At 69.1% G+C, this 55,282-nt stretch carries 55 protein-coding genes, 1 tRNA gene, 2 pseudogenes and 1 riboswitch (2 of these 59 only partly in view); of the genes and pseudogenes, 21 read left to right on the top strand and 37 right to left on the bottom strand.

Annotated elements, in window-relative coordinates; translation table 11 throughout:
* The 8 genes from ACFTE1_RS03750 to rplM form a co-directional block, all read right to left on the bottom strand.
* A protein-coding gene (locus tag ACFTE1_RS03750; RefSeq protein WP_380617416.1) for a ribose-phosphate diphosphokinase crosses the window boundary here: on the bottom strand, nt 1–90 show its 5' end (the start). 894 nt of this gene lie to the left of the window's left edge; only the first 90 of its 984 coding nucleotides appear in the window; its start codon is at nt 88–90; the stop codon falls past the left edge of the window.
* 122 nt (nt 91–212) lie between these two features.
* Nucleotides 213–1,652 carry a bifunctional UDP-N-acetylglucosamine diphosphorylase/glucosamine-1-phosphate N-acetyltransferase GlmU gene (gene glmU, locus ACFTE1_RS03745; protein WP_380617417.1) on the bottom strand — a complete coding sequence of 480 codons (1,440 nt, stop codon included), beginning with the start codon at nt 1,650–1,652 and terminating at the stop codon, nt 213–215.
* A 373-nt stretch (nt 1,653–2,025) separates the two neighbouring features.
* A tRNA-Gln gene (locus ACFTE1_RS03740) sits at nt 2,026–2,100 on the bottom strand.
* Nucleotides 2,101–2,319: 219 nt separating this feature from the next.
* Complete coding sequence (locus ACFTE1_RS03735) at nt 2,320–3,132, bottom strand: hypothetical protein (RefSeq protein ID WP_380617418.1); 813 nt, start codon at nt 3,130–3,132, stop codon at nt 2,320–2,322.
* Nucleotides 3,133–3,170: 38 nt separating this feature from the next.
* On the bottom strand, nt 3,171–4,097 hold the full coding sequence (locus ACFTE1_RS03730) for a LemA family protein (protein ID WP_380617419.1): 927 nt from the start codon (nt 4,095–4,097) through the stop codon (nt 3,171–3,173).
* 164 nt (nt 4,098–4,261) lie between these two features.
* Nucleotides 4,262–5,605, bottom strand: a complete 1,344-nt coding sequence (gene glmM / locus ACFTE1_RS03725) for a phosphoglucosamine mutase (protein ID WP_380617420.1) — start codon at nt 5,603–5,605, stop codon at nt 4,262–4,264.
* Nucleotides 5,606–5,841: 236 nt separating this feature from the next.
* Nucleotides 5,842–6,327, bottom strand: a complete 486-nt coding sequence (gene rpsI / locus ACFTE1_RS03720) for a 30S ribosomal protein S9 (RefSeq protein ID WP_380617421.1) — start codon at nt 6,325–6,327, stop codon at nt 5,842–5,844.
* A 22-nt stretch (nt 6,328–6,349) separates the two neighbouring features.
* Nucleotides 6,350–6,793: a 50S ribosomal protein L13 gene (gene rplM / locus ACFTE1_RS03715; protein ID WP_380617561.1), complete on the bottom strand. Its 444-nt coding sequence runs from the start codon at nt 6,791–6,793 to the stop codon at nt 6,350–6,352.
* A gap of 735 nt (nt 6,794–7,528) precedes the next feature.
* Here rplM and ACFTE1_RS03710 point away from each other — a divergent pair.
* From ACFTE1_RS03710 to ACFTE1_RS03700, 3 genes are all read left to right on the top strand, one after another.
* The gene (locus tag ACFTE1_RS03710; RefSeq protein WP_380617422.1) at nt 7,529–7,816 is read left to right on the top strand and encodes a hypothetical protein; all 288 of its coding nucleotides are present in this window, start codon (nt 7,529–7,531) and stop codon (nt 7,814–7,816) included.
* A 201-nt stretch (nt 7,817–8,017) separates the two neighbouring features.
* The gene (locus ACFTE1_RS03705) at nt 8,018–9,970 is read left to right on the top strand and encodes an alkaline phosphatase (protein WP_380617423.1); all 1,953 of its coding nucleotides are present in this window, start codon (nt 8,018–8,020) and stop codon (nt 9,968–9,970) included.
* Nucleotides 9,971–10,154: 184 nt separating this feature from the next.
* Nucleotides 10,155–10,730 carry a DinB family protein gene (locus ACFTE1_RS03700; protein WP_380617424.1) on the top strand — a complete coding sequence of 192 codons (576 nt, stop codon included), beginning with the start codon at nt 10,155–10,157 and terminating at the stop codon, nt 10,728–10,730.
* 404 nt (nt 10,731–11,134) lie between these two features.
* Here ACFTE1_RS03700 and ACFTE1_RS03695 read toward each other — a convergent pair whose 3' ends face one another.
* Nucleotides 11,135–11,887 (bottom strand): NAD(P)H-dependent oxidoreductase, encoded by a 753-nt coding sequence (locus tag ACFTE1_RS03695; protein ID WP_380617425.1) that lies wholly within the window; start codon nt 11,885–11,887, stop codon nt 11,135–11,137.
* A gap of 131 nt (nt 11,888–12,018) precedes the next feature.
* Here ACFTE1_RS03695 and ACFTE1_RS03690 point away from each other — a divergent pair, with 131 nt between their 5' ends.
* The gene (locus tag ACFTE1_RS03690; RefSeq protein WP_380617426.1) at nt 12,019–12,855 is read left to right on the top strand and encodes a helix-turn-helix transcriptional regulator; all 837 of its coding nucleotides are present in this window, start codon (nt 12,019–12,021) and stop codon (nt 12,853–12,855) included.
* 15 nt (nt 12,856–12,870) lie between these two features.
* On the opposite strand, the gene ACFTE1_RS03685 is transcribed toward ACFTE1_RS03690, so the two are convergent.
* Nucleotides 12,871–13,101, bottom strand: a complete 231-nt coding sequence (locus ACFTE1_RS03685; protein WP_380762957.1) for a hypothetical protein — start codon at nt 13,099–13,101, stop codon at nt 12,871–12,873.
* Between the two features lie 112 nt (nt 13,102–13,213).
* Nucleotides 13,214–13,750 (bottom strand): annotated as a pseudogene (locus ACFTE1_RS03680) (LysR family transcriptional regulator); the annotation flags it as partial.
* Between the two features lie 114 nt (nt 13,751–13,864).
* Between ACFTE1_RS03680 and ACFTE1_RS03675 the strand changes: the two are divergent.
* Entirely contained in the window at nt 13,865–15,064 is a 1,200-nt protein-coding gene (locus ACFTE1_RS03675) for an MFS transporter (RefSeq protein WP_380617428.1), read from the top strand.
* 146 nt (nt 15,065–15,210) lie between these two features.
* On the opposite strand, the gene ACFTE1_RS03670 is transcribed toward ACFTE1_RS03675, so the two are convergent.
* From ACFTE1_RS03670 to ACFTE1_RS03625, 10 genes are all read right to left on the bottom strand, one after another.
* Nucleotides 15,211–15,885: a hypothetical protein gene (locus tag ACFTE1_RS03670; RefSeq protein ID WP_380617429.1), complete on the bottom strand. Its 675-nt coding sequence runs from the start codon at nt 15,883–15,885 to the stop codon at nt 15,211–15,213.
* A gap of 17 nt (nt 15,886–15,902) precedes the next feature.
* A complete protein-coding gene (locus ACFTE1_RS03665) occupies nt 15,903–16,529 on the bottom strand; it encodes a hypothetical protein (RefSeq protein WP_380617430.1) in 627 nt (208 codons plus the stop codon).
* Nucleotides 16,530–16,675: 146 nt separating this feature from the next.
* Nucleotides 16,676–18,232: a phosphomethylpyrimidine synthase ThiC gene (thiC, locus tag ACFTE1_RS03660; RefSeq protein ID WP_380617431.1), complete on the bottom strand. Its 1,557-nt coding sequence runs from the start codon at nt 18,230–18,232 to the stop codon at nt 16,676–16,678.
* 11 nt (nt 18,233–18,243) lie between these two features.
* Nucleotides 18,244–19,095, bottom strand: a complete 852-nt coding sequence (gene thiD, locus ACFTE1_RS03655) for a bifunctional hydroxymethylpyrimidine kinase/phosphomethylpyrimidine kinase (protein ID WP_380617432.1) — start codon at nt 19,093–19,095, stop codon at nt 18,244–18,246.
* The gene (gene thiG, locus ACFTE1_RS03650; RefSeq protein ID WP_380617433.1) at nt 19,092–19,874 is read right to left on the bottom strand and encodes a thiazole synthase; all 783 of its coding nucleotides are present in this window, start codon (nt 19,872–19,874) and stop codon (nt 19,092–19,094) included. Before thiG ends, thiD begins: the two co-directional genes overlap by 4 nt.
* A 3-nt stretch (nt 19,875–19,877) precedes the next feature.
* Complete coding sequence (thiS, locus tag ACFTE1_RS03645; RefSeq protein WP_380617434.1) at nt 19,878–20,069, bottom strand: sulfur carrier protein ThiS; 192 nt, start codon at nt 20,067–20,069, stop codon at nt 19,878–19,880.
* A gap of 43 nt (nt 20,070–20,112) precedes the next feature.
* The gene (gene thiO, locus ACFTE1_RS03640; RefSeq protein WP_380617435.1) at nt 20,113–21,156 is read right to left on the bottom strand and encodes a glycine oxidase ThiO; all 1,044 of its coding nucleotides are present in this window, start codon (nt 21,154–21,156) and stop codon (nt 20,113–20,115) included.
* Nucleotides 21,157–21,159: 3 nt separating this feature from the next.
* Nucleotides 21,160–21,816, bottom strand: a complete 657-nt coding sequence (thiE, locus tag ACFTE1_RS03635) for a thiamine phosphate synthase (RefSeq protein ID WP_380617436.1) — start codon at nt 21,814–21,816, stop codon at nt 21,160–21,162.
* A riboswitch (TPP riboswitch) is annotated at nt 21,811–21,920 on the bottom strand. (Overlaps the previous gene by 6 nt.)
* 204 nt (nt 21,921–22,124) lie before the next feature.
* Nucleotides 22,125–22,757, bottom strand: a complete 633-nt coding sequence (locus tag ACFTE1_RS03630; protein ID WP_380617437.1) for a class I SAM-dependent methyltransferase — start codon at nt 22,755–22,757, stop codon at nt 22,125–22,127.
* Nucleotides 22,758–22,909: 152 nt separating this feature from the next.
* On the bottom strand, nt 22,910–23,155 hold the full coding sequence (locus ACFTE1_RS03625) for a hypothetical protein (RefSeq protein ID WP_380617438.1): 246 nt from the start codon (nt 23,153–23,155) through the stop codon (nt 22,910–22,912).
* Nucleotides 23,156–23,337: 182 nt separating this feature from the next.
* Here ACFTE1_RS03625 and ACFTE1_RS03620 point away from each other — a divergent pair, with 182 nt between their 5' ends.
* The gene (locus ACFTE1_RS03620; protein ID WP_380617439.1) at nt 23,338–24,594 is read left to right on the top strand and encodes a hypothetical protein; all 1,257 of its coding nucleotides are present in this window, start codon (nt 23,338–23,340) and stop codon (nt 24,592–24,594) included.
* An 88-nt stretch (nt 24,595–24,682) separates the two neighbouring features.
* Nucleotides 24,683–25,144, top strand: coding sequence for a hypothetical protein (locus ACFTE1_RS03615; protein WP_380617440.1), 462 nt, complete (start codon nt 24,683–24,685; stop codon nt 25,142–25,144).
* Between the two features lie 191 nt (nt 25,145–25,335).
* On the opposite strand, the gene truA is transcribed toward ACFTE1_RS03615, so the two are convergent.
* The 8 genes and pseudogenes from truA to rpsD form a co-directional block, all read right to left on the bottom strand.
* Nucleotides 25,336–26,172 (bottom strand): tRNA pseudouridine(38-40) synthase TruA, encoded by an 837-nt coding sequence (truA, locus tag ACFTE1_RS03610; RefSeq protein ID WP_380617441.1) that lies wholly within the window; start codon nt 26,170–26,172, stop codon nt 25,336–25,338.
* Between the two features lie 84 nt (nt 26,173–26,256).
* Nucleotides 26,257–26,607 (bottom strand): annotated as a pseudogene (gene rplQ / locus ACFTE1_RS03605) (50S ribosomal protein L17); the annotation flags it as partial.
* 32 nt (nt 26,608–26,639) lie between these two features.
* On the bottom strand, nt 26,640–27,707 hold the full coding sequence (locus ACFTE1_RS03600) for a DNA-directed RNA polymerase subunit alpha (RefSeq protein ID WP_380617442.1): 1,068 nt from the start codon (nt 27,705–27,707) through the stop codon (nt 26,640–26,642).
* A gap of 134 nt (nt 27,708–27,841) precedes the next feature.
* Nucleotides 27,842–28,234, bottom strand: a complete 393-nt coding sequence (rpsK, locus tag ACFTE1_RS03595) for a 30S ribosomal protein S11 (protein WP_380617443.1) — start codon at nt 28,232–28,234, stop codon at nt 27,842–27,844.
* Nucleotides 28,235–28,253: 19 nt separating this feature from the next.
* On the bottom strand, nt 28,254–28,628 hold the full coding sequence (gene rpsM / locus ACFTE1_RS03590) for a 30S ribosomal protein S13 (protein ID WP_380617444.1): 375 nt from the start codon (nt 28,626–28,628) through the stop codon (nt 28,254–28,256).
* Nucleotides 28,629–28,786: 158 nt separating this feature from the next.
* Entirely contained in the window at nt 28,787–28,903 is a 117-nt protein-coding gene (gene rpmJ, locus ACFTE1_RS03585; RefSeq protein WP_081687242.1) for a 50S ribosomal protein L36, read from the bottom strand.
* A 23-nt stretch (nt 28,904–28,926) separates the two neighbouring features.
* Nucleotides 28,927–29,148, bottom strand: coding sequence for a translation initiation factor IF-1 (infA, locus tag ACFTE1_RS03580; protein WP_380617445.1), 222 nt, complete (start codon nt 29,146–29,148; stop codon nt 28,927–28,929).
* A 326-nt stretch (nt 29,149–29,474) separates the two neighbouring features.
* Nucleotides 29,475–30,086, bottom strand: coding sequence for a 30S ribosomal protein S4 (gene rpsD, locus ACFTE1_RS03575; RefSeq protein ID WP_380617446.1), 612 nt, complete (start codon nt 30,084–30,086; stop codon nt 29,475–29,477).
* Between the two features lie 325 nt (nt 30,087–30,411).
* Here rpsD and ACFTE1_RS03570 point away from each other — a divergent pair, with 325 nt between their 5' ends.
* The 6 genes from ACFTE1_RS03570 to ACFTE1_RS03545 all read left to right on the top strand — a co-directional run bounded on the left by ACFTE1_RS03570 (nt 30,412) and on the right by ACFTE1_RS03545 (nt 40,546).
* On the top strand, nt 30,412–31,389 hold the full coding sequence (locus tag ACFTE1_RS03570) for an L-histidine N(alpha)-methyltransferase (RefSeq protein ID WP_380617447.1): 978 nt from the start codon (nt 30,412–30,414) through the stop codon (nt 31,387–31,389).
* A gap of 29 nt (nt 31,390–31,418) precedes the next feature.
* Nucleotides 31,419–32,120: a histidine phosphatase family protein gene (locus ACFTE1_RS03565; RefSeq protein ID WP_380617448.1), complete on the top strand. Its 702-nt coding sequence runs from the start codon at nt 31,419–31,421 to the stop codon at nt 32,118–32,120.
* A 201-nt stretch (nt 32,121–32,321) separates the two neighbouring features.
* Nucleotides 32,322–38,273, top strand: coding sequence for a golvesin C-terminal-like domain-containing protein (locus ACFTE1_RS03560; protein ID WP_380617449.1), 5,952 nt, complete (start codon nt 32,322–32,324; stop codon nt 38,271–38,273).
* The gene (locus ACFTE1_RS03555; protein ID WP_380617450.1) at nt 38,257–38,967 is read left to right on the top strand and encodes a hypothetical protein; all 711 of its coding nucleotides are present in this window, start codon (nt 38,257–38,259) and stop codon (nt 38,965–38,967) included. Before ACFTE1_RS03560 ends, ACFTE1_RS03555 begins: the two co-directional genes overlap by 17 nt.
* Nucleotides 38,964–39,422: a hypothetical protein gene (locus tag ACFTE1_RS03550; protein WP_380617451.1), complete on the top strand. Its 459-nt coding sequence runs from the start codon at nt 38,964–38,966 to the stop codon at nt 39,420–39,422. Before ACFTE1_RS03555 ends, ACFTE1_RS03550 begins: the two co-directional genes overlap by 4 nt.
* Nucleotides 39,419–40,546 carry a hypothetical protein gene (locus ACFTE1_RS03545; protein WP_380617452.1) on the top strand — a complete coding sequence of 376 codons (1,128 nt, stop codon included), beginning with the start codon at nt 39,419–39,421 and terminating at the stop codon, nt 40,544–40,546. Before ACFTE1_RS03550 ends, ACFTE1_RS03545 begins: the two co-directional genes overlap by 4 nt.
* Before the next feature lie 58 nt (nt 40,547–40,604).
* On the opposite strand, the gene ACFTE1_RS03540 is transcribed toward ACFTE1_RS03545, so the two are convergent.
* Nucleotides 40,605–41,831 carry a CobW family GTP-binding protein gene (locus ACFTE1_RS03540; protein ID WP_380617453.1) on the bottom strand — a complete coding sequence of 409 codons (1,227 nt, stop codon included), beginning with the start codon at nt 41,829–41,831 and terminating at the stop codon, nt 40,605–40,607.
* Between the two features lie 74 nt (nt 41,832–41,905).
* Between ACFTE1_RS03540 and rpmB the strand changes: the two genes are divergently transcribed.
* The 3 genes from rpmB to rpsN are packed head-to-tail and all read left to right on the top strand — an operon-like array spanning nt 41,906 to nt 42,617.
* Entirely contained in the window at nt 41,906–42,142 is a 237-nt protein-coding gene (gene rpmB / locus ACFTE1_RS03535; protein ID WP_380617454.1) for a 50S ribosomal protein L28, read from the top strand.
* A complete protein-coding gene (gene rpmG / locus ACFTE1_RS03530; RefSeq protein ID WP_380617455.1) occupies nt 42,142–42,312 on the top strand; it encodes a 50S ribosomal protein L33 in 171 nt (56 codons plus the stop codon). The genes rpmB and rpmG overlap by 1 nt, the downstream gene beginning before the upstream one ends.
* A complete protein-coding gene (gene rpsN / locus ACFTE1_RS03525) occupies nt 42,312–42,617 on the top strand; it encodes a 30S ribosomal protein S14 (RefSeq protein WP_380617456.1) in 306 nt (101 codons plus the stop codon). The genes rpmG and rpsN overlap by 1 nt, the downstream gene beginning before the upstream one ends.
* A 90-nt stretch (nt 42,618–42,707) precedes the next feature.
* Here the strand turns inward: rpsN and ACFTE1_RS03520 are convergent, their stop codons facing one another.
* Entirely contained in the window at nt 42,708–44,834 is a 2,127-nt protein-coding gene (locus tag ACFTE1_RS03520; protein ID WP_380617457.1) for a HelD family protein, read from the bottom strand.
* A gap of 882 nt (nt 44,835–45,716) precedes the next feature.
* Between ACFTE1_RS03520 and ACFTE1_RS03515 the strand changes: the two genes are divergently transcribed.
* Together ACFTE1_RS03515 and ACFTE1_RS03510 are read left to right on the top strand one after the other, a co-directional pair.
* On the top strand, nt 45,717–46,754 hold the full coding sequence (locus ACFTE1_RS03515; RefSeq protein ID WP_380617458.1) for a phosphatase PAP2 family protein: 1,038 nt from the start codon (nt 45,717–45,719) through the stop codon (nt 46,752–46,754).
* Nucleotides 46,755–46,923: 169 nt separating this feature from the next.
* Nucleotides 46,924–47,541: a superoxide dismutase gene (locus ACFTE1_RS03510; RefSeq protein ID WP_380617459.1), complete on the top strand. Its 618-nt coding sequence runs from the start codon at nt 46,924–46,926 to the stop codon at nt 47,539–47,541.
* A 104-nt stretch (nt 47,542–47,645) separates the two neighbouring features.
* On the opposite strand, the gene ACFTE1_RS03505 is transcribed toward ACFTE1_RS03510, so the two are convergent.
* Nucleotides 47,646–49,046: a serine hydrolase domain-containing protein gene (locus tag ACFTE1_RS03505; RefSeq protein WP_380617460.1), complete on the bottom strand. Its 1,401-nt coding sequence runs from the start codon at nt 49,044–49,046 to the stop codon at nt 47,646–47,648.
* Between the two features lie 102 nt (nt 49,047–49,148).
* Nucleotides 49,149–49,751 (bottom strand): hypothetical protein, encoded by a 603-nt coding sequence (locus ACFTE1_RS03500; RefSeq protein ID WP_380617461.1) that lies wholly within the window; start codon nt 49,749–49,751, stop codon nt 49,149–49,151.
* Between the two features lie 92 nt (nt 49,752–49,843).
* Between ACFTE1_RS03500 and ACFTE1_RS03495 the strand changes: the two genes are divergently transcribed.
* Nucleotides 49,844–50,275: a MarR family winged helix-turn-helix transcriptional regulator gene (locus ACFTE1_RS03495; protein WP_380617462.1), complete on the top strand. Its 432-nt coding sequence runs from the start codon at nt 49,844–49,846 to the stop codon at nt 50,273–50,275.
* 40 nt (nt 50,276–50,315) lie between these two features.
* Here the strand turns inward: ACFTE1_RS03495 and ACFTE1_RS03490 are convergent, their stop codons facing one another.
* From ACFTE1_RS03490 to ACFTE1_RS03475, 4 genes are all read right to left on the bottom strand, one after another.
* Nucleotides 50,316–50,921: a Maf family protein gene (locus ACFTE1_RS03490; protein WP_380617463.1), complete on the bottom strand. Its 606-nt coding sequence runs from the start codon at nt 50,919–50,921 to the stop codon at nt 50,316–50,318.
* A 225-nt stretch (nt 50,922–51,146) separates the two neighbouring features.
* Nucleotides 51,147–51,356 carry an acyl-CoA carboxylase subunit epsilon gene (locus tag ACFTE1_RS03485; RefSeq protein ID WP_380617464.1) on the bottom strand — a complete coding sequence of 70 codons (210 nt, stop codon included), beginning with the start codon at nt 51,354–51,356 and terminating at the stop codon, nt 51,147–51,149.
* Between the two features lie 9 nt (nt 51,357–51,365).
* The gene (locus ACFTE1_RS03480; RefSeq protein WP_380617465.1) at nt 51,366–52,394 is read right to left on the bottom strand and encodes an NYN domain-containing protein; all 1,029 of its coding nucleotides are present in this window, start codon (nt 52,392–52,394) and stop codon (nt 51,366–51,368) included.
* 130 nt (nt 52,395–52,524) lie between these two features.
* Complete coding sequence (locus tag ACFTE1_RS03475; protein ID WP_380617466.1) at nt 52,525–54,096, bottom strand: acyl-CoA carboxylase subunit beta; 1,572 nt, start codon at nt 54,094–54,096, stop codon at nt 52,525–52,527.
* Between the two features lie 41 nt (nt 54,097–54,137).
* Between ACFTE1_RS03475 and ACFTE1_RS03470 the strand changes: the two genes are divergently transcribed.
* Nucleotides 54,138–54,923: a biotin--[acetyl-CoA-carboxylase] ligase gene (locus tag ACFTE1_RS03470; protein ID WP_380617467.1), complete on the top strand. Its 786-nt coding sequence runs from the start codon at nt 54,138–54,140 to the stop codon at nt 54,921–54,923.
* 93 nt (nt 54,924–55,016) lie between these two features.
* On the top strand, nt 55,017–55,282 hold the 5' portion of the coding sequence (locus ACFTE1_RS03465; RefSeq protein ID WP_380617468.1) for a PH domain-containing protein. It continues 259 nt past the right edge of the window; only the first 266 of its 525 coding nucleotides appear in the window; it begins with the start codon at nt 55,017–55,019; the stop codon falls past the right edge of the window.

Below are 55,282 nucleotides of genomic sequence, written 5' to 3'. Positions count from 1 at the left end.
GAACTTTCCGATCTCCTCGGCCAGTTCCGGGTATCCGCGGCCCGAGAACAGCATCAGGTTTTTGGAGTTGACGGCTGACATACTAGCCATGTGGTTTTGACCCCTGTGTTGCGCAGCGACTGGTGCCCGCAGGTGGCGGGCGGGTGAAGACGGGATTAAGTGTCCCCCGTCCAGCATCCCATCTCGGCCGGGCGGGGGCCACTATTGTGTGGCTACTCTCCGGGCTCGTGCTCGTCCCGCAGAGCCTCGTCGGCCGCCTTGGCCGTGACCGTTCCGGGGCGTTTGCGCTCCACCCAGCCCTCGATGTTCCTCTGCCGGGCCCTGGCCACCGCGAGGTCGCCGGGTTCGACGTCCTCGGTGACGACCGAGCCCGCCGCGACATAAGTGCCGGATTTCACGTTCACGGGTGACACGAGGGTCGAGTCGCAGCCGATGAAGACCCCGTCTCCGATCTCGCTGTGGTACTTCTTCACGCCGTCGTAGTTGGCCACGATCACGCCGCAGCCGATGTTCGCGTTGGTGCCCACGGTGACGTCGCCCAGGTAGGAGAGGTGCGCGGCCTTCGAGCCCTCGCCCAGGGTCGCGCCCTTCATCTCCACGAAGGCGCCGGCCTTGCCGGAGCCGCCCACCGTCGATCCCGGCCGCAGGTGGGCGAACGGGCCCACGGTCGCCTCCACGCCGATCCTGGCCTGGTCGGCGTGGGTGCGGATGACCTTGGCGTCGGCGTCGACGATGGTGTCCACGAGTGTCGAGTCCGGGCCGATCTCAGCCCCCGAGTCGACCGCCGTGGCGCCCTTGAGCTGGCAGCCGGGGTGGACGGTGACGTCGCGGCCCACGGAGACGGTCGCGTCGATCCACGTCGTCGCCGGGTCCTCGATGGTGACGCCGTCGAGCATCAGGCCCTCGTTGATGCGGTCGCGCATGATGGCGCTCAGCTCGGCCAGTTGCGCGCGGTTGTTGCAGCCCAGGACCTCGGTCGGGTCATCGACCACGTGCGCGCCGATCGGCCGCTCCGCCTCCCGGAGGATCTGCAGGACGTCGGTGAGGTACTCCTCGCCCTGGTCGTTGTCGGACTTGAGGCGGCTCAGCGCCTCCCTCAGCGCGTCGGCGTCGAAGGCGTACATGCCCGAGTTGATCTCGCGGATGGAGCGCTCTGCTTCGCTCGCGTCGCGGTGCTCGACGTTGCGCAGCACCTCGCCGTTCTCTCCGCGCACGATGCGGCCGAACCCGGTCGGGTCGGGCACCACCGCGGTGAGGACGGTCGCGGCGTTGCCGGTCGCCTCGTGCGTCTCCAGGATCGCCTGGAAGGTCTCGGGCCGGATCAGCGGGGCGTCGCCGACGGTGACCACGACGGTGCCCTGCAGGTCCGCCACGGCGTCCATCGCGACGCGGACCGCGTGGCCCGTGCCGTTCTGCTCGGCCTGGAAGGCCGTCTCGGCGCTGGGGAAGCTCTCCTCCAGGTAGGAGGTGACCTGGTCGGCGGCGGCTCCCACCACGACGATGCGGCGGTCGGGCCGGATCGAGCCGACGGAGGTCAGAACATGGCCCAGCAGGGTCCGTCCGAGGATCTCGTGGAGGACCTTGGGCTTGGAAGACTTCATTCGAGTGCCCAGCCCGGCGGCCAGGATAATGGAGTGGCGCTCTTTACTCATCAGGGCCATATTAGCCTCATCCCGAGACCCGCCTCGCCCCGCTGCCGCCTTTTATTACGCGGTTCCGCACGACATTCGCCGTTCACCGGGAGTTCTCCGGGGACGTTCGGCGGGAGTCCGGTCGGAATCTGCAATCTTTCCAACCGTGGCATCAGGGATTGAAGGCCGCCGGTTTGTTGGGGCCAGGATTCGGAACGACACCGGCCGAAGGCAGCGGAAACACCGTCAAAATCTGCAGTGTCGCCGACCCTGACACTAAGAGTTGTGTGTGGCTGGCTCACCAGGACTCGAACCTGGAACGACACCGGCCGAAGGCAGCGGAAACACCGTCAAAATCTGCAGTGTCGCCGACCCTGACACTAAGAGTTGTGTGTGGCTGGCCCACCAGGACTCGAACCTGGAACGACAGAACCAAAATCTGCAGTGTTGCCGATTACACCATGGGCCATCATCTGCGAAAACGCTGAGGGAACGCGCTTCGCGCGCACCCATCATACTACTGTCGGCGCCCCCGCGTCAGCGGGGGCCTTCCCGGGTCGCCCCGCGGTCCCATTCGGCCGCCGCGCGTTCGGGTTCGAGCTCTCCGGGAGCCGATCCCCAGCGGCTTCACCATTGCCCTTCCGGCACAGACGAGGCCGGCGGTCTTCCGCCGGCCTCTCCCGCTCGTTCAGTGGTTCGCCCAGACGAACCGGGGAACCTGCGCGTAGACGTCTATGAGGAAGTCGAGGTAGGGGAACACTTCCTGCAGGTTCAGTTCACCGGCGCGCCAGGTCATCAGCCAGGGGCCCTCGAACCGCCACTGGTTCGACAGCGCACGCTGGTCGGCCATCATCCACTCCATCGTCCTGGCGTGGATGATGTCGAAGGCGAAGCGCCTGTTCTCCGACATGATCCGGTAGCGGTCGTTGAAGGCCTGGTTCTCGAAGTCGATGTCCTTCTGGAACTTCCGGGAGAACCAGCCCTCGTGCCCGATGTCGAGCCGGGGCCGGGGCGCCGGCAGTCCGATCGCCACGACCTGGTTGTAGTGGGTCTCGGAGTTCTTCCCGCTGCCGGTGGTGTAGTTGTACTGGAAGAAGATGACGTGCATGCCGCGGTACTGTCCGCGGAAGACGTCCTGTCCGGTGCGCCCGCGCCCCTCCTGGAAGGGGTCGCCGGTCGAGAAGTTGACCACCGAGTTGTCGGAGGGCTCGTAGTGGTACCCGTACTGGGCGGCCCAGGCGCGGTACTCGCGGATCTTCTTCTGCCGCAGCCACCAGAAGAGCCAGAAGAGCCCTCCGGCGAGGAGGATCATGATGACGAAGATGATGAAGCTCATGCCGTCGTCATCGTCGTCGCTGTCGTAGCTGTCGCCTCCGCCGCGCACGCGGGCCAAGAGCGAGCCGGACCGCAGGAGGCCCTTGAGGGCCGTCTCCGCGGGATAGGGCACGAGCTCCGGGAGGCTGACGGCTGCATGGGCGAGAGTCGCCAACTCATGCAACATTGTCGTACTGTCCTTTTCCGGGGATACTTTCTAGTTCTCTACTGGCCGTAGTTGCTGGGCGGGGCGGGCGGCTGTCCGTAGCCGGGCTGCTGCGGAGGCTGGCCGTATCCGGGCTGCTGTTGCTGCTGCGGGGGAAGCTGCTGCTGAGGCTGGGGCTGGCCGTAGCCGGGCTGGCCCATCGGCTGCTGGGGCGGCTGTCCGTAACCCGGCTGCTGCTGGGGCTGTCCGGGAATCTGCCCGGGCGGCACCTGTCCGGGAACCTGGCCCTGCGGCTGTCCGTAGCCCTGCGGCGGCATCTGCTGCTGGGGCTGGCCGTAGCCGGGCTGACCCATCGGCGGCTGCTGCTGCTGGGGAGCGGCCTGCTGCATGTAGGCCGGGTCTCCGCCCTGGCGCAGCTTGGGGGCCTGGCGGGCCTCCGGCGTGTCGAGCTCGAAGTACTCTTCGGCGACGAAGCCGCCCATCTTCGCGGCCATCGAGCCGGGGAAGACCTCGATGGCGGTGTTGTACTCGCGGACGTTGGCGTTGTAGAAGCGGCGCGGAGCGGCGATGCGGTTCTCCGTGTCGACGATCTCGGCCTGCGCCTGGAGGAAGTTCTGGTTGGCCTTCAGTTCCGGGTACTGTTCCTGGATCTGGATGACGCCGCGGACGGCCTGGGTCAGCTGCCCCTCGGCCTGTCCCTGCGCGCCGTGGCCGGCGTTCGGGTTCTGGCGGGTCTGCTGCGCGGCGGCACGAGCCTGGGCCACCTGGACCAGAGCGGCGTGCTCGGCTCCGGCGGCCTGCTGCACGACGTACATCAGGTTGTCGAGCAGGTCGTAACGGCGCTGGAGCTCCACATCGATCTGAGCCCAGGACTCTTTCGTGATGTTTCGCAGGCGGACCAGCTTGTTACGACTGCTCATGGTGACCATCAACAGTATGACGACGATGAGCGCCAGTGCGCCCAGGGAGATGAACAAAGCAGTCATAAGGAAGAGACTAACCCATGCCCGCAACGCCGCTCGGGCCGGAACTCCCTCGTCGTTACCAGTGACCTCACCTTATGGATGTGTCGCATGACTTTCCGTCATGAGGAAGGGGCCCGCTCCCGGAACGCGGGAGCGGACCCCTTGCGGTCCAGTGTTCTCGGTCTCTAAGACCCCTGCACGCGGACGGCCTCCTCAAGCGACGCCACGAGGTCGGCGGCGACCTCTTCGGCCTTCTCGGTCGTGGCGGCCTCCACCATCACGCGGATGAGCGGCTCGGTTCCCGAGGGGCGCAGCAGGATCCGCCCGGCGTCGCCCAGGTGGTCGGTCCACTCGCCGAGACGCGTCTTCACCGCCTCGGCGTCCATGACGCCCTTGTCCTTGACCGGGACGTTCACCAACACCTGCGGCGCGGAACGGAAGACCGACGCGAGGTCCTCAAGGGAGCGTCCGGTGGCCGCCATGCGGCCCAGGAGCATCACGGCCGTCAGGGTTCCGTCCCCCGTCGTCGCGTGGGAGGGGATCACCACGTGCCCGGACTGCTCGCCGCCCAGGGAGAGACCCGCCTCGTTGAGGCGTTCCAGCACATAGCGGTCGCCGACCTTCGTGGTCTCCAGGCGAACGCCCTCCCGCTGCATGGCCTGGTGCAGGCCCAGGTTGCTCATGACGGTGACGACGAGGGTGTCGTCGACGAGCTCCCCGCGCTCCCGCATGGCCAGCGCGAGGACGGCCATGATCGCGTCGCCGTCCACGATGTCGCCCGCGGCGTTCACCGCGAGGCACCGGTCGGCGTCGCCGTCCAGCGCGATGCCCGCGTCGGCGCCGAAGTCCTTGACCGCCTGGCGCAGGCCGTCGATGTGGGTGGAGCCGGCGTTCTCATTGATGTTCAGGCCGTCCGGAGAGCCGTTGACGACGTGCACCGTCGCCCCGCAGGCCCGCAGGACCTCGGGGGCCACCTCCGAGGCCGCTCCGTTCGCCGGGTCCAGGACCACGGTCAGGCCCTCCAGGCGGTGCGGGCAGGCCGCGACGACGTGGTCGACGTACTTGCGGCGCGCCTCCAAGTCGGTGCGCACCGCTCCGAGGCCGGCGCCTTCGGGGCGGCCCAGTTCGGCGTCCATGGCGGACTCGATGGCGTCCTCCACGGCGTCGGGGAGTTTGCGCCCTCCCGCGGCGAAGAATTTGATCCCGTTGTCGGGCATGGGGTTGTGGCTGGCCGAGATCATGACGCCGAAGTCGGCCTCGAGTTCTCCGACCAGGAAGGCCGTCGCGGGCGTGGGGATGACGCCCAGGTCGACGACGTCGGCTCCGGCCGAGGCGAGCCCGGCCGAGACCGCGCCCTTCAGCATGCCGCCGGAGATCCGGCCGTCGTCGGCGACGGCCACGGTCGGCTTGGTGTCGGCGTCGCCGCGCAGCACCGTCGCGGCGGCCTCGCTCAGGCGCAGCGCGAGTTCCGGGGTGAGTGAGACGTTGGCGCGCCCTCGCACCCCGTCCGTTCCGAAGAGTCGGCCCACAGTCTGGTTCCCTTCTTTCGTTCAGGCGGCCGTCCAGCGGCGCACGGCGCCGGCGGCCCTGTGAAGTCTGTCCCTCGTCCGGAGTCCTGGACCCCGGCGCGGGCACCATACGAAAAAAGAGGGGCCGCCGGCATACGCCGACAACCCCTCTCAGGCAGAGCGGGTGGCGAGGTCCGCCCGAAGGCCGACCCCGCCGCGCCAGTGCGGGAACACCGGGACGCTCCGCCGAAGTCCGATTAGCGCTTCGAGTACTGGGGCGCCTTGCGGGCCTTCTTGAGACCGTACTTCTTGCTCTCCTTCTCGCGGGCGTCGCGAGTCAGGAAGCCGGCGCTCTTCAGGGCGCCGCGCAGGTTCGGGTCGACCTCGGTCAGCGCACGGGCGATCGCCAGGCGCAGCGCACCGGCCTGGCCGGTGGAGCCGCCGCCCTTGATGTTGGCGAAGACGTCGTACTGCGACGAGGTCTCGGTGACGCCGAAGGGCTCGACGATCTCCTGCTGGTGGACCTTGGACGGGAAGTAGTCCTCGATGTCCTTCTTGTTGACGGTCACCTTGCCGGAGCCGGGAACCAGGCGGACGCGGGCGATGGCGCGCTTGCGGCGGCCCACGGTCTGGATCGGGCGGTCGGCGGGGACGGCCGGGACGGCGGGAACGGTCGGGGCGGCCGCCACGTCGGCGGGAACCTCGGCCACGACTTCCTCGGTGGCTTCGATCTGCTCGGTCATGTATCGCTCCTTGGCCCCGCGCTTACTGCGCGACCTTCTTGATCTCGTACGGCTTCGGCTGCTGGGCGGCGTGCGGGTGCTCGGGGCCCGCGTACACCTTCAGCTTCTTGAACATGGCGCGGCCGAGGCGGTTCTTCGGCAGCATGCCGATGACGGCCTTCTCCACGACCTTGTGCGGGGCCTTCTCCATCAGCTCGGCGAAGGACTTCTCCTTCAGACCGCCCGGGTAACCGGAGTGCTTGTAGGCCTTCTTGGTCTGCAGCTTGTTGCGGGTCAGCACGACCTTGTCGGCGTTCACGATGATGACATGGTCGCCCATGTCGGTGTTGGGCGCGAACGTGGGCTTGTGCTTGCCACGGAGCAATTGGGCCGCGTGTGTCGCGAGCCGACCCAACACCACGTCGGAAGCGTCGATCACGAGCCACTGCCGGTCGATGTCCTCCGGCTTAGGGCTGAACGTACGCACAGGCATACCTTCTTTTCGTTGTAGGTGTGGAACGAACCTCCCCGACGGGGAGATCGCCTGGATGTCGGCCGGCGGGGTGCGTCCGCCGTTGAGACCGAGATCCTCGGGACAGTGCCGGTGAGCGTGGCGCTTTGAAAGCACGGCTCCGCACGGCACTCGCACAACAGCTGCCAAGTCTACGCCATGCCGGGAGCGCCGTCGCAGGCAGGGGCCGTGATATCGCCTACAGACGCCCAGGTCGTGGCCGCCCTAGCCGCGACGGGAACGGTTCCGGTTACCACAATCACTGAATCGCGCGCTTCCTAGCGCGTTCGCGCCGCTCCCCGACCCGGGGGAGGCGCCGCCCGCGGTTTCCGCCCCCGATCCCGGCCTCGTCTTCGCCTCTGAAAAAGGGACACCGCCTCGGAAATACGACTATCTTCGGGAAGGGGCCGGGGCGCCCCGTTCGCCGCTTTTCGGGACGAACGCGCCGGAGTCCCTCTTTCGACGAAGCGTTCCCTCGGTCCGCCCCCGCCGACGGAGCGTCCCCGGGATCCTCCCCGCCGGAGCGGGACTTCGACCCCGGAGTCCGCTCTCCGACCTGTCGTCCCGAATGACACGCACGTCACCCCCGTCCCTTCGGGACGCAGCACAAAAGGAGAAGAACATTCGTGCGCTCCGGCGAATACCGCTGCGCCCCGGGGCCCGCTCATACCGTGGAGGGGACAGCAGCTCCGTCGCGAAAGGACTCCACTCATGATGCGCATGGTCATCGCCGCCCTCACCGCCTCCGTGGCCGCCGGCGGCGCCGGGGCCTGGTCCCTGATCCAGACCGGACCTCCGGCCGTCGGCACCGACGCCCCTCCCGCGGCGGAGGCGCCTGCCGAAGAGGTGCCCGAGCGGCCGGAGCGGCCGTCGCCCGACATACCGGAACCGCCGCCGTACCCCGAGTACCCGCCGACTCCGGACTTCGATCCGCCGGAAACGCCGGATTACCCGACCGCCCCGGGCGCGGACGCCACCGAGGTGCCGCCGGGCGGATGACACGGGTCCCCATAGGACCTGAACCTCGAGTGCGGAGGAGGGCGCCCGGTCCGGGCGCCCTCCTCCGCGCCGTCCGCCGGTTCACTTCGAGTTCACCGAGATTATGCGAACCCGTTCATATGACGCCACGGGAGAGCAAGCTGTCGACCCGAGTCTGGAGGCGAACCACCCACGGATTTTCTTCTAGACAAGGCAGACTGAATGTCCTCTTCAGACAGCTCTACTCCCCGCACCAGCCGACGCGGACTGTTCAAGACCTCCGCCGGCGTCGCCACCGCGAGCGCCGTCTTCATCGGCCTGGGCTCCGAGTCCGCCTCCGCCGCACCGTCCCCCGCCTCCCCCGCCGGGGCGAAGGTCGACCGCTCCCGGCTCTCCGCTCCGGACCCGCACGACTTCACCGGCCGCACCGAGCGCGCCGACGCCCGCTTCTTCAAGAAGTCCGGCAAGGACAAGGGCGACATCGCGATCACGATCCTGCCCATCGACCGCGCCGTCTTCCGCGCGGGCGGCCGCTTCGACCTGCGCATCGAGGTCGCGGGCGTGCGTCCCGACAAGGCGAAGGTCGAGCTGGACATCAGCGGCCCCGAGTCCCGCGCCGTGTCCGCGCTGCTGGCAGAGGAGCCGGAGCGCACGTCCGCTCCCTCCGGAGAGCTGGTCATCGAGTACAAGGGAATGTCGTACCCCGAGGCCGGCGACTACACGGTCAACGTCCGGGTCAAGGACCGGGGCGCGAAGGCTGAGGCGTCCGCGTCGCACGAGGTCCGCGGCGTCGGCGCCGGCGGCGCCAAGAACCTGATCTTCTTCCTCGGCGACGGCATGGGCCAGGCTCCCATCACCGCCGCGCGCGTGCTCTCGCGCGGGCTGCAGGAGGGCAAGTACAACGATCTTCTGCACATGGACCGGATGGACTACCGCGGCTTCGTGGGCACCTCGGGTATGGACGCCCTGGCCACCGACTCGGCGAACTCCATGTCCGCGTACATGACCGGGCACAAGTCCAGCGTCAACGCGCTGGGCGTCTACGAGTCCTCCGAGGAGGACCCCAACGCCCACCCGCGCGTGGAGACGATGGCCGAGCTGGTCAAGCGCACGCGCGGTATGAAGGTCGGGATCGTCACGACCGCCGAGATCCAGGACGCCACTCCCGCCGCCGTCTTCGCCCACACGCGCCGCCGGGCCGAGAAGGCGGAGATCATGGACCAGGCCCTGAGGCCCGAGCAGATGCCGGACGTCTTCCTCGGCGGCGGCACCGCCTACCTGCTGCCGCAGTCGGAGGAGGAGTCCAAGCGGGAGGACGATCGCGACCTCCGCAAGGAGTTCGAGGACGAGGGCTTCGCCTACGTGTCCGACCGCTCGGAGCTGAACGAGGCCGTCTCGGCGGGGCCGGAGAGGCTGCTGGGCACTTTCCACCCGGGCAATATGAACGTCTACCTCGACCGCGAGCACTCCAAGAGCAAGGAGGTGCTGGGCGACTACACCGACCAGCCGACGCTCAAGGACATGTTCCGGGCGGCGGTCTCCGTGCTGGAGAAGGGCGACGAGGGCTTCGTGCTCATTGTGGAGGGCGCCTCCATCGACAAGATGTCGCACCCGATGGACGGGCCGCGCGCCGTCTACGACACCATCGAGTTCGACCAGACTGTGGGCCTGGCTCGCGAGTGGGCCGAGGGGCGCGACGACACGCTGATCGTCGCGACCGCCGACCACAACCACTCCATGAGCATCGTCGGCACGCACGACACCACCGCCGGAGCGGGCCGCGACGCGAACGGCGTCTACGCCGACGCGCGGTACCCGACGTACACGGACTCGACGGGCGACGGCTTCCCCGACGACCCGAACCCGGACGTGCAGCTGTTCTTCGGCTGGTCCAACCACCCGGACCACTCCGACGACTTCCAGCACAACGACGTCTTCCGCCAGCCGGCGCTGCGGGACGAGGACGGGAACGCCGTGGACAACCCGGACCGCGACCCCGACGCCGAACTGCAGACGGGCAACCTGCCGCTGCCGCACACGAACTGCGTGCACACCGTGGACGACGTCCCGGTGTTCGCCTCCGGCCCGGGCGCGGAGGAGTTCAACGCCTTCAACGACAACACCGAGCTGTTCCACAAGGCCGTCGACGCCCTGGGCATCGACGCCGCCGGGTAGGCCGCCTCCCGGATTCCAGAGACCCGACCGGTTCCCCGAGGGAGGGGCCGTCCGGCCGCCGCACCCGGCCGGACGGCCCCTCCCTTCTCCTTTTCCCAAGCGTCCAAGCGATGTCGTACCCCTGTGCCATGATGGTCCCAGCGAACAGAACTGGTGTAGCGAATATGTTTCAAGGAGGCTCCTTATGAAGGGCGCCATGGTCACGACCGTCGGAGACGAACTGGAGACCACGCTGGCGTACGTCCGCCAGCAGCGCGAGACCTTCCGGTACATCGCGCACGGGCTCTCGGAGGAGGAGCTCCGCCTCAAGCCGACCAAGAGCGACATCACCATCGCCTGGCTGCTGAAGCACGTCGGCAATGTCATTCGCAATTGGACGGCGATCATAGAGGGCGCCTCCGTCGAGATGCTCGACGACACGGTCACCGACGAGGACACCGTGGAGTCGCTGCTGGCCGGGCAGGAGTCGGTGGCCGCCGACCTCGAGAAGGCCGTGCGGGAGAAGGGCCTGGACGGTGCCGTGGAGATTCCGGCGCAGATCCCCTGGCCCGAGGACGGCCCTTCGTCCTGGAACGTCCGCTGGGTGCTGAACCACCTGGTCCAGGAGTTCGCCCGGCACGCCGGGCACGGCGACATCATCCGCGAGTCGATCGACGGCAAGACCATGTACGAGCTGCAGTCACTCGCCGAGGGCTGGCACGACAAGTACCTCGCGATCCTGGCCCAGTACGAGGCCCAGGCCGAGGAGCGGCACAAGTAGACCACCTTCCCCAGGCCCGCGCGGGGCTTTTCCCATACCCGTTTCGCCTCGCGCGGGCTTTTTCGCGCCCTCCGCAGTGGACCGAACATCGGTGGTGATCTACAATCCCGTCGAAGAGTCGGGCGACGCCTACAGTGTCGGCCGTGCATACTGCCATGAGGAGCCGTCGCCGAGGTGCGTGCCCGAGACCGTGGAGGACGCCGACGCCGACGCGTTCTTCGACGACGCGGCCCTCACCGTCAGCGCCGTGACCACCAACCGGTCGTACGGCGAGGGAGAGGGCGACGAAGGACGACTTCGCCGAGCTGGTCGAGTTCATGGCCGGGGCGTAGTCCCGCGGCGGCCGACCAGCCACGGTCCGGAGGCGCCCTCGGGGGCCGCCTCCGGGCACGGTCCCGTCCGCGTCAGGCGATGTGGAGGTCGAAGCCCGAGGTGCCGGGGCGTTCGCGGCCGGGCTTGAGGCGGCGGCGCTCGTCGTAGTCTCCCCCGGCCTGCGAGCGGTAGGCGATCGGCTCGTCGGTCTCCAGTCCTTCCAGGCGTTCCCGCAGTTCGGCGACGAGGTTCTGGTAGCGGTCGGAGTCCACGGTCACGGCGGAGGTGACGACGTGGGGCTCCAGGACGTCCATCCCGGTGTAGTAGAGGATGCCGTGGTTGATCGGCCAGAGGATGTCGGTGATGGAGCCGGAGACGCCCCGTTCGGAGAGGACGGTCTCCGAGCCCCCGGCGGCGGTGATCACCATGCCGCGCTTGCCCGCGTAGGCGCCGTCCCCGTAGCGTTTCCATCCGCGGGTGGTGCCGTAGCCGAGGCCGTTGACCAGGACGCGGTCGACCCAGCCCTTCATGATGGCGGGCATGGAGAACCACCACAGCGGGAAGAGGAGGACCACCGCGTCGGCGGCTTCGATCCTGGCCTGTTCGGTGCGGATGTCCTCGGAGAGGCCGCCGTCGCGATAGGCCTCGCCGGAGGCGTCGATGTAGGTGCCGTCCGTGTGGGACCCCAGGTCGTCGTAGTCGGCGACGGCCTTCCATTTCATGGCGTAGAGGTCGCTGACGGTCACCTCGTGGCCGTTGGCGGTGAGGAACGCGACGGCCTCGTCGCACAGGGAGGCGCACAGGGAGGTCGGCGAGGGGTGGGCGAGCACTATGTGTACGTTCATGTCCCCCATGGTGCGGTGCGCGGCGGGATCCTGCCAGAGGCGCGTTCTTCCACCGAACGGCGAACCTGGGACTGCCAGTCCTAGGCACCAGGGCTCGTCTCCGGACATACTTGGGGGCGAAGGAGGGGCGCATGGACATCGACAAGCTCGACGACCTGAACGATCTGGGGAAGTTCCTACAGGCCCGGCGCGCGAGGGTGTCGCCGGCGGAAGTGGGTCTGGCGGAGGACGCCCGGCGGAGGGTGCCCGGTCTGCGCCGGGAGGAGCTCGCTCTGCTGGCCGGGGTGAGCGTCGACTACTACACCCGTTTGGAGCAGGGGCGCGCTACGCGGCCGTCTGACCAGGTTCTCGAGGCCATAGCCCGGGTCCTGCGCCTGGACGACGCTACGCGCGGGCACCTGCACCGGCTGGCGAGCCGGTTCCGGCGCAGCCGGCAGGGCCCGAGTTCGTCGGTGCGGCCGCAGCTGCAGACGCTGCTGGACCGGATGGAGGGGTTTCCCGCCCTGGTGCAGAACCAGAGGCAGGAGGTCTTGGCGTCCAATCGGACGGCGCGGGAGTTCTACGGCGGCTTCGGCTGGGACCTGGAGCCGGGGATGAGCTTCCCGCACCTGCTGTTCGAGGAGGCGTCGTGCGAGTTCTTCGCCGACTGGGAGACCTGCACGTCCAATGTGGTCGGGCGTTTGAGGCAGGCGGCGGCGGAGTTCCCCGAGGACGAGGGGCTGGCCTCTCTGATCGGCGAGCTGTCGATCAAGTACCGGAGGTTCAGTTCCCTGTGGGCGCAGGCGGAGGTGTGCGACCTGATGTCGATGCCCGTCTCGTACCGCCACCCGCTCCTCGGCGAGTTGACGCTGCACAAGGAGCTGCTGGCGGTCTCGGAGAGTCCGGGGCAGGAGCTGGTCACTCTGACGGCGTCCCCGGGCACGGCCGACTACGACCGCCTGGCGATGCTCGGCGGCGCGGACGGCTAGCCGGGGCCCTGCGCGTCAGGCCGGCTGCGCGGACACGGCCTCGTGCGCGGTGTCGACGAAGGCGCGCACCAGGGCGTTGGCCCGGTCGCGGTGCCAGACGAGGGAGTAGCGGGAGTCCGGCAGGCCGCTGAGCGGGACGAAGGCGATGTCGTCCCTCCGGGTCTGGAGGGAGAAGTTGCTGCAGAAGACCATCACCCCTCGGTTGGTGGCGATCTGCGAGAGCGCCTCCTGCTGGGTGCGGGCCACCGGTCCGCGCGGAATCGGCCGCCCGCCGGGGGGTCTCACGCGGGGACGAGCGCTCCCGCCATTCCCTGGGGGCGGGTTCGTCGATGTCGATCATGCGGCACTCGGCCAGGTCCTCGGCCGAGATCCCCTCACGGGTGGCGAAGGGGTGGGCCGAGGAGACTCCCAGGACCACGGGCACGCTGGCGAGCACCGGGCCGGCGGTGAGCTCGGGGTCGTTCAGCGGCAGGCAGGCGAAGGCTAGGTCTATGTCCCCGCGGTGCAGCGGGCCGAAGGGGTCGGACAGCGTCAGCTCGTGCATCTCCAGGTCGCAGCCGGGGTAGCGCTCCCCGAAGAGCGGCACGGTGTGCAGCAGGCCGGCGTCGGCGGCGCCCACGAACCCGAGGCGGAGGCATCCGTCCAGGCCCCGAGCCCGGTCCCGTGCCGACTCGAAGGCCGCGTTCAACCGCTCGTAGGCGGGCGCCGCCTCGGCGAGGAAGCGCTCTCCCAGGTCGGTCAGGGAGACTCGGCGGCTGGTGCGCTCGAAGAGCCTGCCGCCGATGCGGTCCTCCAGGGTCCGCAAGAGCTGGCTGACCCGCCCCTGGGACAGGTACAGGCTCTTCGCCGTCCGTCCGAAATGGAGTTCCTTGCTGAGGGTGAGGAACACCTCCATCTCGTCGCGCTCCACACCGGTCATGCCAGGTCCTTTCCGATCGATTAGCCCCACTGATGGAACCATTGGGACTTCGCCGTTGTTCCCCGTCCGCGCCGCGACGAGACTGGTGCCATGACAAGCACTACCGTCTCCGCCCCGCCCGAGACCCCGCGCCACCCGGCCCTGGCCTGGATCGCTGTGGTCGCGGTGGCCTGCGGAACCTTCTCCATCGTCACCACCGAAATGCTGCCGGTGGGTCTGCTGACCCTCATCGGGCCCGACATCGGCGTCTCCACCGGAGCCAGCGGCCAGATGATGACCACCGCCTCGGTGGCCGCCGTGGTCTCGGCCCTGGCGATCATGATCGTCGCCGGACGCGTGGACCGGCGAGTCCTGCTGGTGGGCATGATGACCGTCCTCCTCGCGGCCAACGTCGTGACGGCCGTGGTCGACTCCTACGCGCTGCTCCTGGCCGCGAGGGTCCTGGTGGGCCTCGCCATCGGCGGGTTCTGGGCCATCGGCGCCAGCCTGGCCGTCCGGCTCGTCCCCGAACAGTCCGTGGCCCGGGCCAGCTCGATCATCATCAGCGGCATATCGATCGCCTCGGTGGCCGGCGTCCCCGCCGGGACGTTCATCGGCGACCACTCCGGCTGGCGGACCGCCTTCGCCGCCATGGCGGGACTGTCCCTGCTGGTCCTGATCGCCCTGGCCTTCCTCCTGCCGAAACTGCCCTCGACGGGCGGCCTGCGGACCTCCGACCTGACCGGTCTGCTGCGCCGGGGCGCGGTCCGCGCCGGACTGCTGAGCCTGCTGCTCATCGTGATCGGCCATTTCGCCGCCTACACCTACGTCACTCCCGTCCTGAGCGCCTCGGCCGGACTCGAGGGGTCGACCGTGGCCGTCCTGCTGCTGGTCTACGGCGTCGCGGGAATCGCCGGCACCTTCATCGCCGGCGCCCTGGCCGGCCGGCACCTGAAGGCAGTGGTCGTGGGCAGCGCCCTGTTCCTGGCCGCGGCCATGGCAGCAGTCCCGACCCTGGCCGACGGATCCTTCACCGCCGCGGCCGTGCTGGTGGTGTGGGGCCTGGGCTACGGCGCGGTCCCCGTCGGGCTCCAGGTCTGGACGCTGAGGTCGGCCCCGGAAGCGCCCGAAGGCGTCTCGGCTCTTTTCGTGGCCTGCTTCCAGGTCGCGATCGGAACCGGCGCCGTCATCGGCGGCCTGGCGGTGGACCGGATCGGGGTCGCCGCCCCGATGTGGCTGGGAGCCTTGGCCGCCGCCGTCACCGTCGCGCTGTTGCTGGGGACGGCTCGGAGCGTCCTTGCGAAGGAGTGATCAGACGGCGCCCGGCCCGCGGGCCGGGCGCTGAGTCAGGGGAGGGCGATCCGCCCTCTCCGATTCGCGGGCGGGGCCCTGTCGCTCCGCCCGCTTCCCCACGTCCGCGGTCGCGGGTGCAGTCGCGGTCGCCGGTGCGGGACAGGTCAGTCGATCGGCTTCGGCCCTCCGGCTCGGCGCCGGTCCACGACTTCCACATGGGGAGCGAACCGGCGGACTCCCCAGGCCACCTCGCGGGCCTTCACCGCCGACAGGCGGACGCTCCGCTTCTCGAACTTCGGGGGCAGCCAGACCGGGACGCCGTTCTCACGCAGGTCCCTGTCGTTCTCGCCCTCGGTGGAGACTTTCTTGGTGCGGTTGGAGACCACGCCGATCCGGGGGCTCCACCCGGAGAACCGCCCCAGCACCGTCACCCTGCACCGCCAGATGACCACGCGTTCGACGTCCTCCCACTTCACGCTCACCTTGATCGGGCGGACCTTGGCCCGCCTGTCGATCAAGTTCCAGTCGTTGCGAAGAAGTCTGAGGCGCGTCGCGTCCATGCGGACTGCCGGATCCCGTCGCAGCGCCCGCCGGACCGACAGCGCCCCGGGCACCATGAGCATGAGGGACAGGGGCACGATCCACACCCAGATCGGGGAGTCCCGGATCTCGGCGGTGTCCTCGTCGTACACGCGCATGGTTTCGCCGCCTACGGCCAGGAGCAACTGGGGCGCGGCGATGAGGACCGCGATCGCGAGTCCGATCCTGAGCTTGTGGGCGTTCGTGGGCAGGTCCTCGACGGCGATCTCCCCGGGGCGCTCCCGTTTCCTCCACGGCATCGTGAATCCTTTCGTCTTCAGGCCGTCACCTTGGCGAACCGGCCGGGGATCCGCTCGTCCACCACGTCGATGTGCGGAGCCACCTTCGCCACGGCCCAGGCGACCTCGCGGGCCTTCTTCGGCGAGAGGCGGACGCTGTCGCGCCCCATCTTGTAGGCGAGCCACACGGGGACGCCGTTCTCGCGGAGGTCCGCCTCGCTCCGGCCCTCCCGCACGTCGCCGTCCTTCGTGTTCGCGGTGACGACACCGACCCGCGGACTCCAGCCGGAGATCCCGAAGAGGCTCACCCGTTCGCGCCAGACGACGACGCGCTCGACGTCGTCCCACTTCGCGTGGACGGCGTTCCGGTGCTTCCCCGACGTGTAGAACGCGGTGCGCGCCAGCTTGACGCCGCGTGCGTCGAGGCGGACGGCCGGCCGGGGCTTGAGGATATGGAGGAACACGGCCAGCGGGGGCAGCAGGAGGATGACGAGTCCCGCGCCGGTATAGGCCCAGACCGCGAAGTCTCCCGTCAGCAGGAAGGCCTGCGGTCCCGCGATCACCACGGCGAGGCCGTATGCGAGCACGGCCCACTGCCCCGGCGCGGGAAGGTCGTTGATCCTGATCTCCTCGGGTGTGCCCGGCGCGTTCTTCGATCGCACCATGAGGATTCCTTTCAGAAGAGCGTCCCCCGATTATCGCAGCACGCACGCGAAAGGGGACGGCGCCTTCGGTGCCGCCCCTTCCGCCCGGCGGGCGGAGTCCGGTCCTTCTCCTCCCGCCGTCCCTTCTCCAGGGGTCTTCGTCAAGGTCAGCCGATGACCGGCAGGTACACCTTGTTGCCCTTCTCCTTGAACTCCTCGCTCTTCTCCGCCATGCCCTGCGCCGCGTACTCCTTCAGCTCGTGGCTGATCTTCATGGAGCAGAACTTCGGCCCGCACATGGAGCAGAAGTGCGCGGTCTTCGCCGGCTCGGCGGGCAGCGTCTCATCGTGGTACTCGCGGGCGCGCTCGGGGTCGAGCGACAGGTTGAACTGGTCCTCCCAGCGGAACTCGAAGCGCGCCTTCGACAGCGCGTCGTCCCACTGCTGCGCCTGCGGGTGGCCCTTGGCGAGGTCGGCGGCGTGGGCGGCGATCTTGTAGGCGATCACGCCCTCCTTGACGTCGTCGCGGTTGGGCAGGCCGAGGTGCTCCTTGGGGGTCACGTAGCAGAGCATCGCGGTCCCGAACCAGCCGATCATGGCCGCGCCGATGGCCGAGGTGATGTGGTCGTAGGCCGGGGCGACGTCGGTCGTGAGCGGCCCCAGGGTGTAGAAGGGCGCCTCCTCGCAGATCTCCTGCTGCAGGTCGACGTTCTCCTTGATCTTGTGCATCGGCACGTGGCCGGGACCCTCGACCATGACCTGGACGTCGTACTCCCAGGCGATCTTGGTGAGCTCGCCGAGGGTGCGCAGCTCGGCGAACTGGGCCTCGTCGTTGGCGTCGGCGATCGAACCGGGGCGCAGGCCGTCGCCCAGGGAGAAGGAGATGTCGTACTTCGCGAAGATCTCGCACAGCTCCCGGTAGTGCGTGTAGAGGAAGCTCTCCTCGTGGTGGGCCAGGCACCAGGCGGCCATGATCGAACCGCCGCGGCTGACGATGCCGGTGACGCGGTTCGCCGCCATGGGCACGTAGCGCAGCAGCACGCCGGCGTGGACGGTCATGTAGTCGACGCCCTGCTCGGCCTGCTCGATGATGGTGTCGCGGTAGATCTCCCAGGTGAGCTTGATCGGGTCGCCGTCGACCTTCTCGAGCGCCTGGTAGAGGGGCACGGTGCCGATCGGGACGGGCGAGTTGCGGATGATGTGCTCGCGGGTCTCGTGGATGTGCTTGCCGGTGGAGAGGTCCATGACGTTGTCGGCGCCCCACTTGGTCGCCCACGTCAGCTTCTCCACCTCGTCGGCGATGGAGTCGGACACCGCCGACGTGCCGATGTTGGCGTTGATCTTGGTGAGGAAGTTCTTGCCGATGATCATCGGCTCGCTCTCGGGGTGGTTGACGTTGGCCGGGATGATGGCGCGGCCCTCGGCGACCTCCTTGCGGACGAACTCGGCCTCGAGTCCCTCGCGGATGGCGATGAACTCCATCTCGGGGGTGACGACTCCCTTGCGGGCGTAGTGGATCTGCGTGTTGCTCCTGGAGTCGCGGCCGCGCTCGTCGATCCAGCGGCGGCGCAGCTCGGGCAGGCCGGCCTCGGGGTCGGAGCCGGGGCCGGAGGTGTCGTAGAGGCGCAGGGGCTCCTCGCCTCCGGACAGCTCCACTTCGGCGAAGGGGACTCGGATGTCGTCGCGGGATCCGGTGACGTAGACCTTCTTGCGGGACGGGTGCATGGATTCTCTCCTTATGCGTCGGTTGCGAACTCGGGTGCGGAGTGGACTGGGACGGAATGGAGTACGGGTCCGGGCCCGGAGCCGAGCCGTTGTCCGGCGGCGGCCTTGAGGGCCCGGGTCAGATAGCGTTTGGCGTGGTCGATGGCCTGGACGAGGTCGAGGCCGAGGGCGAGGTTCGCGGCGATGGCGGCGGCGAGGGTGCAGCCGGTGCCGTGGGTGTTCGCCGTGTCGACGTGCTCGGCGGCGAAGGTGAAGGCGCGGCCGTCGACGTACAGCAGGTCCGAGGTGCTGCGGGGACCGAGGTGCCCGCCCTTGACGAGAACGGCCCGGGGGCCGCTGCGGGCGATGGTCTCGGCGGCGTGCCTGGCGTCGGCCAGGTCTCGGATCACCGTGCCCGACAGCTGCTGCGCCTCGATGACGTTGGGCGTGATGACCGTCGGCGAGTCCGCGAAGGCGTGGAGGTACTGCTTCGGGTCGCCCTCGAAGAGTGAGTCGCCGCTCGTGGTCACCATGACCGGGTCGACCACGAGGTTCGGCAGCCGGCCCTTCCGCGCCTGTTCGGCGACGAGCGCCAGGGTGTCGAGGTCGGCGAGCATGCCGGTCTTGACGGCCCTCACGTCGAAGTCCGCGAGGACGGCGTCGAGCTGCGCGGCAACCATGGCCGTCCCGGCCGGTTCGGCCTTCGTGACGCCGCGGGTGTTCTGGGCGGTCAGCGCAGTGACGACGCTGGTGCCGTGGACTCCGTGGGCGGCGAAGGCGTGCAGGTCGGCCTGGATCCCCGCCCCGCCGCCGGAGTCGGAGCCCGCGATGGTCGTGACCGTCGCGGGTGTGGCGCCCGCGGTCGACGTTCCTTCGGCGTTCACAGGTCGGCCACCCCCTCTTCCGGGCTGGAGGCCCGGGCGAGGTGGCGGCGGGGGATGCGTCCCGCGTGCCGCGCCGCGAAGCCGGACTCGACGGCCAGCCGCATCGAACGGGCCATGAGCTCGGGGTTCTCCGCGCGGGTGACGGCCGTGGCCAGCAGCACCGCCGAACAGCCGAGTTCCATGGCCCGCACCGCGTCCGAGGCCGTGCCGATGCCCGCGTCACAGATGACCGGGACCCGGGCCCGCTCGCAGATCAGGCTCATATTATGCGGATTGCGCAGGCCCAGTCCGGTGCCGATGGGGGCGGCGAGCGGCATGACCGCCGCGCAGCCGACCTCTTCGAGCGCGCGGGCCGTCACGGGGTCGTCGTTCGTGTAGGGCAGCACGGTGAAGCCGTCGGCGACGAGCTTCTCCGCGGCGGAGACCAGCTCGATCGCGTCGGGCAGCAGCGTGTCCGGGTCGGCGATGACCTCCAGCTTGACCCAGTCCGTGCCGAAGGCCTCGCGGGCCAGGCGGGCGGTGCGGACGGCCTGTTCGGCCGTGTAGCAGCCGGCCGTGTTCGGCAGGACGGCGACGCCGAGCCTTTCGAGCAGCTCCAGCAGCCCGCCGGGCCCGGAGGGGTCGACGCGCCGGAGGGCGACGGTGACCATCTCGGTTCCGGAGGCCTTGATCGAGGCCTCCAGCTGGGCGAGGTTGGCCGCTCCGCCGGTGCCCAGGATCAGGCGGGACCCGAACTCCTTGTCGGCGATGCGGAAGGCCTCGTTCACTTCCCCGGTCATGCGTCATCCTCCTTGCGTAGCGGTCAGGACTTCGACCTTGTCGCCGTCGTCGAGCGCCCGCGCCCACTCTCCGCGCGGCACGACCTCTCCGTTCACCGCGACCGCGATGCCGCGGTCCGCCTCCGTGACGGCGCGGACGGCCTGCCGCACCGTCCTCAGGTCTTCGTATTGATTTCCATTTAGCTCTATTTGCATGTCAGACTCCTTGGGTGCCTTGCCCATCGGCGGGAACGGACTGTCAGACCGCGGTGGCGCGGAGCGGGTCGAAAGAGGGGGGAACCAGGCCGGAGGAACCGGTCCCGACCATCTCCACGACGGCCCGGGCCGTGGCCGGCGCCAGGGCTATGCCGTGGCGGTAATGGCCGGTGGCGGCCCAGGTCCGGTCGTCGACGCGACCGATGAGCGGGAGGTTGTCGGGCGTCGTCGGACGGAATCCCACCGTGGTCTCGCCCAGGTGGTACTCGCGGATCTCCGGCACCAGGTCGGCGGCCTTGCGCAGCAGGTCGAGCACGGCTCCGGCCGTCGCCCTCTCCTCGTCGGCGATCTCGTCCGACGTCGCCCCCACGACGACCTCGCCGCCGGGGCGCGGGACGATATAGAGGGGATCTCCGTCCACAATGGCCCGGATGGTGCGGGTGAGGGCGCCCTCCCCGGCTCGCAGGCGCAGGACGACTCCGCGCACCGGGCGGACGGGAAGCCCCAGCTCTCGCGAGCCGTTCCCGGCGGCTATGACGATGGGGCCGGTGCCCTCGCCCCGGTGGTAGGCGCTCTCTTCGAACACGACCCCGCGCTTCCGGCAGGCGGTATCCAGCGCCGTGAGCACGGCGCGCGGGTCGACCGAGTGGTCCGAGCCGATGACGAAGCCCTCCCGGCAGCGGTGGCCGATGAGCGGTTCCTGCTTCCTCAGGCCGCGCGCGCCGACCTCCTCGACCGGCAGGGCGAGTCTCCGGTACAGGCCCACCTGGCGGCGCACGGCCGCGCGGTCGGACTCGTTCCAGCCCAAGAGGATCGTGCCCTCCGGGCTGTAGTCCAGCCCGACGCCGGACTCGGCCTGGAGCTCCTCGGCGAAGCCGCGCCAGAGCCGCACCGACTCCACCGCGAAGGGGACGAGGTCCTCTTCGCCGAACTCGGCCTCGGTGACCGCGGCGAGCATGCCGGCGGCGGCGTGCGTGGCGCCCGATCCGGGCCGCGGATCGCGGACGGTGACGCCCCAGCCCTTCTGCGAGGCGCGCCAAGCTGTGGCGAGACCGATGATTCCGGCCCCGGCTACGGTGAGTCGCATCGGCTATACCGCCCCCGCCGGCGTGCCGGCGCGTTCCCCGACGGCGTGGAGGAGTTCGCCCACTGCCGCTTTGACGTCGGCCGCCCGCGAGACGGCCGAGACGACGGCGACCCCGTGGGCGCCGTTCTCCACGCACTCGGCCGCGAGATCGGCGTCCAGGCCGCCGATGGCGATGACGGGCAGGTCCACCGCGCCGGCGACCGCGCCCATGCCGTCCAGGCCGATGATGCGCTTCAGGGCGGTCTTGGTGCCCGAGGCCCGCACCGGCCCGACTCCCAGATAGGTGGCTCCCACGCGCCGGGCCGCTCGCGCCTCGTGCGGGTCGCGGCAGGTCGCTCCCACGATCGCCGTCTCCGGCAGGATGGCGCGGGCCGCGTCGGCGGGAAGGTCGTCCGCGCCCAGGTGGACGCCGTCGGCCCCGACGGCCATGGCCACGTGGACGGCGTCGTTGACCAGGCAGACGGCGCCGGCCTCGCGGCACAGCCGGGCTATGGTGCGGGAAAGGTCGAAAGTGAGCCGGTCGGTGTAGCGGTCCTCGCCGCGGACCTGGACCAGGCGGGCGCCGGCCTCGAGGGCGGCTTCGACGACGCCGACCGGATCGGCGTCCGGCCTGGTGTCGGTGATGATGTGCAATCGCGGCAACGGTACTGGAGACCGCATGTCTACCCCTCTCCCTTCGCCAGTATTACCTGGATCAGGTTGGAACGGTCAGGGCTACCGAGCCCATTCTCAGCCCGATGCATCGGGCTCCCGTGAGTACATGAACTTGTTCGCTCCGCTGTGAGGCGGCTGCGGGCTTCACTCTACGCCACCGACTTTTCGAACACAAGGACCGAACGTCGGCAGTCGTGACAGGGACAACAGAGTGTCATCGAGCCGTGCCGGAAAAGCGCAGCTCATTCGCGCCGGTGCTCAAGGTGGACGGCGCGGGGAACGCGCGATCGCGTCCTACGTGCTGGGAAGCGCGGCTACGCCTCGTAGCGGCAGACCTTGAGGACGCGGTAGCCCTTGGCGCTGGCGTGCTTGTCGACCTCCCAGCCGCCCTCGACGAGCCACTTGGCCAGGGAGTCTCCGCCCAGGTGCTTGGAGACGACGAGCCAGGCGACGCCCTCGGGTTTGAGGCGGGGCAGCCAGGTCCGCAGCAGGTCGTGGAGCGACTCCTTGCCGATCTTGATCGGGGGGTTGGACCAGATCTCGTCGAACTCGAGGTCCTCCGGCACGTCCTCCGGACGTCCGACATGGACCGCCCCCTCGCAGCGCGCGGTGTTGCGCCTCGTCAGGTCCAGCGCGCGCTCGTTGACGTCCACCGCCCACACCTCGGCGTCACCGCTGCCGGCCAGGACCGTCGAGATGGGGCCGTACCCGCAGCCGAGGTCCAGGAACACGCCGGGCTCGCTCGGCGGGACGACCTTGTTGAGCAGCACGCTCGTTCCCAGGTCCAGGCGGCTGCCGGAGAAGACGCCGGACGAGGTCGCCAGCTCGTAGTCCTTGCCGTCGAGGGTGAAGCGGATCGAGCGCTCCCTGTCCTCGGAGGCGGGGCTGGCGGTGAAGTAGTGGTCCGGGGCGGGCTGCCCGCCGGACTGGTTCTGGGAGTCTGACACGGTTCCATTGTGCCACTCCGGGGCTCCGAACTGGGCCGCCGCGGCCCTAGATCACTCGGGTCGGACCGCCCCGGTCCCGGCCGGTCGGCGCGGCGCCGGGCCGCCGGAGGCCGCAGTGCGGCGCCCCGTGCCCGGCGTCTCGTCACCTGTGCTCACCGGGACCGCCCCATCGCCCGGCCCACCAGGCCCCAGCCCAGCGCCGCTCCCCCGGCGACGGTCGCCGCCCACACGAGCACCGACACGGCCAGCAGGACCACCGTCCACAGGTCGGCCGCCGGGTACCACGTCGCGGTGTGGAGCATCAGGTAGTCCACGACTATGTTCACGACCACCAGGGCCCCGAAGGCCAGTCCCGCGAACAGCCGTCCGCGCCCGCCTCGGGCTTCACGCTCTTCCATGCGGCGCAGGATAACGGCTACCGCCTCGTAGACCGCGCAATCGGACCCGTGTCCCGCGGCGAGTCGGCCACCCCGACGGGTGAAGGTCGGAGCGCGGCGCGTGTCGATCAGCGGTTCCCCAGAAGAACATCGGTACTATTCGCTCCCATGGACCATACTCCCGACAGAGGAACCGCACCGAGATGAACCGCGTCTCTCCGTTCGGCGTACCCGAACTCGACGATTCCGCGCCGCGGTCCGACCGCGGCGAAGCCGGCGGCACCGCCGTCCAGTCTCCGCACCCCTCCCCTCCCGACCAGTCCGTCCGCCTCCCCGAGGCGCGCTCCGCGGCGGCGTACGACGCCCTGCCCGACGCTCCTCCCACCGTGTCCGTCCGGGTGCCCGGGAACCGTGCTGCGGCCTCCGTCCCTCCGTCCGAGGCGCGCCCCCACACCGCGCCGGGCGCCCACTACTCCGGGACGGCGAAAGCCTCGAAGGCCCCGCGCCACTACGTCAAGTCCCCCTCCGAGAAGACCGTGGCCGTCCGCGCCCCCGCGGTTCCCGACTCCTCCTCGTCCCGCCCCGACGACACGCCGACCGTGCGCCGCTCCGCCGCCGACCTCTCCCCCGAAGAGGAGATGGAGAAACACCTGGAGGACATCCGCGCCTCGCGCCCTCTCCGCCGCGCCGCCGAGAAGGCGCGCCGCCGGACCAAGTGGTGGATGAAGGTCCTCGCCGCCGCCTCGGGGCTGGTGGCCGTCGCCGGCTGCATCGCCGGCTCGTACGTCGTCCTCTCCGAGAACGAGTCCGCTCCGGCCGAGCCCCCGCCCGCGCAGGCCGGGGACTCCGCCGCCGAGGAAGAGGCCGAGGAGCCGGTCAAGGAGGAGCCCGAAGAGGTCGTCGACCCGATCCTCGCGCGCTCCACCGACTCCGAGCCGATCACCGCCGCCGAACTGTTCGGCGTCGACGAGCTCCGCCCGTCGGACACCGACCGATCCTACCGCGTCCTGGGCCGCGACGAGATGAAGACCTGCTCCGACGCCGCCATGGGCGACCTGGCCGACGTCATCGCGGAGACCGACTGCGCCCAGACCGTCCGCGCCACCGTGGCGTCCTTCGACGGCGAGTACGCCGTCACGGTCGGGGCGATGAACCTGGCCTCCGAGGCCGAGGCCGAGTCCGTCACCGCCGAACTGAGCGAGGGACTCGAAGGGGGCTTCGCCGCTTTCCGCGCCGGCGGCGAGAGCGCCGAACTGGGCCGCTCGGACACCATGGCCGGGTACAACACCTACGGCCACTTCCTGCTCTACGCCGTGGTCGGACGCTCCGACGGAGAGGCTGTCAACGCGAAGACGCAGGCCGTCGAGGCCATCGTCCACGACCTCGTCGACACCTGGCTGGTCGAGCAGTTGCACCCCCGCCGGGTCGTCAATGAATCCGAAGGCGCGCACAACGAGTGACCTTACCGGCCGGGGTGGGGAGGACCCCACCCCGATTCGGGGGTGCACGGCATTGGCCTGCGGCTTCGCTCGCCATAGCCTGGGAGTCATGAAGGTTCCCAATCAAGTCAAGCTCTCCGTGGCCCTGTGGTGCGCCGCCATCGCAGCGGGCTTCATGGAGACGTTCCTGACCATCGGCGGCATGGCCGTCTGGGACGGCGTCACTCCCGAGCTCTGGTTGGACTTCGGGTTCCGCGTAGTCGTCTACACCATGGCCGGCGTCTTCGTCCACCAGTTCTACCGGGGCCAGGCGTGGGCACGTCCGGGCCTGACCGCCTTGATGACCGTCTTCGGAGTGTCCTCGATTGTCCTGCCCTACCTCTTCACCGTCGGCACGGGCATGGCGGTGAACGCCAGCTTCGACCAGTCCGATCCCCTCGCGCCCCTGTTCCTAGCCGACCGGGTCTTCTACGTCCTCTGCGCCCTCGGCGCCACCGGGCTCATGTACCTGCCGCGGACCGACCGCTTCCTGCGCTCCGCGCCCTCGCGCTTTCAGTCAGCCGGGAGGTAGGCCCCGCGGTCAACCGGGGGGGGGAGGCCCCGCGACCCCTTCCGAGACCGTCCGCAAGCGAAAACGGCGGCGGACGCGAGGGCCCGCTGAGGCAAAGACCCGCAGAGACAGGGCCCCGCACGGTCATTTGCCTGCGGACGGCGAAGGGGCGGACAGGATTCCCTGTCCGCCCCTTCGCCGCGTTCGAAACCTTATGCGCCCGGCCCGTCCGTTCCGAGCGTCCGGACCCTCTTGATCCGGTGCACCCGTTCGGCCCACCGGGCCGGGTCGTCCGAGTAGTGCACCTCCACCAGAGTCAAGCCGTTGGGCGGCACCACGTGAACGTCGTTGGCCCGGTGGCCCAGCGTCAGGATCGACGAGAGCCACTCCTCGCCGCGACGTCCGTCGCCGACCGCCAGGGCCGCGCCCACGAGGGACCGGACCATCGAGTGGCAGAAGGCGTCGGCCCGCACCGTCGCTACGGCGGTGCCGTCCGCATCGCGCTCCCACGAATAGTCCAGGAGCGCCCGGATGGTCGTGGCGCCCTCGCGCTGTTTGCAGAAGCCCACGAAGTCGTGCTCCCCCAGCAGCCTCTGGCAGGCGTCGTTCATCTTCTCCACGTCCAGCGGACGCGGCCACGGCAGGGTGTCGGCCCTCCGCAGCGGCTCCACGCCCCACCGGTGGTCCGAGACGCGGTAGGTGTAGCGGCGCCACTCGGCCGCGAAGCGCGCGCTGAAGACCGGATCGACCTCCTCGGCGGAGGTCACCCGCACGTCCGGGGGCAGGATCCCCCGCAACCGCCACAGGAGCTTCTCGCGAAGGTCCTCCCAGGCGGAGCGCTCCACGTCGACGTGCACGACCTGTCCGGTCGCGTGCACGCCCGCGTCGGTCCGACCGGCGACGGTGAAGTCCTCGATGTCCCTGAACAGCAGGGTCAAGGCGCGAACGACCTCTCCGGCCACGGTCGGCCGCGAGGGCTGCACCGCCCAACCCGAGTACGCCGTGCCGTCATAGGAGACCCCGAGCCGGAGCCGTACCCTGTCCTCCACCGTGCCACTCTCCGTTCCAGGCCAATGAAAAGAGCCGCACGCCCAGGGGCGTGCGGCTCTCTATCCTAATCGAACGCGACGTTAGTCGACGAGTTCGATGATCGCCATGGGCGCGTTGTCACCCTTGCGGTAACCCGTCTTGATGATGCGGGTGTAGCCGCCGTCGCGGTTGGCGAACCGCGGCGCGACCTGCTCGAACAGGTCGTGGGTGATGTCCTTGTTCCGCAGCTTGGCCAGGGCCAGGCGGCGGTGGTGCAGAGTGCCCTTCTTCCCGTAGGTGACGAGCTTCTCCGCGTACGGACGCAGGCGACGCGCCTTGGTCAGCGTCGTGGTGATGCTGCCGTGCTCGAACAGCGACGCTGCGAGGCCGGCGAGCATCAGTTTTTCGTGCGCCGGGGATCCTCCCAGGCGACGGCCCTTGGTCGGCGTGGGCATTGTTTACTCCCTTGGTCTTATAGCTCTAGCGTCTAGAGCTGCTCGGTTTCGCGAAGGTCTTCGCCGTCGTCCTCGAAGTCGTCGAGGTCGTCGGAAGCAGAGGCGGTGACCGGGGCGCCGTTCGGGTCGAACGTGGCGGCGGCCTCCGAAGGGTCGAAGGTGCCGGGCGAGTCCTTCAGGCTCAGGCCCATGCCGGCCAGCTTCATCTTCACTTCGTCGATGGACTTCTGTCCGAAGTTGCGGATGTCGAGCAGGTCGGCCTCAGTGCGGTTGATCAGGTCCCCGACCGTGTCGACTCCCTCGCGCTTGAGGCAGTTGTAGGAGCGGACGGTCATGTCCAGGTCCTCGATCGGGAGCGCCAGGTCGGCGGCCAGCTGCTGGTCGGCCGGCGACGGGCCCACGTCGATGCCCTCGGCGTCGACGTCGAGCTCGCGGTACAGGCCGAACAGCTCCACCAGGGTGGAGCCGGCCGACGCCAGCGTGGTGCGCGGCGTGGTGGAGGGCTTGACCTCCACGTCCAGCACCAGCTTGTCGAAGTCCGTGCGCTGCTCGACACGGGTGGCCTCGACGTTGTAGGCGACCTTCAGAACGGGCGAGTAGATCGAGTCCACCGGGATCCGGCCGATCTCGTTGCCGTCCGACTTGTTCTGGACGGCGGAGACGTAGCCGCGGCCCCGCTCGACCACGAACTCCATGTCGATGCGACCGTTGGAGTTCAGGGTGGCGAGCTTGAGGTCCGGGTTGTGGACCTGGACGCCGGTCGGAGGCTGGATGTCTCCGGCGGTGACGTCGCCCGGTCCCTCCTTGCGGAGGTACATGGTGACCGGCTCGTCCGACTCGGACGAGACGCAGATCTGCTTGACGTTCAGGACCATCTCGACGACGTCTTCCTTAACGCCGGGGATGGTGGCGAACTCGTGCAGCACACCGTCGATCTTGATCGAGGTGACCGCCGCGCCCGGAATGGACGACAGCAGGGTGCGGCGCAGCGAGTTCCCGAGGGTGTAGCCGAAGCCGGGCTCGAGCGGTTCGATGGTGAACTTGGCGCGAGTCGGGCTGACGACGGTCTCGGTGAGCGTCGGTCGCTTGGTGATCAGCACTGTTTCTTCATCCTTCGGTAAGGGCGCCCACTATATGACGCCTTCCAAAATGCCTTCTGCCGCCGACGGCCCCTCTGCGGGGACATCGGCGAAAATGGTCGATATGACCCTGCGGACCTTCCGGTCCGGCCCCTTTAGACGCGGCGGCGCTTCGGGGGACGGCAGCCGTTGTGCGGCTGCGGGGTCACGTCGTTGATCGATCCGACCTCGAGGCCGACGGCCTGGAGGGAGCGGATCGCGGTTTCGCGGCCCGAGCCGGGACCCTTGACGAATACGTCAACCTTGCGCATTCCGTGGTCCATGGCGCGGCGGGCAGCGGCCTCGGCGGCCATCTGCGCAGCGTAAGGAGTGGACTTACGCGAGCCCTTGAAACCGACCTGTCCAGAGGACGACCAGGCGACGACGGCGCCGGTCGGGTCCGTGATGGACACGATGGTGTTGTTGAACGTGGACTTGATGTGGGCCTGGCCGGCCGGCACGTTCTTCTTTTTGACGCGAGTGCTCTTCGCGCGAGTCTTCGGTGGCATGTTCAGCGCTCCTTAATGCCTAACGGGCCTTCTTCTTACCGGCCACGGTCTTCTTCGGTCCCTTGCGCGAGCGGGCGTTGGTGCGGGTGCGCTGACCGTGCACGGGGAGCCCGAAGCGGTGGCGAAGACCCTGGTAGCAGCCGATCTCGATCTTGCGACGGATGTCGGCCTGCACCTCACGGCGGAGGTCGCCCTCTACCGTGTAGTTGCCTTCGATGAAGTCGCGAAGCTGGACGACTTCTTCTTCGGTGAGGTCTTTGACGCGCTTGTCCCGGTCGATACCGGTGGCCGCGAGGGCCTCCAGAGCGCGCGTGCGACCGACACCGTAAATGTAGGTGAGACCGATCTCCACGCGCTTGTCGCGCGGAAGGTCCACCCCTACGAGGCGTGCCATATGGCATTCTCCTTGTTTTGTGTCGGAGGTCTGACCGTTGCGTCCCCGCTTCGGAGTAGCGAGCCTCGGCCTCCGCGCCGAGGGTGCCGCTGGTGCGGCCACAACGGTTTCTTACTGGCGGATCGATGTCCGCCGTCTTTTATGCGTCCTGTGCGGATCTAGCCCTGACGCTGCTTGTGACGCGGGTCAGACGAGCAGATGACCATCACTCGTCCGTGACGCCGGATCACGCGGCAGTTCTTGCAGATCTTCTTGACGCTCGGTTTAACCTTCACGAGCCCTACTTCTTGTAGTCCGGTCAGCGATAACGGTAGACAATCCGTCCGCGTGACAGGTCGTATGGCGAGAGTTCGACCACGACCCGGTCCTCGGGGAGGATACGGATGTAGTTCTGACGCATCTTGCCGCTGATATGGGCGAGTACTTCGTGACCATTGGTGAGCTCAACCTTGAACGTGGCGTTCGGGAGAGACTCGAGAACCTGGCCTTCGACCTCTATTGCACCGTCTTTTTTCGGCATGGCCTCCGCTACCGTGACTACTCGGAAATACGTACATGGACACACGGGCCGGTACCCGGACGGATGGAATGGACCCGTCGCGAAAAATGGGAATGCGGCACGCGGGTGCTTCACCGGCGTTCCTACGTCCGGAGCGCGTGGACGTGTGCGGAATGCGGACGCCTGCGGACAGGCTGCACCGTTAACCGATTGTACTCCCGCTCCATTGAGCGTTCCATCGGCCCATCGGTGATTGTGCTTACGCCTACACCCGGACGCGGAGAGGCCCGCCGGGACCGGGGTCTCGGCGGGCCTCTGAAGCTCTTCCGGCTCTGGCGAGCGGTCGCTTACTTCGAGTAGAACTCGACGATGAGCTGCTCGTCGCAGACCACGGGGACCTGGGAGCGCTCGGGCACCGACAGGAAGCGCGCGATCAGGCCGGACAGGTGCGCCTCGATGTAGGCCGGGGTCTGACCCTCGGCGGCCCACTCGCCGGCGGCGGCGGCCTCGAACGCGGCCGAGCTGCGGCTGCCCTTCTTGACCTGGACGAAGTCGCCCGGCTTCAGGCGGTAGGACGGGATGTCGACCTTGCGTCCGTTGACCGTGAAGTGTCCGTGGTTGACGAACTGGCGGGCCTGGTAGACGGTGCGGGCGAAGCCGGCGCGCAGGACGAAGGCGTCCAGGCGGGACTCGAGGATCTGCACCAGGACCTCACCGGTCTTGCCGGGGCGGCGGGTGGCCTCCTCGTAGGCGTTGCGCAGCTGCTTCTCGGAGATGTTGTACTGAGCGCGCAGGCGCTGCTTCTCCATGAGCTGGTTCTTGTAGTCGCTGTCCTTGCGACGTCCGCGGCCGTGCTGCCCCGGGGGGTACGGACGGCGCTCCATGTACTTGGCGGCCTTCGGGGTCAGGGCGATCCCGAGGGAGCGCGACAGCTTGACCTTCGGCTTCGGTTGCGGCATTGTGTTCCTCCTGAGAGCACAAATGTGGGACCGCCGTGGGAGACGGTCTGTGGCGATAAAGTTCTTCCCGAGCGCACGCACGGCCCTTGAACAGGGCGTCCGGGTGCGCCGGACGTTCTAGAGAGCGATCGGCCGGGCCCCAGCCGCGGAAAGCCCTTCCGACAGAACCGTCCCAGCGTAACAGGTGCGGGGGCGGGCCGCCGCGCACGGGTGGCGAGGGTCGCAGCCCTCACAGGGGCGCGCAGTCTACCCGGGGAGGGGCCCCGGTCCCGCGTTTAACGGGAAGGCGCACCGCGCTGAGTGATATTCGCCTTAATGTGGAATCGTGGAGGAGAGAGAACCTGTCTACCGGGTCTGCGTCGATCCCGAGGACATCAGAATGCAGCTGGAGGCGGACGTCAGGCGCGGGCTGGCGTCGCATCCGAAGTTCATCCCGCTGCGGTGGCACTGGGACACCCGCGGCGAGGCCCTGTTCGCGAAGCTGGGGTCGCAGCCGGAGTACTACCTGGCGCGGGCCGAGGCCGGGCTCATCGCCCGCGACGCGGGGCAGATCGTCGCCTCGGGCCGGGGCACCCACCTGATCGACCTGGGCTCGGGAATGGTCGGGCGGGTCCGCATGCTGCTGGACGCCCTCCGCGCGGAGGACCGCTTGGAGGGGTACTGCGCGATCGACATCGACCAGTCCTCCCTCGAGAGTTCGCTGCCGGATCTGGCAAGGGACTACCCGGAGGCCGACGTCGGCGGCATCGTCGCGGACTTCCTCCGCCAGACCGACCAGATCCCCTCGGGCGACCACCGCATCGTGGCGCTGCTGGGCGGCACCTTCGGCAACTTCACCGCCTCGGAGCGCTCCCTCCTCCTCGAGTCCCTCCGCCGGGAGCTGCGTCCCGGAGAGGAGATGCTGCTGGGAGCGGACCTGGTCAAGGAGCCGGAGACGATCCTGCGGGCCTATGACGACGCGGCGGGGATCACGGCGAGCTTCGACCTCAACATCCTGCGGGTCCTCAACCGCCACCTGGACGCGGACTTCGACCGCGACTCGTTCACCCACCACGTGCGGTGGAACTCGATCGCTAAGTCGGTGGAGATGAGCCTGGTCGCCGAGCGCGACATGGAGGTGGACGTCTCGGCACTGGAGATGGACGTGTCCTTCAAGGAGGGCGAGCACCTCCAGACGGGGTTCTCCGTCAAGTTCGACCCCGACGAGCTGACGGCGGACTTCGCCGACCGCGGCTTCTCCCCGGAAGGGGTCTGGCTGGACGAGGGCGACGGATACGGACTGTTCTTGTTCAAAGCGGTGTAGAGGCCCCTTCCGGCGCTTACCCTTTGGGAATGGGCGAAATCGTATTGCTCCGGCACGGGGAGACCGAGTGGTCGCACGACGGACGGCACACCTCCGTCACGGACATCGAGCTGACGGCGGGCGGGCGGTCCGAGGCGGCCTCGGTCGCCCCGCTCCTGCGCCACTGGCGGTTCGTCGCGGTCTGGAGCTCGCCGCGCAAACGGGCCCTCGACACCGCCCACCTCGCGGGTCTGAACACCGACGACATCCGCGTCGACCTGGCCGAGTGGGCGTACGGCGACGCCGAGGGCAAGACGCGCGGGCAGGTGTCCGAGACCGAGCCGTCCTGGAACCTCTGGACGAGCGGCGGCATCGGTCCCGGAGGAGAGACCCCCGACCAGGTCGCCGCGCGCGCCGACCGGCTCATCTTCGATGCCGAACCCCTTCTCGCGGAGGGCGACGTGGCGTTCGTGTCGCACTCGCACTTCCTGCGCGTCCTCGCCGCGCGATGGCTCGGAGGGGAGCCCCAGTTCGGGGCGCACCTGCAGCTCGGCACCGGCTCGGTCTCCGCCCTCGGCTACGAGCACGGGATCCACGCGATCACGCTGTGGGACTTGACACCGCGCCTGTTGGGAGTGGCGCCCGCGCGGCCGGAGGACGAAAAGCGGGCGGAAGAGGACGAGAACGGCGAGCCGCACAACGCCGACGCCCCGGACTGGGGCGGCGACAGCTCCTTCGCCGGAGAGGTCTGAGCGGCCGCCAAGCCTCGCGAGCGCCGGCCCGGCATTCCGTGCCGCTCCCCTCTGAGGGCCGTCGTTCGGGCGGTGTCTGAGCGGCCGGCCCGCATGTCCGCCCCTGCCGCAGAGCCCCGATTACCCACCCGTACGACTGAAATATACAGATTTATCCGATAGTGTCCGTTTCGGTGTTTCCCGACATCGAAAGGCACCGCCATGCGTCTCGCTCGGATCTCCCTCGCCGCCGTAGCGGCGGGGGCCGTCGCCCTCACCCTCTTCGGGGAACCGCCCCGCCACGATCCGCCGGACGCCGAGGGCCGCGCCACGGCCTTCCAGTCCGGTGAGATCCCCGAGCCGGACTGCTCCCCGGGAGAACCGCCCGAGTACCGCGCCCTCGGGCAGGCACCCGAGTTCCCCGCGCTGGAGGGCCTCGACGCCCCCGCGTGGGCCTCGTCTGCCGCGGGGACCGAAGAGGACTTCCACGACGGCGAGCGCTCCCTGGGCCACGAGTCGTGGATGCACTACACCGCCATGGACACCGGCGCGGGCAGCGCGATCACGGTCAACCAGGCCACGGGCAACGCGGTGTTCTCCTACGCGCCGTTCTCCAACCCCGGGCGCGGGGTGCCGACCTTCCTGCGCTTCACGCACAACTCCTTCGGGCGCCGGGACTCCCCCATGGGCCAGGGCTGGTCCGTCTCCACCAGTTCGGTGACGTCCCTGGGCACGACGCTGGAGTTCTTGGAGGGCGAGTTGCGGGGCCGCCCGGTCCGGGTCGACCTCGTCGACGGGGACGGGACGCGCCACACCTGGCGGCTGGACCGCCGCGACAGCACGGACCCGGCCGACTGGACCTACGAGCGGCCCCCGGGGGTCGCTCTGCACTTGGAGCGGGACGGCGAGGGCTGGGCGCTGGTCTCGCCCGAACGCGTCCGGCACCTCTTCGACGAGGAGGGCTACCAGACGGCCGTCGAGGACAACAACGGCAACCGGGTCTCCTTCGCGTACGAGGAGGTCGGCCGCGAGCGCCTGCCCGTGGGTCTGACGGACGCCTCCGGTCGGCGGTCGCTGGCGCTGGACTACTACCGCGAGGGCGACGAGGTGCGGGTGTGGACCGGTGAGCGGTGGTCGGTCGAGCCCGTCGAGGACCTTCCCGAGGTGGAGGGCCGGCTCAAGTCCGCGACGGACGCGAGCGGTCGCCGCATCGAGGTCGACTACGACCGGCAGGGGTGGGCGGCCCGGCTGCGCGACGGCGCGGGCACCGAGTTGGAGAAGGACTTCACCTTCCGCTATGAGGGCGTGCCGAGTTCGCGGGGCGCGCTGCTGGCCGAGGTGGTCGATCCCCTGGGGAACGCCTCGTCGGTCGGTTACGACGACGAGCGGCGGGCCTCGGTCCTGCGCGACCGGAGGGGTTCGAAGGCGACCGTCTCGTACGGGGAGGACTCCGCGGTCTACACCGATGAGAGGGGCGGTGCCCACCGTGCGGTGCTGGACGGGTCGGGCCGCCCGGTGTCGCTGACCGATCCGCTGGGGAACCGCACGGAGCTGGAGTGGAGCGGCGACCACAAGGTCGTGGCCCTGACCGACGCGAGGGGGAACACCACCCGCAGGGAGTTCGACGCGGTGAGCGGGGTGCTGCTCTCCTCCACCGACGCCGAGGGCGGGACGACGCGGCTGGGGTACGAGTTCTCGCGCGGCGGGCACGTGGCCGACCTGGCTTCCAAGTCCTCGCCGGAGGGTCGGACGTGGTCCTTCGCGGTGGACGGCAACGGCAACGTCGTGGCCGCCTCCGATCCCGAGGGGCACGCGACGCGGTACGAGTACGACGAGTACGGGCAGATCACCTCGGCCACCGACGCCGAAGGGTCCGCCACCGGGTACGGGGACTACGACGCCAACGGCTTCCCCCGGCGGATCACGGACCCGTTCGGCTGCGCCACGTTCTACCTGCACGACGAGAAGGGGAACGTGACCTCCCGGGTCGACGCCGCGGGGAACGAGTCGACCTACACCTATGACGTGTTCGGGCGTCCCAAGGAGACCGTGGAGCCCTACGACCCGGCGACGGGCCGCGAGTTCCGCACGCCCGGCGCCGTGTACGACGCCAACGACCAGATCGTCGCGTTGACCGACGCCGACGGGGCGGTGACGACCACGGAATACGACGCCGGGGGTTTCCGCACCGCCGTCACGCAACCGGCGTATGAGGGCGCCGAGCGGGCGCAGACGACGCGGTACGAGTACGACGAGTCGGGGAACGTGGTCGCGGAGACCACCCCCATGGGGCATACGACGCGGTACGAGTACGACGCGGCCGGGCGCAAGGTCTCCATGACCGACCCGCTCGGGCAGTCCGAGCTCTACGAGTACGACGCCGTGGGCAATCTGACGTCGTCGGTGGACAAGGCCGGGAACGTCCACCGGACCCGGTATGACCGCCTCGGCCGTCTGGTGGAGCAGGTGAATCCGGCCGGCGAGAGCCTGCTGCTGCGCTATGACGCGGACGGCTGGGTGACCGGGGAGTCCGACGAGGACGGCAACTGGACGCTGCACACCTATGACGACCGCGGGTTGGAGGTGGAGAAGCGGGAGCCGTTCGAGGAGGAGGACGGCGACGTCCGCTACCGCACGTGGGAGTACGAGCACGACGCCGTCGGCAACCTCGTCGCCGAGCGGAGTCCCCGGGGAGTCGCCTCGGGCGATCCGGAGGCCTTCACCACGCGGCACGTGTACGACAAGGCGCACCGCCCGGTGGAGACGCTGCATCCCTACGATCCCGAGGACGAGCGGCTGACCGAGCCCGACCGGACGCTGCAGCGCTATGACGCGTTGGGGAACGTCGTCGAGGTCGTCGAGCCGTCCGGCGAGGCCGGGGACAAGACCCACGCCACCCGGTACGAGTACTTCGCCGGCGGGCAGGTGAAGGAGTCGGTCGACCCGTGGGGCATCACGACCGCCTACGAGTACTCCCCCATCGGGAAGCAGACTCGCCGGACGGTCTGGGGCGAGGGCCTGGCGGACGGCGGAGACCTGGTGCAGCGCACCCAGGAATGGGAGTTCCACCCCAACGGGAAGCTCAAGAGGCGGCGGGACTCGGGCGTCCCGGTCGGATTCGAGGCGGTCGTGGTGGACAACTCGCTGTCCACCGCCACCGAGGCCGAGGGCGAGTGGAGGACCGGTCCGGGTCCGGACCAGGACGAGTACGAGGGGCCGGACTTCGCCGTGGCCGAGTCGGGCGACGCCGAGTTCGCCTGGCGGCTCGACATCCCCGTGGACGGGGAGTACGAGGTCGGGGTGCGCCACCCGAGCGGGGAGGTCGACGACGCCCGCTTCACCGTGGAGCACGAGGGCGGGACCGACCGGGTGGCGGTCGACCAGACGACCCGGCCCGGCGAGTGGAAGTCCGTGGGGACGTTCGAGTTCGAGGCCGACGAGTCCTACGAGGTGCGGCTCAGGGGCGGCGCGGGGGTCATCGCCGACGGGCTGCGGGCCGTGCGGGACAACTCCGGCGACGAACAGGACGCCGAGAAGGAGTTCACCTACCGCTACGACCTCGACGACAACCTGGTCGAGCTGAGCGAGACCTCGCCGAAGCCGTACTACGAGAGGTTCGAGACGGACCACGATCCGCTCGGCCGGGCGGTCGAGGTGAGGGAGTACAGGGCCGGCGAGGACGAACCGCTGTCGACCGAGTACGAGTACGACCCGCTGGACAACGTCACGCGGTGGAGTCAGGACGAGCAGGAGGCCGAGTACTCCTTCGACTCCCTGAGCCGCATGGTGGAGGTCGTCAACCGCGGTTCGGCGGTCGACGGCCCGGAGAAGACGACGACGTTCTCCTACGACTCGCGCTCGCTCCTCTCCGAGCAGGTCAAGCCCAACGGCAACACCGTGTCCTTCGAGTACCGCCTGGACCAGACCGTCCGGCGCCAGGTCGAGGAGAAGGAGGACGGGACGGTCGTCAACGAGCACCGGGTCGAGTACACGCTCAACGGGCACAAGTCCGAGGACGCCATGAAGGTGCAGAACGCCGACGACCCGGGCGAGACCGAGGAGTTCACCTACACCTACGAGTACGATCCCCGCGACCGCGTCCGGAGGATCGAGAAGAGCGGGGACGCCGAGGGGTCGGAGGCCTATGTGCACGACCCCAACGGGAACGTCGTGAGGGAGACGCGCACCGAGGACGGCGAGGAGACCGTCACCGAGCACGTCTACGACCGCAACCGGCTGGTCCGCTCGGAGACCGACGGGTTCGAGTCGACTCACCGCTACGACCCCTACGGGCGGCTCTCCAGGGTCGACTTCGACGGGGAGCCGCTCAAGCGCCACACCTACGACGGCTTCGACCGGATCACCGAGACCGTCAGCGGTTCCGGCGGCTCGGAGTTCACGGTCGCCAAGCGCTACGACTCCTTCGACCGCACCCGCGCGTCCGAGAAGAGCGGCGCGGCCTCGGAGGAAAGGGAGTTCTTCTACCTGGGAGCGTCCGACCTGAAGCTCTTGGAGCGCAAGGACGGCGACCTGCACAAGTCGTACCAGTACGCGCCCGGCGGCGAGCTGCTCAGCCAGTACCTGCTGGGAGAGGACGCCGACGAGGACGACCGGATCTCGTACTTCTCCCACAGCCTGACCTCCGACGTGGAGAGCCTGACCGACGAGGACGGCGACAACAAGTCGACGTACGGCTACACCGCCTACGGCGAGGACGACCCCGACCGCTACGGCGGAGAGGACGAGCCGGTCGACCCCGAGGAGCCCGACGCGGAGGCGGAGGCCTACAACGAGCACCGGTTCAACTCCGCCCCCGTCTCGGCCGAGACCGGCGAGTACGACATGGGCTTCCGCGACTACGACCCGGGGATCAACTCGTTCCTCAGCCTCGACGTCTACAATGGCGCCCTGGCCGACCTGGGGCTCCAGACCAGCCCGTTCACGGCCAACCGCTACACCTTCGCCGCCGGCAACCCCGTGACGTTCATCGAGTTCGAGGGCCACTTCGGCTGGTCGGACATCGGGCATGCCGCGCTGGACGTGGCGGGCCTCGTGCCCGTCGTGGGCGAGGTGGCCGACGTCGCCAACGCCGCCTGGTACGCCGCCGAGGGCAACTACGAGGACGCCGCGCTGTCCCTGGCGGGGGCGGTGCCGTTCGCCGGCTGGGGCGCGGCCGGGGTCAAGGCCGCCAAGTACGGCAAGAAGGCCTGGGACGCGATGCCCACGGGCGCGGCGGCCAAGTCCTCCAAGAAGGCCGACCCGCCGAACAACGGTCAGCGGACGCCCGACCAGAACACTCCTCCTTCGAGCAAGAAGGACGGCGACGGGGGCGGGAACGGCAAGACGTGCCCGGTCAACTCGTTCACCGGCGACACGCCGGTCGCCATGGCCGACGGGACCTTCAAGCCCATAGCCCTCGTCCGCGAGGGCGACAGGGTGAGAGCCACCGACGACGCCACGGGCGAGACGAAGGCCCGCACCGTCACGGGGACCATGGTCTCCTACGGCGTCAAGACCCTCGTGCGGATCACCGTCGACGGCGGCGAGGGCGTCACGGCCACCGACGGCCACCCGTTCTGGACCGCCGCCGACCCGGGCGAGGGCTTCCGGGGCGGCGGGTGGACCGAGGCCGGGGACCTCCGCGAAGGCCAGTGGCTGCGGACCTCGGCGGGAACCTGGGTGCAGGTGTCGGCCGTCGCGGTCGAGGAGCGTACGGCCACCGTCCACAACCTCACCGTCGCCGGGCTGCACACCTTCCACGTCAAGGCCGGCGACGCCGACCTCCTGACCCACAACAAGGGCGGCGACTGCGTCGAGGGCCCGGACCAGGGCAGCGGCCCGGTACCCGACTCCCAAGCGCGGGACCTGGCAGCGGAGGCCCGGGACAGACTCTACGACGACATGACCGGGACGATGTCGAAGTCCCAGAAGGGCAAGTATCCGATGATGGTGGGCGCCACCGACAAGAGCACCGGGAACACGGTCGCGGCGGCCAAGCGCGCGGAGCCGTCGAAGACGAAGTGCGCGGAGGACATCTGCTACAAGGCCCTGCAGGACGCGAATCCCGCGATGCGGCCCGACGACGTTGTATTCTCTAGGCCCCGGTTCCCGAACAACGGCAGGCCCGCCAACTACTGTGAGACGTGCGTGGAGAAGTATGGCCTCGAGAACTAGCGAAGAGGGCGGCGCCGAGATCCGCGTCCGCCAGCTGTCCGAGTCGGTCGACTGGCTGAGGTACCGCAGCTCGACCGACCGCGAAGTGGACGTCTCCGGCTACCTGGCGAGGATCGCCCTGGACCGCCGGTGGCCCTCCGAGGTCGGATACTACGGGTCCCGCCTGGCCGTCCACCTGTGCAACCAGGGCGACCTCGGCCCCATCGCGGTGCCGGGAGTCCGGGTCGCCAACGCGCTCCTGTCGGAGCGCCTGTGCGCGGTCCCCGATCTCATGTACGAGGTCCTGGACGTGGTGAGGCTGGGATGGACGGAGACGGTCGCCGTCGACCCCTCCTCCGGCGAGGAGGTCGTCCTCTGGGAGGGGGTCTTCCGGTCGCTCTACGCCGGCATCGACACCTACCTGTCCGACCTGCGCGAAGGCGACCCCGCCCGCAGCCCGGCCCTGCTGGACCTGCTGGCGTTCCTCGCCCCCCGGTTCCCGTCCGTCGTCTCCGAGTTCGAGGCGCGGGCGGCCGAGAGCGCCGGCGAAGGGCGGGAGGCCCTCCTGAGCGCGAGGGACGACGCGCTCGACTTCATCGCGGACCACCGCGACGACCCCGACCACCGGTACGACCTAGAGGTGTCACCGGGCGGCGAAAGGCGGGCCGACGGGGCCCGACTCCCGTGTTCTGACAGGAAGGCCGATGGGCGATGACAGAGTACCGAGTGGATAGTGCCGGAGGCTACGAGGTCGGCGACAGGCTCCGCCTGAGCGCCGAGCCGTTCGAGACCCGGGTGGAGCGCACTGCCGCGGACCGGGTGTCCCTGGCCTGGCCGTGGCTGGAGAGGGACCCCGAGTCGAGCGAGCGCTGGGACGGCACCGTGCGCCTGCCGCGCGACCCGGACTCCTTCGAGCACTACAGCATTCCGTGGCGCACCGACCCCGGGACCTCCGAGCTGGAGGCCGGGGGCACGTGTTCGGTGGGCATTCCCCCGGTGGAGGTGGTCGTCCTGGAGATCGTCCGGCACGATCCGCCCGCCGACTACGGCTTCCTGCCCCGACCGGCGGCCGAGATGTTCGTCCGTCCAGCGGGCATCGACGACGAGGACGTCGGTTTCACCGTCTACCTCGACAGTCCCGAACCCATAGAGATTGAGGTGCTTTCATGAAATTCGGAATGGCCGTCGCGGCGGCGCTGGCCGTCGCCGTCGCGGCGACGCCGGCCCTGGCCGCCGAGGACGACGACGAGGTCCCGATCGACGACGTCGCCGTGCCCCTGCCCGCCTACGCGGACCTGGAGGTCGTCGACGAGCCGGCGCAGGTCTTCCTCTCCGGCGGGCCGACGAGCAACGGCTTGGCCGTCTACGACGCGACCACCGGCGACGTCGAACTCCTCGCGGACCTCCCGGGGGCCTCGGGCATGGCCCGCGACGGCGACGACCTCTACGTCGCCCTCGCCTCCGGGGACGCCATCGCCGTGCTCGACGTGGTCACCCTCGAGGAGAAGACGCGGATCGGGCTCGACCGCCAGACCTGCCCCGAGCACATGGCGATCGCCGAGCGGGTCCTCTACTTCGGATACGGCTGCGGGAACGGATGGACCGGCGGCGTCGGCTCGGTCGCCCTCGACGATCCCGAGCTGAACCCGACTCTCGGGCTGCACTGCGATCCCGACCCCGACGACCCGGAGGGCGAGTGCCGCGTCGAGTTCCACCGCGCGCCGCTCATCGACGCGCAGACCGGCCGTCTCCTGGCCGCGCAGCTGTCGCTGAGCCAAGCTACCGTCCACACCTACCACCTCGGAGCGAGCCCCGTGTACGGCGACGCCCTCGACAAGGCCGGCGCGCACCTCATGGACGTCGCCTTCGGCGCCGACGGGGATTTCTACACCGGCGCCGCCTCCAAGGACTACGCCCAGGCCTTCGGCTTCGAGAATCTCGACTACCGGGGGAGCTACCCCGTGGGCGGCCAGACCCGGGCCGTCGCGCCGCACACCGGGGAGGGCGTGCTGGCGGTGGGTGGCTACGCCGACCTGGCCGACGTCGCCATCTACGAACTGGGCGGGGTCACCCCCGTGGCCACGGCCGACCTGTGCCGGGGCAAGCTCGCGCCGCGCGGCCTGGAGTGGAACGGCGACGCCACCGTCCTCTACGGGGTGACCCTGTGCGGGAACGAGGGCACGCCCCGCCTGCACATCCTGGACGACCCGCTCGGCATCGGCGACGACGGGGACCCCGACCGGCCCAACGAGCCCAAGCCGCCGACACCGCCGGTTCCCGTGCCGGGGACCTGACGGCGGACCGCCCGGGGCGGACGGACTTCCCGCGGGGAGCCCGGCCGCCCCGGGCGCCTCAGCCCTCGTCGAAGCAGCCCGCGAACGGGTCGGGGAGGGACGCGGTCTCCTCCCCCTCCCGGACCAGGCAGGCCTCCAGCGCCATCCGCACCGCCTCCGAGTCCATGTCCATGCCGATCACGGCGATCTGGTTCTCCCTCTCCCCGTACACCTCGTCCCAGTTGAGGCCCGCGTAGACCTGGCGTGCGGGAGCGGTCTCCTCCCAGTCCTCCGGAGCGCTCTTCTCCAGCCACATCGTCAGCGGCCCCATGGACACGCCGCCTCCGCAGCAGTGGAAGGCGATCGCCTTCTCCGGCTGCGTGGCCAGCCAGAGTTGTCCGCGAGCGCGGATGCTGTTGTCCGCCAGGACCGGGAGGGTCGCGTTCAGGCGCCCGGGGTGGAAGGGCCTGCGGGAGCGGAACACGAAGGAGACGACGCCGCAGTCGGACTCCGGCTCGTGGACGCCGAATCCGTATCCTTCCAGTCCGCGTCCGTAGATCGGCGGGTGGTCGGGGTTGAAGTTCCCGGCGTCGAGGAGGACTTCGGCGAGGACCCCGGGGTGGTTCTCGCGGACGGTCAGCCTTCGGCTCCAGGGGTTGATCCGGTGCAGCAGCACTGACAGACGCGCGTCCTCGTAGGACTCGGGGCGTCCGGGCGCCCAGGTGAGCACGGTGTCGGCGTGTTCGACCTGGCGGGCGACGACCTCGGAGACGGAGCGGGTGTCGTTGTCGGCGGCCTGCATGTCGCGGTGGGCGAGGTCGTCGTCGCTGTCGAGTTCGTCGAGCACGGTCTCCGGGTCGACGGCGGCTATGACGGAGTCGACGGCGAGCAGCTCGGTCACCGGGCGGTCCTCGACGGTGTGCCATTGGCAGGCGTCGGCGACGGTGTCGGGTTCCAGCGCGGGCGGGAGCTGGAGGACGACCGATCCGCCGGGGCGGCGTTCGGCGATGCGGGCCAGGGTGGGGACGACGTCTTCGCGCACGGCGCATGAGAGGCAGGCGTGTTCGAGGATCGTGGTGCGGGATTCGAGGAGTTTGTCGGCGGTGCGGACGGTGCGGCGGATCGATCCGGTGGTGAGGATCTGGCCGATGTCGTAGGAGACGGCTATGACGTCGCGGTCCGCTCGCAGGAGGGACGCCGTCAGGGAGGCGGTGGTGCGCGGGTGGAAGCCGGAGACGATCGTCAGGCGGGCGCGCAGGTCGGGCGTGGCGGGGCTGGATGGGTCGGGGCGTGTGAGCCGGGACATGGAACCTCCCTCATTGTTGAAAACGGTTTTCATTATATACTGGCTCGGTCACCGCAGAGCCGAAGGAGGCCGTAATGTCAGCCACTTGCGACGTGACCGGGGCCGGACCCCGGTACGGGAACAACGTGCCGTGGTCGCACCGGAAGACCCGCCGCCGTTGGAACGTCAACCTGCAGAGGAAGCGCTATTTCCTGCCCTCGGAGGGCCGCTACGTGACGCTGCGCGTCTCGGCGAAGGGGATCAAGACCATCGACCGGCGCGGCATCGAGTCCGTCGTGGCGCGTCTGAGGAAGCAGGGGAAGAAGATCTGATGGCCAAGAGGGGAACCGACGTCCGCCCGGTGATCCGGATGGTGTCCACCGCCGGGACCGGGTACACGTACGTCACCAAGAAGAACCGGCGCAACACGCCCGACCGCCTGGTCTTGCGCAAGTACGACCCCGTCGTGCGCCGGCACGTGGACTTCAAGGAGAGCCGCTGATGGCGAAGAAGAGCAAGATCGCGAAGCAGCGCCGGAGGGAAGTCCTCGTGGAGCGCCACCGCGAGGCCCGCGCCGAACTCAAGAGGATCGTCTCCTCCCCGCACGCGACGCCCGAGGAGAAGGCGATCGCCGTCGTCAAACTCATGCGCCTGCCGCGGGACTCCTCCCCCACGCGCCTGAGGAACCGCGACGCCGTGGACGGGCGTCCGCGCGGGAACCTGCGGAAGTTCGGGCTCTCCCGGATCCGGGTCCGCGAGATGGCCCATCGCGGGGAGCTACCGGGCGTCCGGAAGTCCTCCCGATAGCCCGACGCGATGAGGGGGCCTCCCGAGTCCGGGAGGCCCCCTCATCGTCAGAATCCCACGGGGTCGGTGCCCCGGTCGATCGCGACTGTGTCAGTCCAGGTCGAGGCGCACCAGCCGCTGGGTGGCGCGGGTGAGCACGACGTAGGCGACCCCGGCGCCGTGCAGCCTCTCGATGCCGTCGAGGTCCACCGCGACCACGGCGTCCCACTCCAGGCCCTTGGACTCCAGCGGCCCCACCAGGTTCAACCGCTCGTCGAAGGGCAGGGTCTCGGCTATCCCGGAGTGCCTGTCGGTGGCCGCGACGACCCCGACGGTCCCCTCCACCTCGCCCAGCAGGCGCTTGGCGAGCGCCGCCACGTGGATGGTCAGTTCGTCGCCCATGGTGCTCTCCGACTCGACCGGGATCCCGGTCTCCCGGACGGCCTCGGGCAGGTCGGCCTCCGGCAGGCGGGGCTCGGCCCAGGCGGCGGCGTACTCGAAGACCTCTTTGGAGTTGCGGTAGTTCTTGGACAGGTGGAAGCGGTGCGTCTTCCCCCGCGGCATCGCCCTGCCGCGTCCGTCCTCGGCCTGCCGGGGACGGGGCCACGAGGACTGGGCCTGGTCGCCGACGACCGTCCAGCCCGCCGAGCGGCCGCGGCGGCCCACCATGCGCCACTGCATCGGCGAGAGGTCCTGGGCCTCGTCGACGATCACGTGGGCGTAGTCCTCGTAGAAGGCGTCCCTGAGGGAGCGCTCCCCGCGGTCGTAGTAGCGGTCCTGCGCGGTCGAGAGCTCCTGGATGCCGCCCCAGGACTTGATGCGGCCCTTGCGTCCCCGGTCCCGGTCCTGGAAGCCGAGGAGGTGGCGCAGCTCGTCGAGGAGCGGGACGTCCTGGACGGACCAGTCGTCCCCGTGCAGGGACTCGGCGACCGTCTCGATCTCGTGGCGCTTCATGCGGCCCTCTCCGGCCGAGCGGAGCCGGTGCGGGTCGGCGGCCCAGCGCAGGACGTTTTCCGGCTCCAGGCGCGGCCACCAGGCGTCGAGGAAGGTGAGGAACTCGCCGCGCGACCCGACGTCGCGGGAGAACTTGGCCGGCTCCAGATCCGGGTGGACCGGTTTGACCTTCCGCCACAGGGCGATCAGGAGGGCCCGGCCCGCCTCGGTCTTGGCGTGGTTCGGGCGGCCCTCCTTCTCGAAGACCCGCGCGCGCACCATCGCCAGTTCGGGCGCGTCCAGCGTGAACACGTCTCCCTGGACGGTGATGCGCAGTTCGTCCGGGGTGTCGGGCGGGGTCTGGCGGACCAGGTGTTTGAGGACGGGGATCATGACCGGCGAGCCCTTGACCGCCGCGGCGTCCGGGGTGTCCTGGCGGGTGGCCTGGACTCCGGCGTAGAGGTCGCCCAGCGAGTAGAGCGAGGCGGTCTCCTCGCCGAGGCTGGGGAGGACGCGCCCGATGTAGCGCATGAAGAAGTCGCTGGGGCCGATGATGAGGATGCCGGCGCCCTCGTAGCGGGAGCGGTCCTGGTAGAGGAGGTAGGCGGCGCGGTGGAGGGCGACGACGGTCTTGCCGGTGCCCGGGCCGCCGGAGATGATGGTCGAGCCCCGTCCGGGCGCGCGGATTGCGGCGTCCTGCTCGGCCTGGATGGTGGCGACGATGTCCCTCATACGGCCGGTGCGCTTGCGGCCCAGGGCGGCCAGCAGCGCTCCGTCGCCGATCACGGGGAGGCGGTCGGCGGCGTCCTCGTTGAGGAGGTCGTCGCTGATCTCCTCGACCTTCTGGCCGAAGGAGCGGATCACGCGGCGGCGGGCCACGCCCTGGCTGTCATAGGCCGTCGCCTGGTAGAAGGGGGCCGCGGCGGGGGCGCGCCAGTCGATGAGGAGGGTGCGGTAGTCCTCGTCGCGCACGCCGAGGCGCCCGATATGGCGGATGCCGCCGTCGTCGAAGTCGAGGCGGCCGAAGACGAGGCCCTCATGCTGGCTGTCCAGATCGGAGATGCGGCGGGCGGCCTGGTAGACGAAGACGTCGCGTTCGTACTGGGCGCCGGGCACGGTGGCGCGCTTGTGGTCGTACCCGCTGCGGCGGTTGGCGTCGGCCTCGTCGCGCAGCACGGTTACACGCCGGTAGACCTTGTCGGCGAAGGCCTGCTCCACGGCGAGCTCTTCCTCGGGCGTGCGGGAGGGGTCGGGGGCGGGCACGGCATGACCGGTGTCCTGCCGGCTGTCCTGGTCGTTGCTCACGGCGCTCCTTCAAAAGACGGGACGATACAGCATAACCCATACCGGTACCGGTCAGTTCCGCTTCCGTCTCCGCCGTGACCTGGGAGGCCGATATCTCTGGACTCTTCTGTCCGCCTGTCGGCTACTTGACTTCGGACAGAGGCACACGCCTGTAGTCTGCAATCAGGCTCACACCGAGGCGGACCCCGTTCCCCGCCTCGTCTCCGGCGGGAGGAGACCTTCTTGGAATGGGTCGCTCGGCAAGTGTGGGGTACGTGCGAGTGACCGGCGGCGGCCGCCTGTTTTCACCTGGCCCAGGCGGCCGCCTTTTCGTGGGTGGGTGACCGCTCAGGCGCTCCACAGCACGCAACTTTGGGAAGCGACCGCTCAGCCGCTCCACAGCACGCAATCTCGCACCGTTCGGGGCGCCCGCCGTGCCAGAAGCACGGCGGGCGCCGCGAACGGCACGATCTCACGCACTGTGAAACGCCTGAGCTCCTTGCCATGTCGGAGGGTTTTCAAAGACCGGGTTTTCAAGGGCGGGAAAGTTTCAAGGGTGGGAGCTGTCGGGGAAAAGGGGATTCAAAGGGGCGAGGCTTTGGGCGCAGCGGGCGTCGGGCAGCATTGGGGGCGGGCCTCGAATCGGGTTCTCGGATCGTTTTTCGGGAAATTCACAGAGAATTCAAGATCGACCGTTCGGGGGTTCTCGGGACCTGTCGAGGATTGCTGCGATGACTGTCCGCCACCGGTGGAATCCCTCCGCGGCCTCGGAATCCACTCTTCGGTGGGCGGTTCGCGGACGAACGGCCCACCGTCCGGCCGGAACAGTGGCGCGGTTCATCGTATTTAAGTGCCTCACCGCACGATGTTGTGGTGATGTCGCTCCCACGTAAAATCGGGACCATGTCTCAAGCCGCCAAGGAGTCGACCCGGCAGCCGCGGAGTACCGGCATCCGCGACCGGGGCGTGACGATCGATCGGGACGCGGGCCTCTACACCCACGTCGTCGCACCGTTGCGCCGCTATATCCCGGTCACCTGGTTCGACTGGCAACCCCACATGACCCGCCCCAAAAGCTGGTGGCCGGACCTCTTCCTCGTCATGGGCCTGGTCCTCAGCACCGTACTCCTCATGGGCCCCGACTCGATCCTCGCCAAATGGGACATGGAGATCCGCGTCTGGTCCTTCGACCACAAGATCGAATGGCTGCGCGAGCTCTCCATCGAGGTGACCAGCCTCGGATCGGGCCGGTTCATAGCCCCCATCGTCCTCATCCCGGCCGTCTGGGCCGCCTTGAGGGCCCGGTCGATCCGGCCGCTGCTGATGTACGTGCTCTGCTACATTCCGCTGAGCCTCATCCTCGCCTCGAAGCACATCTTCGGCCGCCCCCTCTCGCAGTACGTCTTCCCGCTCCAGGAGCACTACCCCGACGGGGCCCCGCTGTTCGAGTACTCGGACGTCGGGGGAGGCGGCATCATCGAGGGCGCGACGGCCTATCCGTCGGGCCACGCCGCCAACGCCATCGTCTGGTACGCGCTGCTGGTCATGCTGATCGGAGGACTGCTCAAACGCTGGATGGTGTGGACGATCCTGGTGGCCCCGGCCGTGCTCGTCATCTCCACCCAGACCTACGCCGGAAGGCACTGGCTCTTCGACGCCCCGGCCGGCATCATGATGGGGCTCCTCATCATCCGCGCCGCGAGGAGAGTCCCCTGGCACACCGTCCCGTTGGGGCCGCTCGAGGTCTTCGAGCCGGCCACCCGCAAGACGATCCTCTACGCCACGCTGCTCATCTCGGGCCTGCTGCTGACCGCGGTCATGCCCCTGTACCCGGGCATCGCGTGGGCGTCGTCCATCATCATCCTGTCCTTCACCTGGCTGATCGTGGAGCACCGCAAGGCCCGCCGTAAGGCGAGGGAGGCCGCCCTCTCCGAGGATTGACGCCTGTACTGTTGCGCCGCTTGACGACACGGCGGTCCGGATCCACTCCGGGCCGCCGTTCTTTTATTCCCTTGGGGCGAAAGAAGTCTCCATACTCTCACCCTTATTGCATCTTTCTGGCAATAACCTATACTTCGCTGTGACCACATTTTCTCGATAAGGAGCGAATATGGGTGCTTACACGTTGCCCGACCTCGAATACGACTACGGCGCCTTGGAGAAGGCCATGACCGGGGAGATCCTGGAACTCCACCACGACAAGCACCACGCCGCCTACGTCAAGGGCGCCAACGACACGCTCGAACAGCTGGCCGAGATTCGCGAGAAGGGCGAGTTCGGCAAGCTCGTCGGCCTGGAGAAGACCTTCGCGTTCAACCTCTCCGGCCACGTCCTGCACTCGATCTTCTGGAAGAACCTCTCGCCCGACGGCGGCGACCGCCCGAACGGCGAGTTCGGCGACCGCATCGCCGAGGACTTCGGGAGCTTCGACAACTTCCAGAAGCAGCTGACCGCCGCCACCACCGGCGTGCAGGGGTCCGGCTGGGGCGTCCTCGCCTGGGAGCCGATCGCCCAGAAGCTGATCGTCGAGCAGATCTACGACCACCACGGCAACGTCGGCCAGGCCACCACGCCGCTGCTGGTCTTCGACGCCTGGGAGCACGCCTACTACCTGCAGTACCGCAATGTGCGCCCCGACTACGTCAACAAGCTGTGGGACATCGTCGACTGGAACGACGTCATCGCGCGCTACGAGGCCGCGAAGAACAGCGCCAAGCCCCTCATCTGAGGGCGGCGCCGCTCGATCAGGCTGGATCGGCGCGGAAGACCCTCCCGTTTCGCCGGCGGGAGCAGGGGCCGGGAAACCTCCGAATCCCGGCCCCGTCTTCATGCTCAGCGCACCAGGCGCACGAGCCGGGCGGCGGCGACCGCGGCTCCGGCAGTACCCGCCACGAGCAGCGTCACCGTGAGCGGGAAAGCGTGGTAGAACGTCGACGACCACGTAATGTCCCGGCCGTTGGACAGCAGTGAGACGATCGCCGGATATGCGACCGCGAGCGCCGTCGGCGTCAGGATCCGGACGAAGCGCAGAGCCGTCACCCATTTGGACTTCCCTCCGCGCTTGGCCGCCCACCTGCCGGACCGGACGACTCCGGTCGCGCCCAGTGCCAGGGAGGCGATCGCGGCGAGCCCGAGACCGATGTCCATCAGGAACGGGGACGACGCGTCGGGGGCGTCCTCGCCCTCCGTGATCTGGCGCAGCCCCTGCGCCGCCTCCCAGGACACGTCGGCCAGGCTCGCCCCGTTGGACATCACGGCCACTCCGTAGCCCGTCTCCGGGTCGATCCACTCGTAGGCGTTGAAGGTTCCCAGGTTGCCCGAGTGGCCGAGGGTTCCGTCGTCCTGGACGACCCAGCCCATGCCGTACTCCTCGACGTCGCTGGGAGCGTGCATGGTCTCGAGGGACTCCGGCCCGACCAGCCTCGTCCCTCCGCCGTTCTGGGTCGCGAGCCAGCGCCCCATGTCGTTCGCGCTGGTGATGACGCCGCCCGAGCCTCTATCGTCCGTGACATAAGGTTCGGTGCGAGCCTTCCACAGGCCGTACCACGAGTTGTGGCCGAGTTTCGGGTCGACGGCTTCGTCGTCGACTCCGCTGTTCTCCATGCCGAGCGGCTGGAAGACCTCGGCGGTCATGAAGTCGTGGAAGCGCTGTCCCGAGACGACCTCGACGAGCCGGGCCGCGATGTCGTAGTTGGCATCGCTGTAGTCCCATTCCGCTCCCGGGTCGGAGCCGAGTTCTCCGTGCTTCAGCCCGGCGGTGAACTCCTCCAGAGTGGCGGCGTCGGCGATGTCGGACATGCCGATGGTGATCTCGTTGAGCCCGGAGGTCTGGTCGAGGAGTTGGCGGACGGTGATGTCGTCGGCGCGGGGGTCGTCCATGGTGAACTCGGGGAGTTGGTCGGCGACGGGCCCGTCCAGGTCGATCTTCCCCTCCTCGACGAGGATCATGACGGCCATGGCGGTGAAGGACTTGGAGACGGACGCGATGCGCATGGGCGTGTCCGGGGTGACGGGGTCGCCGTCGGAGTCGCGGCCGTGGCCTCCGCTGTAGACGATCTCGTCGCCCTTGGTGACCACGGCGGAAAGTCCGGGGACGCCGCTGGATTCGTAGACGTTCTCGACGTACGAGGCGAATTCGTCCGTTTCGGGCGCCGCCTGAGCAGGGGCGGCGGTCGCCAGGAGGGCCGCGGTGGCGACCGCGGCCCCGGCGATACGGATGGGCGAGGTGTTCACGGGTGCTCCTTCTATTCGGTTTCCTTTGCACCCTAAGTGTTCTCAGCGCCCGGGCCATCGGTCTGAGGTCGGACGGCCAAGCCTCCTTTTAGTACTGTGGTTCTACTTCCCGCGCTCGTAGGCCGCCCGCCACTCCGCTTCGTAGGAGCGCCTCGCCTCTTCGGACACACGGCCGAGGATCGCCTCCGCCTCTTCCGGGTCGAGGCCGTCGAGCATCCAGGGCAGGTACACCGGGATGTCGGGGCCGATGAAGCCCCGGTAGACCCCGGCCACCTCCAGGAACTCGTCCTCGTCGAGGTGTCTGTCGGCGAGCGTCAGGAAGTGCTCCTCTTCGCGGTCGAGCGTCCGCGCGGCCTCGTCGGACAGGTCGCGGACGGCCTTCGCGAGGCCGTCGCCCGATTCCAGGGCCGCGTCGACGGCGGACGCTTTCGCGGAGACGCGTTCCCATCCGTCGTCGAAGTGCCCGAGCACGGCGCGCTCGGAGTCCGAGACCTTCTTGTCGAGCAGAGGGAACAGCGCGGCCCTCTTGCCGCCGGGAATCTTGTCGAGGAACAGCTTCAGCGTCTTCCAGCCGAGGCGCCCGGTTCGGCCGGCTTCGGCGAGCCTCGTCATCCGCGCCAGGTCTCGGCGGAGGGCCCGGTGGGCGGTGAGGAACATGGTCATGTCGTGGCGGTACCGGGGCGCGTCTGGGGCTTCCGTCTCCATGGCGCTCTCCATTCATTAGAGTAACTAACGTTCGTATTTCTAACGAATCATAGATCATTAGTGCCACTAACGCAAGAGTAGAATTCTTGACCATGGAGACCAGCGAAGAGACACCGGCGCGCCTGCGAGAACTCCCCAGCCGCCTGATCGGCATCGCCTCGATCCAGGCGGGCCGCATCGTGTCCGAGCATCTGGCCGACTCCCACCGGTACCACTACTCGCTCCTGGCCAGTCTGGAGGAGTTCGGCCCCCACAGCCAGTCCCTGCTGAGCGACCGCACCAAGATCTACCGCAGCGACCTCGTGGCGACCCTGAACGAACTGGCCGAGAAGAGGCTGGTCGACCGGACGCCCGACCCCGAGGACAAGCGGAAGAACATCGTGTCCATCACCGCCGCCGGCCGGCGGCACCTGGAGCGGATGGACGGCCGGATCGCCGCCGCCCAGGAGGAGATCCTGGCCCCGCTGGACGAGGCCGAGCGGGCGGAACTGGTGCGGCTGCTGTCGAAGCTGACCGGGCAATGAAAAAGGGCCCCCGAAGGGGCCCGTCGATCGAGTGGCGCGGTCAGGCGCCGTTGGACCGCCACAGGTCGGTAATGCCGATCTCCATCTCTCCGAGCATCTCCCGCAGCAGCGGCATCGAGAGGCCGATGACCGTGCCGGGATCGCCGACGATCTTCTTGATGAACGCCGAGCCGTAACCGTCGAGAGTGAACGAGCCGGCCACGTGCAGCGGCTCCCCCGTCGCGACGTAGGCCTGGATCTCCGCGTCGGTCACCTCGGCGAAGTGGACCTCGGTCGCGGAGTGGCGGACGGTCTTGCGCTCGGCCTCGCGGTCGATGAGGCAGTGCCCGGTGAAGAGCACGCCCCGGTTCCCGCGCATCCGCTTCCAGCGGGAGGCGGCCTCCTCCGGCCCCTCGGGCTTACCGAGGATCTCACCGTCGAAGTGGAGGACGGAGTCGCAGCCGAGCACGAGGGCGTCGTGCGGCGTCTTCGGGGCGACCGCGTCGGCCTTGAGCTCCGCGAGCGCCGCCGAGACCTCGGCCGGGTCGGGCCCGGCCACCTGGCTCTCGTCGACGCCGGAGACGACGACCTCCGGGCTGATCCCGGCGGCCTCCAGCAGCCCGCGCCGGGCGGGAGAGGCCGAGCCGAGTACGAACGGTCGGGTCATTGGCGTACATTCCCTCTCTTCTTAAGTGGAGCCGCCGCTCGGCGGCGATCGAGCCGGAAGGAGCTCAGGCCGCTGCCGGAGGCACCTTGCAGGCCTTGCGCGGTGCGTTGGATCGTGCCGGTCGCGAGGGCCTATAGGGCTTCCTCGGGATCGGTGCGAACCGTGCTCCCGGGTCGGCTGCGCCGACGCACGTGCTACGGAGGGCCTGAGCGGTCACCTACCCGCTCAGCGTTCCAATCCGCGCCGGGCCGGGATGGCCGCGTCGCGCCAGTTGCGGCGCTTGCGCAGGCGCAGTCCCGGGCTGTTCCACGCGGACGGGGCGCCCTTCTCGGGCTCGTCCTCACCGTTGGCCGCCATCGAGTAGAACAGCGCGGTGAGGGCGGCGACCTCCTCGGCGGTGGGGTTGCCCCGCTCGATGACAATGCCGTCGCTCATGTGTGCTCCTTAATCCTCGCACTCGTCGATGTCCAGGTCGAACTCCCGGTGGATGCGCTCCCAGAATCCGTCGCGCACCCAGATGCGGGCCTCGGGGTGGTCCCGTAGAGAGTATCCCAGCTCCTTCTCGGCCTCGACGAGGAGCTCCTTGTCGATGACGGTGGGCAGCTGGGGCCCGGGGAGCAGGTCGGCGATGTTGTCGACGCCCCGGGTGAGGAGCCATTTGTGGCCCACGAACTCCCCTATGCCGCGCACTTCCTCGGAGTCGATCTTCCCCTTGGCGTAGTTCTTGCTCGGCACGTACTGCTCGCGGGCGGACTCGGCGGCCTCGAGCGCGTCGGCCGCGGTCATGGTGACCGCGACGGACTCACGCTGCCCGAACACCGCCGCCGGGGAAGGGACCTTCGGAGTGGGCTCCGCCATCGGTGCGCCCGCTATCTTGTGGGCCGCGACAGCAGCGGGCGAATGGCCGGCGCGGGTGAAAAAAGGCTTCAACTCATCGGGGGTCAGCATGTCTTTAGTGTCGGATTCCCAGACCAGCCGCTCGGACTGGTTGGTGGCGTAGAGGGGCTCCACTCCCCAGAGGTGGATCCGGACGCCGTAGGCCTGGGCGATCTCCACGGCGGGGACCATGTCCTCGTCGCCGGCCAGCAGGACGGCCTCGTGGATCGCACGGTGGCGGGCCAGTTGCTCCAAGTCGGTGCGGATCATCGCGTCGACGCCCTTTTGCTGGCCGCGGGAGTTCAGGTTCCCCAGGCGGACCTTGACGTACTCCATCTGGGCGATCACCCGCTGGTCCACGGTCGGCACCCGGTCGCGCGCGGCGTCGAACCAGTACATGCGCAGCAGCTCGCAGTCCGGCATGATGTCGGCTGCGCGCTCGATGAGCATCGAGATCAGCTTCTCGGCGTCCACCCGGTAGTCGCGCCGGCTTCCCACGTCCAGCAGTATCTCCGCCGCTGCGGCGTACAGGTACCCCACGTCGACGAGGACCGCATAGCGTTTGCCCGCCCACGGCAGGCCGTCTCGCCTTGACATTCCACTCCCCCAATACACGTGCGTTCCAGCCAATACAGTGGGAACCGCGGGGGGCGCCCTCGGCGCCCCCCGGTGATTCGCACTGTTCCAACCGTACCGGAGGAAGCGGTCCGATACTATTCAGAGCGCTCTACAGCGGTATGTTTCCGTGCTTCTTAGCTGGGAGTTCTTCACGTTTCGAGGCGGTCATGCGGAGCGCCTTGATCAGTTCCACCCGCGTCTCGCGCGGCTGGATCACCGCGTCGATGTAGCCCAGCTCGGCGGCGACGTAGGGATTGTTGAGCTTCTCCTCGTACTCGTTCATCAGCTCGGCGCGCATGGCCTGCTCGTCGTCGGCCTTCGACAGGTCGCGCCGGTAGAGGATGTTGACCGCTCCCTGGCTGCCCATGACGGCAATCTCCGCGGTCGGCCAGGCGAAGTTGACGTCCGCGCCGACGCCCTTGGACCCCATGACGCAGTAGGCGCCGCCGTAGTCCTTGCGGACGATGACGGTCAGCTTCGGCACCGTGGCCTCGGCGTAGGCGTAGATGAGCTTGGCGCCGCGGCGGATGATGCCGTCGTGCTCCTGCGAGGTGCCCGGCAGGAAGCCGGGGACGTCGACGAACGAGAGCACGGGGATGTTGAAGGCGTCGCAGAAGCGGATGAACCGCGCGGCCTTCTCCGAGGCGTCGATGTCGAGGGTGCCGGCGAAGTGCATGGGCTGGTTGGCGACGATGCCGACCGGGCGCCCGTCGAGCCGGCCGAAGCCGACGATGATGTTGCGGGCGAACAGGTCCTGCGTCTCGAAGAACTCGCCGTCGTCGAGGATCCCCTCGATGATCTTCTTCATGTCGTAGGGCTGGTTGGCCGAGTCGGGGACGATCTTGTCCAGCGCGGCGTCCTCGCCGGTGATCTCGAGGTCCTCGGCACGGTCGAACAGCGGCGGCTCGTCCAGGTTGTTGGACGGCAGGTAGGACAGGAGCGTCTGGACGTACTCGATCGCGTCCTTCTCGTCGGCGGCGAGGTAGTGGGCGTTGCCGGCCACCGCGTTGTGGGTGCGGGCGCCGCCCAGCTCCTCCATGCCGACGTCCTCGCCGGTCACCGCGCGGACCACGTCAGGTCCGGTGATGAACATGTGGCTGGTCTGGTCGACCATGACGGTGAAGTCGGTGATCGCCGGGCTGTAGACCGCGCCTCCGGCGCAGGGGCCCATGATCAGCGAGATCTGCGGGATGACGCCCGAGGCCCGGACGTTGCGGAGGAAGATGTCGGAGTACCCGCCGAGGGAGGCGACGCCCTCCTGGATGCGGGCCCCGCCGGAGTCGGAGATCCCGATCAGCGGGCGGCCGGTCTTCATGGCGAGGTCCTGGATCTTGACGATCTTCTCCCCGCAGACCTGGCCGAGCGATCCACCGAAGATCGTGAAGTCCTGGCTGAAGATGCAGACTTCGCGGCCCTCGACCGTCCCGTACCCGGTGACGACTCCGTCGCCGTAGGGGCGGTTGGCCTCCATGCCGAAGTCCGTCGAGCGGTGGCGCCGCAGGGAGTCGACCTCCGTGAACGAACCCTCGTCCAACAGGGCCTCGATCCGCTCGCGCGCGGTCTGCTTGCCGCGCTCGTGCTGCTTCTCAATGGCTCGGGGATTGCCGGAGGCCGCCTCGTTGCGGCGCTCGCTGAGGTCGGCGAGCCTTCCGGCAGTCGTGTGGATGTCGATGTCAGTCACGATCGGATAGTATCCGGTTCGCTCGCGGCTAGAGTGGGTGCATGGTCGTACAGCCACGAGAGCCACTCTCGGAAACCGCACTGCGGACCGCAATCCGCTCGAAAACGGGCTTCTGGCAACGTATCGGTGTCGTTAATGTCACAAACTCGACCCAGGACGACCTGCTGCGAGAGGCCGCGTCGGGCGCCCCCGCCCCGCGGGTCCTCCTCACCGAGCTCCAGCTGGCCGGCAGGGGCCGGCGCGGGCGGACCTGGACGGCCCCGGCCCGCAGCTCCCTGATGATGTCCCTCCTGGTCCGACCGAAGGCCGCCCCCGAACACTGGAGCCTGCTGACGCCGTTGACGGCCCTCGCGCTCGCCGAGACCCTCGAGGGCGTCGGGCTCTCCCCCGCCGTCAAGTGGCCCAACGACGTCCTGCTCGACGGCCGGAAGACCGCCGGCATCCTCGCCGCCGCCGACGGTGGCGCCGCCGTCATCGGCATGGGCGTGAACGTCTCCACGACGCGGGAGGAGCTTCCTCTTCCCGAGGCCACGTCCCTGGCTGTCGCCGGGGCCGACCCGCTCGACCGCAACGCCCTGGCATCCGAGTTCCTCACGCGTTTCGCGTCGCTCTACACCGCCTGGGAATCCGATCCGGCCTCGGTTCTCGGGCCGGTGCGGCAGCGCTCGGCCACGCTCGGGCGCGAGGTCCGCGTCGAGCTCCCGGGCGGAGAAGCGCTGGTGGGCACCGCCGTCGACCTCACCGGCGACGGTGGCCTCGTCGTCGCGTCCGAAGGGGAGCGCCGGACGGTCACCGCCGCCGAGACCGTCCACTTGCGTCCCGCCTGACCGGGCGGTGCGAATGTTGTAGTCTGCAAAGTGCAGGGCCTCAAGCCAAGGCCCGCCACCCCCGTGTTGTTCCAAGCCGTACTGGAGGTTGCCGTGGGCTTTCCCGATAACGTCCTGACCCGCAATGAAGAGGTCAGGCTGCACACCCGCCCGCACTGGAAGGACGCCGTCGGCCCCGTGCTGTGGTTCGTCGTCTTCCTTCTGGTCGCGTCCATTCTCGTCTACCTCGTGCCCTCCGACTGGGGCTCCGCCGCGCTCTACACGCGCATCGGCATCGTCGCCGTCTTCCTGGGCCTGATCGTCTGGCTCTCGGTCCTGCCGTGGATCCGCTGGCAGTCGACCCACTACGTCCTCACCAC

Origin of the sequence: Salininema proteolyticum, assembly GCF_042685645.1 — a bacterium.
GTDB lineage: Bacteria > Actinomycetota > Actinomycetes > Mycobacteriales > Micromonosporaceae > Salininema > Salininema proteolyticum.
This window is presented reverse-complemented; position numbering and strand designations above follow the sequence as displayed.

Excerpts from the sequence above, each read along its gene's own strand:
- ACFTE1_RS03550 (WP_380617451.1), top strand. The coding sequence starts at position 38,964 with ATGACAGAGTACCGAGTGGATAGTGCCGGAGGCTACGAGGTCGGCGAC.
- ACFTE1_RS03495 (WP_380617462.1), top strand. The coding sequence starts at position 49,844 with ATGGAGACCAGCGAAGAGACACCGGCGCGCCTGCGAGAACTCCCCAGC.
- rpsN (WP_380617456.1), top strand. The coding sequence starts at position 42,312 with ATGGCGAAGAAGAGCAAGATCGCGAAGCAGCGCCGGAGGGAAGTCCTC.
- thiO (WP_380617435.1), bottom strand. The coding sequence starts at position 21,156 with ATGCGACTCACCGTAGCCGGGGCCGGAATCATCGGTCTCGCCACAGCT.
- infA (WP_380617445.1), bottom strand. The coding sequence starts at position 29,148 with ATGCCGAAAAAAGACGGTGCAATAGAGGTCGAAGGCCAGGTTCTCGAG.
- ACFTE1_RS03565 (WP_380617448.1), top strand. The coding sequence starts at position 31,419 with ATGGGCGAAATCGTATTGCTCCGGCACGGGGAGACCGAGTGGTCGCAC.
- ACFTE1_RS03545 (WP_380617452.1), top strand. The coding sequence starts at position 39,419 with ATGAAATTCGGAATGGCCGTCGCGGCGGCGCTGGCCGTCGCCGTCGCG.
- ACFTE1_RS03540 (WP_380617453.1), bottom strand. The coding sequence starts at position 41,831 with ATGTCCCGGCTCACACGCCCCGACCCATCCAGCCCCGCCACGCCCGAC.
- ACFTE1_RS03710 (WP_380617422.1), top strand. The coding sequence starts at position 7,529 with ATGATGCGCATGGTCATCGCCGCCCTCACCGCCTCCGTGGCCGCCGGC.
- ACFTE1_RS03625 (WP_380617438.1), bottom strand. The coding sequence starts at position 23,155 with ATGGAAGAGCGTGAAGCCCGAGGCGGGCGCGGACGGCTGTTCGCGGGA.
- ACFTE1_RS03620 (WP_380617439.1), top strand. The coding sequence starts at position 23,338 with ATGAACCGCGTCTCTCCGTTCGGCGTACCCGAACTCGACGATTCCGCG.
- thiS (WP_380617434.1), bottom strand. The coding sequence starts at position 20,069 with ATGCAAATAGAGCTAAATGGAAATCAATACGAAGACCTGAGGACGGTG.
- rpsM (WP_380617444.1), bottom strand. The coding sequence starts at position 28,628 with ATGGCACGCCTCGTAGGGGTGGACCTTCCGCGCGACAAGCGCGTGGAG.
- ACFTE1_RS03735 (WP_380617418.1), bottom strand. The coding sequence starts at position 3,132 with ATGTTGCATGAGTTGGCGACTCTCGCCCATGCAGCCGTCAGCCTCCCG.
- ACFTE1_RS03490 (WP_380617463.1), bottom strand. The coding sequence starts at position 50,921 with ATGACCCGACCGTTCGTACTCGGCTCGGCCTCTCCCGCCCGGCGCGGG.
- ACFTE1_RS03510 (WP_380617459.1), top strand. The coding sequence starts at position 46,924 with ATGGGTGCTTACACGTTGCCCGACCTCGAATACGACTACGGCGCCTTG.
- ACFTE1_RS03695 (WP_380617425.1), bottom strand. The coding sequence starts at position 11,887 with ATGAACGTACACATAGTGCTCGCCCACCCCTCGCCGACCTCCCTGTGC.
- rpmB (WP_380617454.1), top strand. The coding sequence starts at position 41,906 with ATGTCAGCCACTTGCGACGTGACCGGGGCCGGACCCCGGTACGGGAAC.
- ACFTE1_RS03675 (WP_380617428.1), top strand. The coding sequence starts at position 13,865 with ATGACAAGCACTACCGTCTCCGCCCCGCCCGAGACCCCGCGCCACCCG.
- ACFTE1_RS03480 (WP_380617465.1), bottom strand. The coding sequence starts at position 52,394 with ATGTCAAGGCGAGACGGCCTGCCGTGGGCGGGCAAACGCTATGCGGTC.
- ACFTE1_RS03730 (WP_380617419.1), bottom strand. The coding sequence starts at position 4,097 with ATGACTGCTTTGTTCATCTCCCTGGGCGCACTGGCGCTCATCGTCGTC.
- ACFTE1_RS03555 (WP_380617450.1), top strand. The coding sequence starts at position 38,257 with ATGGCCTCGAGAACTAGCGAAGAGGGCGGCGCCGAGATCCGCGTCCGC.
- rpsD (WP_380617446.1), bottom strand. The coding sequence starts at position 30,086 with ATGCCGCAACCGAAGCCGAAGGTCAAGCTGTCGCGCTCCCTCGGGATC.
- thiG (WP_380617433.1), bottom strand. The coding sequence starts at position 19,874 with ATGACCGGGGAAGTGAACGAGGCCTTCCGCATCGCCGACAAGGAGTTC.
- ACFTE1_RS03670 (WP_380617429.1), bottom strand. The coding sequence starts at position 15,885 with ATGCCGTGGAGGAAACGGGAGCGCCCCGGGGAGATCGCCGTCGAGGAC.
- ACFTE1_RS03500 (WP_380617461.1), bottom strand. The coding sequence starts at position 49,751 with ATGGAGACGGAAGCCCCAGACGCGCCCCGGTACCGCCACGACATGACC.
- thiC (WP_380617431.1), bottom strand. The coding sequence starts at position 18,232 with ATGCACCCGTCCCGCAAGAAGGTCTACGTCACCGGATCCCGCGACGAC.
- ACFTE1_RS03700 (WP_380617424.1), top strand. The coding sequence starts at position 10,155 with ATGAAGGGCGCCATGGTCACGACCGTCGGAGACGAACTGGAGACCACG.
- rpsK (WP_380617443.1), bottom strand. The coding sequence starts at position 28,234 with ATGCCACCGAAGACTCGCGCGAAGAGCACTCGCGTCAAAAAGAAGAAC.
- ACFTE1_RS03470 (WP_380617467.1), top strand. The coding sequence starts at position 54,138 with ATGGTCGTACAGCCACGAGAGCCACTCTCGGAAACCGCACTGCGGACC.
- ACFTE1_RS03665 (WP_380617430.1), bottom strand. The coding sequence starts at position 16,529 with ATGGTGCGATCGAAGAACGCGCCGGGCACACCCGAGGAGATCAGGATC.
- rpsI (WP_380617421.1), bottom strand. The coding sequence starts at position 6,327 with ATGACCGAGCAGATCGAAGCCACCGAGGAAGTCGTGGCCGAGGTTCCC.
- ACFTE1_RS03690 (WP_380617426.1), top strand. The coding sequence starts at position 12,019 with ATGGACATCGACAAGCTCGACGACCTGAACGATCTGGGGAAGTTCCTA.
- rpmG (WP_380617455.1), top strand. The coding sequence starts at position 42,142 with ATGGCCAAGAGGGGAACCGACGTCCGCCCGGTGATCCGGATGGTGTCC.
- ACFTE1_RS03560 (WP_380617449.1), top strand. The coding sequence starts at position 32,322 with ATGCGTCTCGCTCGGATCTCCCTCGCCGCCGTAGCGGCGGGGGCCGTC.
- ACFTE1_RS03705 (WP_380617423.1), top strand. The coding sequence starts at position 8,018 with ATGTCCTCTTCAGACAGCTCTACTCCCCGCACCAGCCGACGCGGACTG.
- ACFTE1_RS03615 (WP_380617440.1), top strand. The coding sequence starts at position 24,683 with ATGAAGGTTCCCAATCAAGTCAAGCTCTCCGTGGCCCTGTGGTGCGCC.
- thiE (WP_380617436.1), bottom strand. The coding sequence starts at position 21,816 with ATGCGGTCTCCAGTACCGTTGCCGCGATTGCACATCATCACCGACACC.
- ACFTE1_RS03485 (WP_380617464.1), bottom strand. The coding sequence starts at position 51,356 with ATGAGCGACGGCATTGTCATCGAGCGGGGCAACCCCACCGCCGAGGAG.
- ACFTE1_RS03515 (WP_380617458.1), top strand. The coding sequence starts at position 45,717 with ATGTCTCAAGCCGCCAAGGAGTCGACCCGGCAGCCGCGGAGTACCGGC.
- glmU (WP_380617417.1), bottom strand. The coding sequence starts at position 1,652 with ATGAGTAAAGAGCGCCACTCCATTATCCTGGCCGCCGGGCTGGGCACT.